Below are 53,717 nucleotides of genomic sequence, written 5' to 3'. Positions count from 1 at the left end.
GGTATCGCTGCCGGATTCTCCCAGCAAGTTGTCCGCGTCGTCTCCTCCCCAAAGAGTGTCGCTATCGTCGCCACCGAACAGGGTATCGAGGCCGGATTGACCGTAAATTCGATCGCGCCCTTGGTTGCCCTGAAGCAAATCATTGCCCAAACCGCCGTCAACAATGTCATCGCCACGGTTGCCGATAACCGTGTCATTACCGACTTGTCCGAACAAACTGTCGTTATTATCACCACCGTCGAGAATGTCGTTACCGTCGCCGCCTTCGAGGGTATCGTTTTCAGTACCGCCGTCGAGGGAGTCGTTGCCGAGTTCCCCAAAAAGTCGGTCTTTCCCTGAGTTGCCTTCCAGGATGTCATCGCCACCGAAGCCGTACAGAGTGTCGCTGTCAGCTTGACCGAGAAGGGTATCGTTGCCGTCGCCTGCTAAGAGTGAGTCGTCGCCGAAACCGCCTTGCAATAAGTCGTTGCCAGCTTGACCGAACAGGGTGTCTTTGCCGTCGCCACCGTAGAGGGAATCGTTGCCTTCTGCTGCATCGAGGATGTCGTTGCCAGATTCCCCAAACAAGTTGTCATCGCCGGCTTTGGCTGATAAAGTGTCATCGCCTTGACCTCCCCACAGATAGTCATTGCCACTTCCGGCATCTAAAATGTCTTTGCCGTTTTCGCCGTAGAGGGAATCGTTGCCTTCGCCAGCATCGAGGATGTCATCGCCGTTTTCGCCGTAGAGGTAGTCGTCGCCAGCTTGGGCTGATAAAGTGTCGTCGTCTTGACCACCCCAGAGATAGTCGTTGCCTGCGCCAGCATTGAGAAAGTCTTTGCCACTATCGCCGTAAAGGGAATCGTTACCTTCGGCTGCATCGAGGCTGTCGTTGCCGCCTTCGCCAAACAGGTAGTCGTCGCCAGCTTGGGCTGATAAAGTATCGTCGTCTTGACCACCCCAGAGATAGTCGTTGCCAATCCCGGCATCGAGAATGTCTTTGCCGTCGCCACCGTAGAGACTGTCGTTGCCTTCTGCTGCATCGAGGGTGTCGTTGCCACCTTCGCCAAACAGGTTGTCGTCGCCGGCTTTGGCGTATAAAGTGTCATCGTCTTGACCACCCCAAAGTTGGTCGTTGCCAATTCCGGCATCGAGAATGTCTTTGCCATCGCCACCGTAGAGGTTGTCGTTGCCTTCTGCTGCATCGAGGGTGTCGTCGCCCGCTTCGCCGTAAAGGTTGTCGTCGCCTTCTTTGCCTAGGAGGATGTCGGCATCGTCCCCGCCGTAGAGTTGGTCGTTGCCGAGGCCGGCATTCAGGGTGTCTTTGCCGGTACCGCCGTAGAGATAGTCGTTGCCTGTTCCGGCGTCTAGGGTGTCGTCGCCTGCATCGCCTGCGAGAGTGTCGTTGCCGGCTTCGCCGATGAGGGTGTCTTGGTCGTCGCCGCCGGAGAGTTCGTCGTCGCCGGTGCCGCCGTAGATGAGGTCGGTGTCTGCTTCTCCGTAGAGTTTGTCGTTTTCGCCTTCGCCGTAGATGGTGTCTTTGTCTTCGCCGCCGTACACGAAATCGTCGCCAGCGCCACCGTAGAGTAGGTCTTTGCCTGTTTCGCCAAAAATTGTGTCGTTGCCGTAACCAGCGTCTCCGGCAACGGTGTCGTCATCGCTACCGGCGTAGATTAAGTCGTCGGCATCGCCACCTCGGATGTAGTCTCGACCGGCTTCACCGTATAGGGTGTCTCGGTCTTGGTTGCCGTAGATGCTGTCGCCGCCTTCGCCGCCGTAGATTAGGTCGTTGCCGAATTCGCCGTAGAGTTTGTCGTGGCCAGCGAGTCCGTAAATGCGATCGTCCCCAGCATCGCCAGTGATAACGTTAACGGTATCGTCGCCGGTAATATTATCGTCATGCCGAGAACCGGCGACGTTTTCAATATCGGCAATTTTGTCTTGGTCTCCCCAGCCGTCGGTAGCATCGCCTGTTTGTAAATTCACAGTAACGCCGTTCGGGTCGCGGCGGTAGCTGAGAATGTCGATGCCTTCTCCGCCGTAAAATGAGTCATTGCCGGCATTGCCAATTAATAAATCGTTGCCTTCTAATGCCCAAATTCGGTTATCTTTTTCGTTGCCCATTAAGATGTCTTCAAAGCGAGTACCGATGATATCTTCTAAATTTCTCAAAGCATCGGTAGTGCCAAAACCGTCTTTACCAGTACCGGCCGCAATTTCAAAGTCCCGTTCGAGTTCGGTGTAATATTCGCTGGGATTAACTGCGGTGACGAATTCTTTGAAACGTTGGTTGGTGTTGTTGTCGTAGTCGCTATTTTCGTCAATATTAACGATAACGCCACTGGGAGAGTTTTTGTAATTAACGAGATCGACTCCTTCTCCCCCGTCAATTAAATCATCGCCGATTTCTCCGATTAACGAGTCATCGCCAGTACCGCCAAATAATTCGTCATTGCCAGCGTTGCCGTTGAGAGTGTCATCGCCACCTTGGCCTAAAAGTACGTCATCATCGAAGCCGCCAAACAGAGTATCTTTGCCGTCACCACCGTCGATGTAATCTTGGCCTTGACTGCCGAAAAGATTGTCTTCGCCAGCTTGTCCGTAAATATCATCGTCGTCGGCCCCGCCATCAATGATGTCTTGGCCGTCGCCGCCTTCTAGCCAGTCATTATTTTCGTTGCCTTGGATGATGTCGTTGCCAGCTTGTCCGTAAATTCTGTCATCTCCGGTATTGCCGGAAAGCAAGTCTTGGCCGTTGCCACCATCAATGAAGTCATCGTCTGCGTTGCCTTCGATGGTGTCGCTGCCGTCTTGTCCGTAGAGGATGTCGTTGCCTTCGTTGCCTTGGATGAAGTCGCGGCCGCTGCCACCTTCGGCGTAGTCTTCGCCCGTGTTGCCTTGGATGATATCGTTGTCTGCGCGGCCGTAGAGTTTGTCATCGCCGCTGCCTCCGATAAGGACATCGTTATCGCTACCGCCATCGAGGATGTCGTCGCCATCTTCACCAAAAAGTTGGTCGCTGCCAGCTTCGCCGTAAAGTAAGTCGGCATTTAATCCACCATAAAGTTGGTCTTGGTCTTCGCCACCATATAAAATGTCGTTTCCGGCTTCTCCTTGTAACAAATCATCGCCTTGTTCGCCTCGCAAGTCGTCATTTCCAGTGCCGCCATTGAGGGTATCTTTGCCAGTTCCGCCGTAAAGAGAATCATTGTTTTCTTCTCCTTTTAAGTCATCGTCTCCTTCTTCCCCGTAGAGTTTGTCTTCACCTTGGCCACCGTATAAGGAATCATTTTCGGTGCCGCCGTAGAGAGAGTCATTGCCATTTTCTCCTCGGAGGTCATCGGCACCTTGTTCGCCACGCAGTTCATCTTCGCCATCGCCACCGTAGAGGAAGTCGTTATCTTGACCGCCGTAGAGAGTGTCATTGCCGTTTTCTCCTCTTAAATCGTCGCTGCCTTCATCACCTCGAAGGTCATCATTGTCATCGCCGCCGTAAGCTGTGTCATTATCAGTGCCACCGTAGAATGTATCGTCTCCTTTTTGTCCCCAAAAAAGGTCGTTTCCGCCTTGGCCGTAGAAGATATCGCTGTACTCACCGCCAGTCATTTGATCGGCAAAATTTGAGCCGCTGATGATTTCGATATTTCCCAGAGTGTCTACAGTTTTCGCGCCTTTTACCACAAAGCCATCTTCAACTTTGTAAACATCGGAATTACCAACTTTGTCTGCCCAAACTTTAATTCCAATTGGACTGCCGGAGTAACTAGCAGTATCAGTTCCTCCTGGTCCGCCGTCCAAAAAGTCGAAGCCAGAATCGCCTGTTAAATTGTCACTGTCACCTGTCCCTTGCAAAACATCGTTGCGTAAGCCACCCTGAATGTTACCATCTCCTTGAACCCAATCATCATCATTGGTAGAACTCGTAGTAACCGTTCCTTTGGGGAAATAGAATCCTTTGGGGTGTAGTTCGTAGAAAACATTCTTCAAATAATCATCAACAACATTTTTGTGTTGAGCCAGGTATACGTTAAATTCATGTTCGCTAATTCCTGGACCGATCATTCCAACTCCTAATTGAAAAATTTTAGTTAATTTTTCCCAGACAAATGGGTTAGGCTGATCGAGTTGAAGCCATGTTACTGGATCGTTATTTTTGAGATTATTGTTGGAAACATTTTCTCCTTTATATAAAGTAAGACCGCCCGCATTGATATAGCTACTTGGCGAACCCATTGCTAGGACTTTAATTCGATCTGCCTTGCTAGCTCCTCCGATTTCTTGCAAGCCATCTTCTAGGAAAAAGTTGCCTTGAGAGTGACCAACTAGAATTAGAGAATTATTTGGTGTAATAAGCCATTTGTTTACATCTGGAACCCACAGGCTATTTACGTCCTGACTAGGTGCTATATCTGGATACCAGAATTGTTTGAGAGCTTCCTTTAAATCTGGGTTAAGAGCATCAAACAAACTATTAATTGCAGCATCAATTGGCTCTGGCAAAAATTTTTGCAGAAACTTTATTGCCTTGGCTGTAAAATCTGCATCGCTGAAAAGATTAACTGCGCTTCCGCCACTAGCAAAAACATTCACAAAGCTTTTAGCTAATTCATAAGCCTCTCCAAATTCATTAAATAAATCAAAAGCTTTTTGAAACTTGCCAAGAAACGAGCCAAAAAAATCACCTAAATTAAAACCAGAATCTTGAGCGTCTTTATAATCTTTGGCTTTGCTAGGACTCCAATCATCAAAATTAATAAGATTATTAAGAGCCATTTCAAAGACAAAATTAGTTGCAAAGGAAGCAAGGTCTACAAAATCTTTCCCACCTGATGTATTTAAGTATCTGTCATCTAGTTCAATTGAGCCTCGAAAACCTGATTCACCTTGCGCCCATTTATTGTTACGGATTTTCCATTGTGCGTCAAGTAAATTCAGGTCACGATTAAACTCAAAGTCGAGAGTACGAATTCCATTGACATAGAGAAGATGAGATTTACCCCCATCTTCAACCAGTTGGTCGTAGACTTTATCGAAATCAAATTCTTTAGAAGTAGCCATGATATTTATCCTCGCATGGTAGATACAATGTGTTCTGAAAATTGACAAAGCGACTCTATCGACAAGCCCGATCGCACTTCTGCACTTTCGTACTCTCTAGCTGTCGTATATCCGTCATTTACCCAAACTGAAGTCTCGCGAAGTGCGATCGCACTTCAACTCTGTTGTCGCAATTACCAGTTCAAATGAACTCAATAAATGCAACCGTGGAAATAGACTAAACCAACATCGGAAGAACCCCTTTCCCATATCCGTTGGGAATTTGGTTCGGATTTCGATCGGGAATTTACGCGCGATGCGACTTTTGAATAAATCTCAACAAGTGCGATCGAACTTCGTAATTTCCCTTCTGTTTATTTATCAGGGTGATCTCAGTGGTTTTATGCAAAACTCTCAAGTTTTTTTTGATAAAGTTTTGCAAACACCAGTGAAAGTACGGAACAACGGGTGTTTTCGGGATTTAAGGGCGATCGAATCACGCGCTTTCCCACAATCCGGCGGGGAATGAATTCCCCGCCTCATAGCCAAAGTCCTCTCAAAGAGGACTGGTAAATTCTTCAGTCGTCTTCAGACGACTTTCGCTTTGAGGCAGGGGTTTAAACCCCTGCCGGACTGCTGCGGAATTACGAGATAGCCGGATTGCGCCATCGATCTGGTTGTTAGCGCCAAAGATCGATCGCCCCTAAAGCCTTTTTGTTATTCCTATTTACTGATCGGGGTGAGCTCGGTAGTTTTATGCAGAACTCTACGGATTTTTTTTGTAAAGTTTTGCAAACACTGGTGAAAGTACGGAACAACGGGTGTTTTTGGGATTTTAAGGGCGATCGAATAACCCGCTTCCCCACATTCCGGCAGGGAATGAATTCCCCGCCTCATAGCTAAAGTCCTCTCAAAGAGGACTTGTAAATTCTTCAGTCGTCTTCAGACGACTTTCGCTTTGAGGCAGGGGTTTAAACCCCTGCCGGACTGCGGAATTACGAGATAGCCGGATTGCCCGATCGATCTGGTTGTTAACACCAAAGGGCGATCGCCCCTAAAGCCTTTTTGTTATTCCTATTTACTTATCAGGGTGAGCTCAGTAGTTTTATGCAAAAATCTCAAGTTTTTTTTGATAAAGTTTTGCAAACACCAGTGAAAGTACGGAATAACGGGTGTTTTCGGGATTTAAGGGCGATCGGTGTTACGCACTGGTGGTCAGAAACCGGGTTTTTCGCAGAATACTTCGTTACAAACCTGCATAAATCGCAAAAACCCGGTTTCTTTGGTTTTGATGCGTCTTAACAAAAATTCACATCTAATTGAACGGCCAAATCCAGCGCACAGCAACGCTTTCAACCATCCGCCCAAAAAAAATTCAGAATTTCGCATAAATTCCTCCAACTTACCCTGATAAGTAAATGTAGGAACAAAGTTGCGGCCGCACTGAACTATGAATGATGAGTACATCCCCTCCGAGGGGGAAGACCACCCATCCGATCGCCAACTGCTATATCAAGAGTTCGACAGCCTTGTCACCCAAATTTGTCAGGAAACCTCGAACTCTTGGAAGCGAAGACGTTTGGTGAATCAGCTTGTGATTAAAATGACAAACTCCGGTCTGATCTGGAAGGATAACGTACCTTACTATGAAGACGCTTTGCAAGAACAGTGGGAGTTTTTCTATAGCAATTTGTGCGAATCCCGCACTGGCACTAAGTACAATCGCGATCGCAGCAGTGTCATAACTTGGTTCAATAATTATTTCAAGTGGCGGCTGCTAAATTGGGCTTCCAGAGTAGATAGAGAAAATCAGAGGAGATGCGATCGAGAAAAAATTTCAGAAGACGGAATGCCGATCGATCGAATCGAAATTTTGCCCGCTGAGGATGAAAGCCATATTCTCGAATGTATTCAATACTTTGAAGAAGTCAAAATCTGGATCGAGACTAACCCTAATGGGGTGTTAAACGAGCACATTCGAGGACGAAAAGATCTAACTTGTCAAGTTATATTGAGAAGTTTGTCATCGGGTCAAAAATTTACAACAATAGCAGCAGAGTTTGCCTGTCCTTATCCGACAATTCACGGCTTTTACAAAAAGAAATGTCGCCCTCTTTTGGCTGATTTTCGCGAAAATCATGACTATTAATTATACAAGGAGTTAAAGTAGGAAAATGAAAAATACTACTGCCGGAATCCAATCATTGCCAATGCCAATTACCCAAAAAGCAATTCGTCTAGCATGGCAATTTGCTTCCGAACACAACCATCCACAAAAAGTAGAACAACTTTATCTCAACACTTTGGCAGTGTTGGCAGTTTGCGATTATTTAAAAATTTTAGATATGGAAACTGACTTGACTAAATGCGATAGCTGGGACCCAGTAATTCGCATTTTTGAAAATGTGGCAGATTTGTATATTAAAGGCTTGGGCAAAATTGAGTGTCGCCCACTTAGAAGCGCGGGCAAGCAAGGTGAAAATGCCCAGGAATATTCCTCGACTAATTTACCTGAAATCTGCCCTGTTCCCATAGAAGCCAGGGAGGAACGCATCGGTTATATTGTAGTAGAAATTGATGAGGATGAAAAGGAAGCAAGATTGCTGGGATTTTCCCCAACTGCGGGGACGGGGGAATTAGTATTGAGCGAGTTGCATTCCCTGGATGACTTCTTGCTCCACCTGGAACATATATCTGAATCTCAAGTCAATCTGCGTCTGTGGTTGGAGAATGTATTTACATCTAATTGGGAGTCGGTTGAATCAATCTTCAATCCGCAGCCTTCGACTTCCCCTGTGGAAATTGAAAACCCGGTTAAATCTAATTTAGGCAATTGGTTGAAGAATGTTGCAGAAAAAGGTTGGCAGAAAATTGAGCAAGGTAAAGAAAATTTAGAAAACCTAATTTTTCCTGAAGAAAACCCCAATTTTGCATTGCGAGGAGGTGGAAATTTGAGAAGAGAATCTGCCTTGCAGGGGCGTCAAAGCAGCATCAATAGGTTTCCCGAAGCTGATGTGACGCGGGCTAAGTTGATAGACTTGGGAATGCGTTTCGGAAGGACGAGTGTTGCTTTGTTGGTTGCTATTGCTGAAGAGGACGATCGCACTCTCAGAGTTCACGTCCAACTCCATCCGGCGATCGGAGAACCTTACCTGCCAGTCAATATTAAACTGTCGTTAATATCAGACACTGGAGAAAATCTACACGAGGTAGAATCAACGGTTCAGAACTTGTGCATTTTGCTGAACGATTTTCACGTAGATCCAAACGAGAGCTTTAGTATTCGAGTAACTTTAGATGATTTAAGCATCACAGAAACTTTTGTGGTATGATTTTGTCATTAACTTTACCCGTATCTAATTTATGAGCTTAAGAATTATCTTGGCTTTAGGGTTCGGCAGTTTAAAAGACGGCTTTCCTCACATCGTAGCGGAGATTAAACAAAGCGGAATAACAGTTTATAAATTTGAAGGAAGTTTGCCGCCAGCACCCGAAGTTGAGAAGCTGCACGCAAGGTGGAAAATTATTTGCGGTGCGGTGATATCTACCCGAACCGCTTCTGGGATTAAAATCAAGCAAACAGGAATAACAAATATTTCTGAAGACAACCCTGGTGCTATATATCGAGGTTTGAATGAAGCCATGAGCCGATGGCTGGCTAGTGAGGATTTTTACACGGGAATTGAGCGAAATCTGAGAAAAGAGCTTCGCGAAAGCGGCGGCAGCTCTGCATCCTTTGAAGTATTTATAGAAAGTAAGGATGCGGATATTTGGGAGTTGCCTTGGGATGCGTGGAAATTTCGCGAATATTACAGCAATTCTGAAATAATTCAAAGTACGTCCCAGTATAGAAAATTTCCCAAAAAGGCCACCTCAGCAGGAATTCCTCTGTCTTCCAGAGGTAGAATTTTATGCGTGTGGGGTAACAGCCAGGGAATTGATCTTAAAAAAGATAAGAAAAGTATCAAAAAGTCGGTGGGCGATCGCTGTAAGAAGTTAAAATTTCTCAGACATCCAAAACCTGAAGAGTTGCGCGCGCATCTTGAGGATGAAAAAAACTGGCAAATTTTATATTACGGGGGACACAGCAACAGGAATGCTACCCACGGGTGGCTGCACATCAATCAGACGGATATCGACAATACTGTAACAGTAGACTATTTAAAAAAGGGCTTGGAAAAATCGATTTTTAAAGGCTTGGAGTTGCTAATTTTAAATTCGTGTTCCAGCCTGGGATTGGCAGCAGATTTAGTGGCTGGAGGTCTGCCTTTACCGTCAACTATCGTGATGCGCGCGCCCATACCAGATGCGATCGCTCACTATTTTGTCAAGTCTTTGTTCAGATATTTAGGCGAAGAAGATCCTTTGTTTTTAGCAGTGCGAAAAGCTAAGGATGATTTGCGCCGATGGGAGTCTGACTTTCCCGGCGCTAGCGCGATACCGGTGCTGTGTCAGCAGCCGACTTTTGAGGGATTGACTTTACCTTGGATTTTGGGCAAAAGGAAGTATACTTCGCGACCGCATAGCGCGAACCAAAATCCATCAATTATAAATAACTATGCTAATTTAAGCAGTAGTCTGTCTTTTTTGAGGATTTTTACCTTTTTTGACCGCTGGACATCGTTTTCTTTTATCTCTATTTTTATATCTAATTTGATGCACCGCTTCGGAATCGGTTTAGCTATTACCGCTAGCAGTTATATGTTAATGGGCCCGATACTTGCCCCAGTTGCGAATCAAATTGGCATGGAAAACCACCGTCAAAATAAACCTTTAATTGCTAAATTATTCTACAATTTAGCAAGCTTAATTAACCTGAATTATGCACAACCTTACTATAATTTAGCTATGTTATGCGACGAATTGAATGACGATCGAGGTGCGTTAGAGGCAATGCAAAATGCTGTATTGCGAGGACTTCCTGATGCTTCTGCTCAAATATCTAAATTATTCATCCGCAAGGATAAACATCAACCAGCTTTAAAGGCGATAAACCTTTGTTTAGAACACGCTAAATACGACGGAGTAAAAGCGGCTTGTATCAAGAATCGCGGCTGGATACGCTTGAAAGAACAGCAATATGACGATGCAGAAATGGATTTCCAAACAGCAATTGGATTGACAGACAATAGCCCTGAAGCTCACTGTTTTTTAGCACGGGTTATGGAAACTCAAGGTAAGCCACATGAAGCGTTAGAACACTGGGAAAAAACGATTAAATATTCTAAATCTAGCGTACCAGAACAAGAGCAATGTATCCAAAGTGCCAAACAACATTTACGAATAAAAGGAAATATCAAGTGAAAATCAGGATTGCAGTTTTTATAGCTTTAAGTTCGATCGCAACTACCGCACTAGCAGCCAGTAACAGAATATCCAACGGACTGATTATCCATAGTAGCGGAGAAGTTGCGATCGAGCGCCAAAACGGGCTAATTGTTCGCCCTACCAGCGGTACGCCGATTTATCCGGGAGACACACTGCGAACAGCACAAAACGCCCAACTGACGATCCAATGTGCCGATTTGGGAATTAAGTCGATCGCAGGGAGTGAAAATCAATTGAATAGCTGTTTGTTAGCCAAAGAAGAGTCGAAATCTGATTGCAGCCGCGACTTGATTAAATGTCCCGATCGCGGCGACGATAAAATTGCTTGGAATAGCGCGCCAATTCCTTATATTATCAGTCCGCGGCGCACGAAATTGCTCGACAGCAAGCCAATTTTGCGGTGGAATCCGGTTGCTGGTGCTACTAGCTATAAGTTGAGCCTCCGCGAAAATGGAGCCAAATTAAACTGGGAAATGACTGTTAGCGGTACTGAGGCTGTTTATCCGGGGGAACCGGCGCTGAAACCGGGTGTTAGGTACAGATTAATTGTCGAGGCGAATACGGGTGCTTCTTCTGAAAGTGCTGTGGGAGAAGGAGATACAGAGTTTGGGTTGCTGGATGAGAAGCAGGTTGAGGCTGTTAAGGATGCGGTTGGGGCGATCGACAAACAAGTACCTAACGAAAACGCCAAAAAATTAGCAATTTCTAGCGTTTATCTTAACACAAACTTGATTGCCGAAGCAAGAGAAATCTTAGAAAATTTACAAGAAACAGGCGTGAAAACACCGCCCATTTATCGCACGTTGGGCGATTTGTATCTGGAAAAGCTACAACTGGTTCCCCAGGCTGAAGTCTACTATTCCAAGGTGATTAATACGGCGAAACCTGACGATATTGAGGAGTTGACAGCAGCTAGATACGGATTGGGGCAAGTTCATTCAGCGATGAGAAATAATCTGGAAGCTATGAAATATTTGCGAATGGCAAAAGATGGATATACAACTTTGGGAGATTTGCCAATGGCCCAAAAGGTAGAGAAGCAATTGCGGGATTTGCAAAGGAGGGAACAGAGGAAATAGTAACTGGCTGTGACGTTAATTCCGGCAGGGGTTGTGACGTTAATTCCGGCAGGGGTTGTGACGTTAATTCCGGCCGGGCTTGTGACGTTAATTCCGGCCGGGAATGAATTCCCGGCCTCAAAGCAAAAGTCCACTAAAGTGGACTGATATCAAACTTTTTCTACAGTCTTCTTCCGCGGAGTGTTATCAAACTTTTTTCTACAGTCCTCATAGCGAGGACTTTCGCTATTAGCCAGGGAATTCATTCCCTGGCGGATTGGCGGACTTTGGGACTATCAGAGGGCGCTGGTGGGCTTTCGCAATTATCAGAGTGAAATCGATATCATCTACTAACAAAACCATGAAATCAACACACAAAAAAACCCGCTTTTTCCTCACCTTTCTCTCATTTACCACCTTAGCAATGTGGGAAATAGGACTTTTCTCCGCATCCCAAACAGCCACAGCCCAAATTACCCCCGCAACCGACGGCACCAATACTCAAATTACTCCCAGCGGCAACCAATTCAACATCAACGGCGGCCAACAATCCGGCGACGGTGCAAATCTATTTCACAGTTTCCAAGAATTTGGTTTAACTCAAGGGCAAACTGCCAATTTTATATCAAATCCTAATATCCGCAATATTTTAGGGCGAGTTGTCGGCGGCGATGCTTCGCTGATTAACGGATTAATTCAAATAACGGGCGGCAATTCCAATTTATTTTTAATGAATCCGGCGGGGATTGTTTTCGGAACAAATGCCAGTTTGAATGTGCCTGCTGCTTTCACTGCTACTACTGCGACGGGCATCGGTTTTGGCAATAACTGGTTTAGTGCGGCTGGTACTAATAATTATGCTCAATTAGTCGGAAATCCTAATAGTTTTGCTTTTACAAATACACAGCCGGGAGGAATTGTCAATTTAGGCAATTTGGCTGTGGGACAAGGGCAAAATTTAACTTTATTGGGCGGCACGGTTTTGAGTACGGGACAACTTTCTGCACCGGGAGGAAATATTACTGTTGCGGCGGTTCCCGGTGAAAGTTTAGTCAGAATTAGTCAACCGGGAAATCTGTTGAGTTTGGAGATTCAGCCACAATCTATAGCCGGGAGTTTGCCTCAAAATTGGGTGTTGCCAGTTGCATCTTTGCCGCAGTTGTTGACTGGCGGCGGGGGAAGTGCAACGGGGGTGACAGTCAACGCTGGAGGGCAAATAGAATTAACTGGTTCTGGTTTGCAGGTAGAGAATGGAGATGTCACTGCTAAAGAAGTAACTGCGGAGACTGCAACGCTGTCAGCTAATCGCAATTTGACATTAGTTGAAAGTCAGTTGCGTACAACTGGCGATTTGAATTTGCTAGCTAACAATACAGTGCGGGTGCGCGACAGTGTGGCAAATCCGTTTGTGGCGAATGCTGGCGGAAATCTCTACATTCAGGGAAATCAAAGTATCGATCTTTTGGCGCTGAATCATCTTTCGCAAACGCCATTCGTGAGTGGCGGAAATTTGACTTTAGTGAGTGATGGCATAATATCTACCGATGCTCACTTTAGGAGCGCAAATAACACATCGATTGTTGATTTATCCGGTAAACCTGCGAATTTTATTAGTCTGTACGATCCAATTTTTACACAACCTGATGACTATACTTCAGGGGGTTACACGGGTGCATCTCTCAAGGTAGATACGACTTCTGGTACTGGAAATATTACTTTTAATGGAGATATCAATATTACGAGTGCCGATGCAACTTATGCTGGTGCTACTACGAGTGATGAATTTATATTGGGCAGTTCGCCATCGGTAATTTTGCGATCGGGTGGCAATATTCAAACAGGAAAGATTAGTACATTCAATTCTACAGATAATAGTGGTATAATATCTTTGACTGCTGGAGGCAACATCCTTACAGATAGACTTTCTACTGCAAATGTGACAGGTCTTATCAGTGTGAGTCTCACAACCGGTGACATTACTTTGAATGCAGGTGGCACTATTACTACAGGTAGTCTAGATTCTGCGGCGACCATACATTCGGGTGATATTACTATCAAAGCAAAAAACGATATATCTTTCAACTGCATTAGTTCTTTTTGTATAAATAGTTCTGGAACAGGAAAGGCTCAGGACATATCTAGTAGCAGGAGCGGTAATGTTACCATCATCAGCGAACAGGGAGGAATTATTTTTCCTCCCAATGGAGGATCGATTATCGCTGGATCGATTACTACCTCCCGAGTTGCTGGTTCTATCACTTTAGAGGCCACCCGTAATATTTCTGTGGGTGATATAATTTCAGGTAGTATATTTGGAGAACAAGCTGATCTTGCAAATATCAATATTACTAGCGTAAATGGAACTATTAACACTGGCGAGATAAATGCTATTTCCCAAAGCGATAATATAGGTGGCAATATACGTCTCTCTGCTAATGGAAATATTACAACAGGTAAAGTGTCTGCCTACGGTAGAGGGCAGAGTAACACACAGGGAGGCATAATTAATTTTACTAGCACTAATGGCAGCATTAATACAGGTGAATTCTACCAAAATACTTTGTCTTATGGGATGTTGGGTCTAATTTTTGCCCCTGAAAATGGTGGGTCAATAACTTTAATAGCAGATCGCGATAATATTACGACTGGCAATTTCAATCTAAGCGCAATTCAAAACGGCGGGACGATCGCCCTTAGAAGTGGGGGTACAATTAATATTGGCGCGATCGATGTCACGGGCGATCGCACTGCTGGAAATATTACCATTCAAGCCAGCACCGGCATCACAACACCGACAACAGGAACCGCGATCGCAGGTGATTCTAGTAACGGCAACGGTAGCAATGTTACTTTATCTACTGCCAGCGGTGACATTAATATAGGCGATGTATTAGTATCGGGAATACAGGGTGGAAATCTTAACTTTACTAATAGCAATGGAAATATTACTACAGGTCAGCTATTGACAAGTTATGACGGTTCATCTCCCGGTCTTAAAACTAACACAGGCGGCAATGTTAATCTAAATGCTGGGGGAAATATTACTACCAGCGACATCCGGGCGATCGGCAATCAAGACGGCGGATCGATTACTTTTAAAAGCGGCGGGGCGATCGACACTACCGCCGGAATTATCAATGCGATCGGCGGCAACAACGGCGGCAATATTTCCCTCGAAGCTGGAACCAACATCAGTACGGCAGGAATTGGTAGCGCCCTATTATTAAGCGGCTTCAACGCCAATAGCGGGAATCTTCGCATTCAAAGCGGCGGTAATATCGACACAACTGCCGGCCCAATTATTACCGCTGCGGCAAATGGTAAAGGCGGAGATATCACCATAAACGCTCAAGGAACTATTTCGACCTCGGACATTAATTCCCGCACTTTCGCTCCCAGTATTACTGTGACTGGCGGCAATATTGATGTTAAGGCAAATGACTCTATTACTGCCAGTGGCAAGATCGAAACTAACCGCAATAACATTACTTTTAACGCTCCGGTAACATTAGGTAATGACCTGTCGGTCAAAATTTTAGAGACAGGCGATATTACTTTTAAGTCTACTGTTGACGGGCCTTACAGTCTGACTGTTCAACCCGATGCCGGAAGTGTTGATTTTGGCGATGCTGTTGGCAAAGGGACTGCCCTCAACAGCGTCAGTATTCAAGATGATATTCCCAAAAATTCCGCTGCAATTAACATTATTACTACGAATAATATTACAGCTCAAAAAATCACCTCACCCGCCGGAATTTCTTTGTTTAGTGATAACGGAGAAATCACAACAAAAAATCTCGATGCGACTTCCCCTAACAATGGCGGTAATATCGCTTTGAGCGCTGGAACTAATATTACTGCGGGCGATATCAATACCTCGTCTGCTGGTAATGGCGGCAGTATCTTGCTCGACGCTAACGGAAGTATTACTGTTGGAAAAGTTGATTCTTCTGCTAAGGGGAATGCGGGCGATGTTACCGCGATTAACCGCAGCACGACCGGCAATATTGTTGTCAGTCAAATTGATGCTCAGAGTCAGGACACGGGTACGGGCGGAAATGTTTCGATTGTGACTGAAAGCTTTTTTCGATCGCTCAATTCCTTCACAGACAGAAACAGCATCAATGCTAGCATTTCTACGGCTGGAAGTCCTGGAGATGCTAACGGCGGTACAATAATTATCCGCCACGGAGGCAAGGGAATCACGCCTTTTATTGTCGGCAATTCCCAGACAAATGGAACGGCGGGTGCAATTACTAGGGGCAATAGCGATTCCATACAAACAATTTTGCCCGATCGCGAATATCCCTATACTCACACACAAGATCCCAGTCTCGCGCAAAATCGCGATCGCATTCAAATTATTTCCGTACCGCCGCCAATAGTTGCACCCACACCAGCAGCTACTCCCACGCCCGCAGCTACTCCAACACCCGCACCCACACCAGCAGCTACTCCCACGCCCGCACCGACACCAGCAGCTACTCCCACGCCCGCACCGACACCAGCAGCTACTCCCACGCCCGCGCCCGCACCCGCAGCTACTCCCACGCCTGCACCCACACCCGCAGATACTCCAGCGCCTTCCCCAACACCGACTCCAGCCCCCGCAAGCACACCCTCACGGCAATTCCCACCGCGTTTACCCGTCGCACCTACCCCAACACCGGAAAGCTCGATCGCACCTTTCCCAATTCCCCAAATATTTATCGAACCTGCCCCAATTCCCCAAACTTCGATCGCACCTTCGGCAACACCCGATCCGATAACTGGTTTTCCCATCGACTTCCAACTACCTGAATTGCCCGATTCATTCGTACTGCCACCCCGCGCGCGCCCCACACAGCCCTCAACACCCACAACCCCAAACGCTGCTGCCCGCCTAGCTTCGAGGCCTACCCTTCCCTCTGTTTCCCAAATCACCTCCTCCCTCGCCTCTCAACCTGCGATCGCCCCTCAACCTTCAAACGCGCCAAATCCCGCGCCCACAGCCCCTCTTGCCTCTCTAACCCAGCCTGTAACTCAGATTCAGCCAGCACCTGCAAGTGCGATCGTACCCGCGCCTACAAGTGCGATCGTACCCGCGCCTGCAAGTGCGATCGTAGCCGCGCCCGCTGTCAGCCCAAGCCAAACTCCCCAACAGGAGTTAGCTTTTTTAATTGGCGATTTATTGGGTGCTGAAACTTCTTTCGACCAAAATGCTGAAACGGGAAATACCCAATTAGATTGGAAGCGTAACAACGAAACAATTATCTCCCTAGAACTTCCTTACTCCCCGTCAGTTAATACGATGGCCGGAGCCGAAGCAAATAACCTAATTTTTACACAGACATCTACTGACAATTTAACTGTTTCAGTCGCAGAAACTCCGCCGGAAATAATTGTGCAAACTCCTAGTTTACCGATTGCTAATTCTGAACCATTTGATTTCAATCTTTCTGATGTTTGGGAGAGAATAGCTGCAATAAATACAGCGCCTGTTCAAGATTCACCGAGTATTACTCCAGCGCCCGCACCAATTCCCGAACCAACTCCAATTCCCGCACCAACTCCAGCGCCCGCACCAATTCCCGCACCCGCACCAACTCCCGAACCAACTCCCACTCCTCCTCCGATCGCAGAAAATCCCGCACCTGCAGATATTCCAAATATCTTTCCCTCACAAATTAGCCGATCGCTCGTCGAACAAACTTTAGACCAAGGCAATGCTAATGATGCTGTTGCTCTAATTGACCAACTGTTTGAACAAGACTACGAAAATTATTATGGGGAAAATTTCACGGATAAAAAAATCAACGTTCAATATCTGAGAGAAACTCTGAAAACAATTAAGGAGGAAACCGGGAAGCAAGCTGTAATTGTTTACGCGATCGTCCGTCTGAAAGAATTATCCCTAGTGTTAGTAGTTCCAGACGGCCCTCCCATTCTCAAAAACATCCCTGTCACTAGCGCAGTTTTGCTGGCAAACGTGGCAGAATTTCAGCGCTTTTTGGGTCAATCAAATGATTTGCAAAGTGAAGAATATTTGCCCATGTCTCAGCAACTTTACCAGTGGTTAATTGCGCCGATTAGTTCAACTTTAGAAGCATTAAATATAGATACGCTAGTGTTTTCTTTCGATGCCGGTTTGCGCCAACTGCCGCTATCCGCTTTGCACGACGGCAAGCAATTTCTGGTAGAAAAGTACAGTGTAGGCTCACTTCCTAGTGTCAGCTTGACTAACACCAATTATCAAAGTTTGCAAAACGCTCAAGTTTTAGCGATGGGTGCTTCAGAGTTTCCCCACACTGATAAACCTGCTTTGCCTGCGGTGCCGATCGAATTATCTGCGATCGCCGGTATCAGAAGCGACAGGAAAAATCAAGCGGGATTGAGCAGAAATGAAAGTTTTCTCAATCCTGCTGCCGAATTGCCCTTGTGGCGGGGACGGTCTTTTCTCAACGAAAACTTTACCCTAAACAATCTCAGCAAACAGCGACAGCAACAGGCATTTGACATTGTTCACTTTGCTACTCACGCTAGCTTTCCGCAAAATCAAAACGGACGCAAGGAAGCTGAGATTCATTTGTGGAACCGTTCTTTGGCGCTGGATGAATTTAGATCGGCGAAGTGGTACGATCGCCGACAAGTAGAGTTATTAGTGCTGAGTGCCTGCCAAACTGCGATCGGGGACAATACAGCAGAAATGGGTTTTGCTGGACTGGCCGTCCGCAGCGGCGTAAAATCAGCGCTAGCGAGTTTGTGGAAAGTTAATGATATCGGCACTTTGGCGTTGATGACCGAGTTTTACGGCAATTTGCGATCGGAAAACATTAAAGCTGAAGCCCTCAGAAAAGCGCAACTGGCAATGATCCGCAAACAAATTGTAGTAAAAGACGGTCAATTGCGGGGGACTGAAGGCGCGATCGACATTAATCAAGCCACACAAGCAGCAAATGCAGATTTCTCTCACCCGAAGTTTTGGGCCGGATTCACAATAATTGGCAGTCCTTGGTAAATTAATTGGAGATTTGATATTCACCAGTGGTAAGGTGTAAGGCTAGACGCACCCTACATTGACTGGCGGCATTTTGCCAGTCAATGTATCCCTGACTACTATCTTTTTATGTCATAAATTTGCTATGAATAGCAAAACTAAACACTAGCGGGGCAAAACCTGTGGCCAAGTTTGATAAAATATTCAATTCAGAAGACCAATCCGAAGCAAGCTTGACTTTAGAAGAATCCGTAGCAGCCATAGCACTTGTTGCAGCGGAGGCAAATTCCCCTGACACGGATGCTGATATCTTAGAAAGCATACTTTGGGAATCAGAAATATTTGCTGAATACTCGGAAGATGATATGTCAGCAATGTTTCAAAGACTCGCTGGTATTGTCGCCCAAGACGGTTTAGGAGCATTATTTAATATTGCTTGCGAATCTATGCCAGATGAGTTAGTTTTGGATACTTTTGCCATAACCGCAGCAATGTTTGTCGCAGATGGCGAAATATCCCAGAAGCACGAGGCTTTTCTCCAAGAATTCCAGCAAGCATTAGGTGTGGAAGATGAGGAAGCAGCAGAAATTATTGAGGATGTAATTGCTGCTTACTCGGAAGTAGAGGGCGAAGAGTCTGATTTCGATGCGGCATGGTACGTATCTCCTGAAGGCAATTTTAGCGTTCCCATTCCAGTTGACGATCAACGAGGCGGTAAAATTGACGATCAAGAAGGCTGTGTCGCATTTTCAGACGACTTTGGCGTTTTGCTGAAAATTGATTATTTCCCTGTTGCTGGTGAAGTTGAAGAAACAATCGAGTCTGTTGGCGAGGAAGGTTATCTCAAGTCTTTTCTAGACAATTTTGTTTCTCAGGCAATTCTTGCTAATGTTGCCAATTCTAAGTTACTCCACGCAGAATATTTAGAAGATGAAGAAGCTTATTTCGTGGTTTTAGATTTGCCTGCGGGTGCAACTATCAGCGTGCAAGAAAACGATCGCCCTCTGACTCGGTTGGATGCTTACCGGGGACTTATGGCTTTTATTGCTGACGATTTTTGCTACACGGTAAGCTGTCAGCGAATTTATCAGGAGGGGGATGAATTGGGTTCCCTGGAGTCTGAAGTTGAGGGAATTATGAACAAGATTTTTGAGTTTATTGAGACAATTGAATTCGGGCCGATCGAATAACCAGGAATTATTTAGGGGAGCTAAAAACCGGGTTTCTTTCTAAATGTTTCGCTGCTTAACTCTATATTTTCAGAGAAACCGGGTTTTTTGCCAACCATTCTCAGGATATGACATCGTGTCCGGTCACTCCTCCGGAATTGTTGACTGTTGACTGTTGACTGTTGACTGTTGACGGGCGGGTCGAAAAACTGAATGGTTGAGTGTTAACTGTTGACTCGATTTTATTATTCCGATGCAACCGGAAACGATATGAGATCGTGTTCGGTCGATCGACCAAAATCCACCGGGTTGGTAGTGAAGACTGGAGTTTTCATTACTTCCCGGCTCGCGGTTATTTTACCGCACTGCTAGATATTAGAGGTTTTTTACCATAAAAGAGTGCGATCGAGAACAGGGTTTTTTGACCCATTCTCGATCGCACTTCCAGATACATTCAGTCAACCACAGTCGAGAGGCAGCAGCAATTAGCCGCCATTTTCGACTAATTAGTAGTCTGAGCTTCCACCAATCTTTGCTTGAGTTCTTCCAGAGCACTCGCCCAGCGCGGATCTGGCTGCACCGAGCCGGAATCAGGGCTCGACACCGTTGCTGCTGACTGATTGCGGCGAGACTTGTTGTTGTCACCCCGACGGCGATTGCTTTTGCTGGAACCGCCTCCACCTTGGCTAGGGGGAGCCGAGCGCTGCTGTTGCTGTGGCGCAGGCACAGGCATAGGCACAGACGCCGACGCCGACACCAACTGCGGTGACTGCTGCGACTGCTGCTGATCGTCTTCGCCCTTCTCAGATTTACCCTTAGAGCGGGGCAGTGCCTTCTCTATTTTCAGCGGGTTTTCTTTGAACATCAAGCCGTTATATTTCTCAATAACTTGGTCGGCTTGTTCGTCGGTTAGCACCGTCACAAAACCGAATCCTCTGCATTTTCCTGTTTTGCGGTCTGTAATTACCTTGGTGGTAACAGATTCGCCCTCCGGTGCAAAAACTTCTTGCAATTCTAGGCGATCGAGTTCCTTCGGTAGATTGCCAACATAAAGACGAATAGACATGAAAAATTCCTCCCGACTTGGGTTTTAATTAATTTGCTCGAACAGAATTACCTGAAGTCAACTGAATATTTACTTCAGGCAAACACCACATAACCCGAGAATTGGCGCATTCCTCCCACCAACCTTGACAGCTCCCCCCACCTTTTAGAACAAAAAGATGATTTACTCTGATAAGGCCGGAACTTAACCGCCGATGCAGAGAGCTTTTAAATCTCAGGTTGTTGTGTAAACTTTTAGTCATCACTCAAATGTTTAAGCTATTGGCTATTCTGTATTACTTGCTTCCGGTTTTGATTCAGAATGTTTATAGCCAGCGCCGTCTAGAAATTTATGTCCAAGGATGTCAATTGTAAGCGATCGGAATGCCAGTATTCAGTTTAATACAGTGATGGATAAAATGGCTAACATTTTTTCAGCCAGTAATCTTACCTCGATCCTAATCTCGCTCCTAATGCTGAGAACTACTCATTTACCCACTATCCCTTAAATCAGGCCCGGCAGAGTCCGAGCATTCTTTAAAGGTATCACAGCCTTGGTAACAGAGCTAGTTATTTAGGAAGATTTCAGTCTGTATTTAACGGAAACCACATCTGAATCACTTTTGAGAATTCATCCGGCACAGCAAAAATAGCGATCGAAAAAAAACAGCCGACAAGCGGCTGGCTGTACTTGCTGTGTTGGGAGGTTGACAATTTTTACGCAATGCCTTAAGGGATTTTAGCCAACTGAAGTTATCGCGCTATTTGGTTCAATCCAATTCATGTAAACTAATGTAACAGAATGCTGGCAAAAAAGCAACTTTTCTTTACGAAGGAACAAGGAACAAGAGTGTAGGGTGTCCACCGCGCACCGAGAACATCGGGTAGACTGCGCCACCAGCACGGAGAACGTCGCCAATCCGCTGTTTAATACCAATTTCATAAAGTAGCGCTAGATATTACCCCCCCAACCCCCCCTTATTAAGGGGGGGCTAAGACTTCATCCATAGCACATCTTTAGAAAAATGGTATAACTCAAAACCGATCGAGGCTGCCCGTTGAGACCGATTCACCTGAGAGGTTGCACCATTGTCAATAAGCTTTTTATGAACAGGCAAGATGCCTGTTCCACAAGAAAATTCACTCTTTGTGGAACAGGCATCTTGCCTGTTCTTGAGAAAGGTGCAAGATGTGAGATTCACCCCACAATCTGATAACTATTCCTCACCTTGGGCCCTGGATAATAATGTATGCGCCCCAAATTGCAGCAGCAAAAGCCAAAATCGCAGACCAAATCGGATGTCCGCTGTCACTAACCCTCCCTCCTTGACTGCGGAGACTTTCAAGGTCGATCGCCACAGTAGCACCCCGGCGCAGCCAACCAGTCGCCACAACAGATGTTCCGATCAAATCACTAGGGCGAGTAGTCTCTTTGAACAAAAATGGCCACAAAGAGCCAATGTAGCCAAACCTCGAAACATAGTGCAACCTCACCAACCCTGTCGCCGTCTGCAAAATCAAATCTTGTCCCAGCCAATTACTCATACCCGATCGACCCAAAAGTTGCCCCTCCAGCCGCACCGGTTCAGCATCCAGCGGCAAACTCTCGGGATTTGACAAAATTTCCGGCAAACTCGGCGAAGCGGTTTCTCGCGGTGTAATGTCCGGGAAGAAATAATTGATCCGCATCAAAGTACCGATGCTAAATCCGATCGGCAAACAGCCCCAAATAATCGATCGATCGCCCCAAAGCCAATCCAACTGCCAGATACTCGTCCTCGAAAAAATCCCCCCAATCAGCCACAGCACCCCGACTATCGCCAAACTCATCGGAATCCCAAAAAACGGCGCACCCTGTAAAAATAGTTTTGAGTCTTTAAATTCGAGTATTGACTTAAACACAGACAATTTTTCTTTCTTGGGTTGTTCTTGCACTCCCGCGTTTGCCAAATCTAACTCTGTCTCTAGCTTCCAGAATTGAGCATAAAGAGCCAATAGCTTCAAACGCTCTCCCAGCAAGGGATGTGCGCGGTTAACCGTCAACCAGTTGCGCTCGCGATTGCTGACATCCCACAGCAAAATCTGTTCCAGCGGCGCGTGTAATGCAGCAGAACCAAGGTTTACAGCTTGTCCAACGCCTACAGGTAACAATAGATCGAAACTTTCGAGGAAAAAGCTAGTTTGTTTTTGCTGTTCGATATTACCAGCAATGCCGATCGCAATTTTACCCAGTGCCCGCGTCAAACCGTTAGGATTACCCGTAATTTCAGCAGCAGTCCGATCGCTAAAATACACTCGGCGGCGCGACACCCACAACATCGGCCAGCGCAACAACTTATAAATCCCGTAACTAATAGCAGAAATTGCAGCGGCCACAAATTTGACAGCAGAACGCAAAAACTCGATCGTCATTAAATCGCACAACCGTTCTTGCCAGTGCGCCACCTGCCAATAAATCAAGTAGGGAATCTGAATCACCAGCAGCGCCAGGGACATCGGCGCAAAATCCCAGTGAGAAATATGGCCCAACTCCCGCGCGAAAATAGTAGCAATTTCCTCATCCGTCAACTGTTCCAACAGCCCGCGACTCACAGCAATCCGAGCAAAACGGGGCAAACAGCCGTAACTGAAAGCTACAGGAACATTCAGCGGCAAGAGTTTCAGCACCGGCACCGGCATATTTTGCTTGGTACAAAAGCTTCGCAGTACCCGGCTAGCTTCCTTGCTGTGCTTGGATAAAACTGACCCGCGCAGGGTTTCGATGCCGCAAAACAGTTTTAGCAGCGAGTCTATCAGCCAGGGAGACGAGGCCAAAAGCAATCCAAAAACCATCTGAACAAACGGAGTTGGATCGCGGTAAAAAAGCTGAATCGGCGCGAAAATAGGCAGTCTAGTGAATATGTAAAGCTGAACCAACAGAGAATTAGTGTTTGTCAGCAGGAATTGCAGCACAAACCGGGCTAGGAAAAATAGGGCGATCGCACTTGCAACGGCTTGCAGCCGAAACTCCAGCAACTTCAGCGGTTTGAGGGGGCGCGGGCTTTTCGCGGCGCGCCCCGCTTGGCGCCAAGTGAGTTGGTAAGTATCTGGGCTGGCGACTCCGGGGATATCTGTTGGGGAAGCGGAACTATTTTCGCCGCTAATTTCTGCGGTATCCGGTGCAGTTTCGGTCGAGTTTTCCGGTTTGGGGAGTGGAGGCGGCGGGTAAATATGTTGCGATTGGGCGTTTCCAGACCCTACAGCCGGCTCTAAAGGTAAAAATCCTGTTTTTTTATCGGCGGTCGGTCGATCGCCCCCAATCGATTTTTTCGGCGATTTTGTTCCGGCATCAAAGGCGACAAAGCCTGTTTCGGGGGGAGTTTCTGCGGATTTTGGTTTATTTTCCGGTGGTTTTGGGGGGCGAGGGGGGGTTAATTCTTTTAAAGCGCGATCGGCCCAAGTTTTGACTTGAGAGTTGGGACTTTTGGCGAGGGAAGAGCACAGGGCGATCGCCTCTTTAAGATTACCGGTTGCTTTGTACGCAGCCACCAACCCCATCTGCGCGCGGATTCCCGACGGCCCATTGGCTGCGGTTTGGGTAACGGATTCTAAAAGGGCGATCGCGGTGGGGTAATCCTGCTGTTTCAAAGCTGCTAGCCCAGCCTCTAGAGACTGTTTTGCAGATGAATCCGCCGGATTTGGATTAGTGGGAGGTACCATGACTGTGCTTTCGCTAGCGTCCTTTCTAAGATAGCTTGGGTGGTCGATCGATTACGGTTTTAACTCACATCTTGTACCATTGTCAGCAACAGGCAAGATGCCTGTTCCACAAAAGATAAATTTTCTTGTGGAACAGGCATCTTGCCTGTTCACAAAAGCTGATTGAGAAGGGTGCAATATCTCAGTTTTAACATATGCCCTAAATGCGATCGCCCCTAATTGATATCTATGCCCAATTTCAATCCCCCATTGGTATAATAAATTAACACCTCACCTGCACACTTATGCCAATTGACGACGAAGATTTTGAAAGCGAATCTATTAGCGACGATCGCAAATTAGAACTATTCACAGGCAGACACGAATTTACCCGCCTATTTGCCATTTATTTAAACGAAGACCCCCCCCGCGAACAAATTTTGTATTTTTACGGCGATGGAGGCAACGGCAAGTCATTGCTGCTAAGACACTTGGAGGTTAACTGCTGCAAAAGATTTTCGCCGCAGGTTTGGCAACAATGGGGCGCACTCCCAGAAGAAAGAGCGGCCGAAGTTGCTAATTTCGTCCGCCACCCTGAACCTAAAACCTATACTCCCATACCCGTAGTCAGGCACAATTTCGCATTGGGATCGTCGATTAAAGAAGATAAACCGCAAGATAAATTTTACGGCTTGCTGATGTTGCGGCGCAAGCTGAAAGAAAAAAATAAATATAAATTTAAGTTTCCCAATTATGATTTTGCTTGCTTTTGGTATTTGCTGAATAAAGGCGAGTCAAACGCAACTATCGCACAACTTTTGCCAGATGATGTTGTAATTCAATTGTTGGCACCTACCATTGACTTTTTGGCGGCGGGTGCTCCGGTGGGAACGCTAGGTGTAGCACTCTTCAAATTGGTATATAAATTGGGCGGGATTAACCTAGCGATGAAATTAATTAAAAATCGCTTGGGTGTCAGCGACGACAAGGCAGAGGAAATTCGCAGCAAAGATATTGATACTGAGTTAATCGACTGTTTGCCGGAATTGTTTGCAGATGATTTGAATGCGGCAATGGCTGGCAAACACAAACCAGAACGCCTCGTGATGCTGTTCGATACTCACGAGAAATTGTGGGATGAAAAACGTAATTCTCAGGGAATAAATTTTTGGTATCAAGATGAGTGGTTTCGGCGGTTGCTGATGGCGCTGGATTTCAAAGCGGGGATTGTGGTTGCTGTGGCGGGGCGAGATTGTCCAGTCACACAACTGGGGTGGCAGAGTCCGTCGAATTTTCCAGTTCCCAAACCTTTGATAGATGCACAATTGGTTGGGCATTTGTCTGCAGCCGATGCTAGGGATTACCTGCACAAAGTGGAGATTGACAAGGCAGATTTGGCTGATGCTGTGATTAGATATGCCAGCGTCAATCCTGATGATAGTTGGGAGAATTTGCAGGTACATCCGTTTTATTTGGGTTTGTGCAAGGATGTGGTGCTGGAAAAAAGAAAGCAGGGAATTGAGTTGCTGTCGTCGGATTTTGCGGGGATTCCGAAGTTGGAAAATAAGACTGCGGAGTTAACGGCTCGTTTGCTTTTGTATGTCGATCGCGAAGTGCTATGGGCGGTGCATTCGCTGAGTGCTTGCCGCGCTTTTGATAAGGATTTGTACATAAAATTGGGAACAGGCTGTTACTTCGAGGCAACTAGTGCAAAGTTTGAGATTTTAACGAGTTTTTCCTTTGTGTGGAAGGAAGCGCAGCGGGGTGAAAAGTGGTATCGAATTCACGATTTATTGCGGCGCTTGTATGCGGAGATGGATAACCAGACAACTCGCGAAGCTCATAAAGTTTTAGAGCAGCATTACCGGGAATTGGGGAATGCTGCTGAGGCAATTTATCATGCTAATCGCTTGGATTGGGAGCGGGGTGTGAAGGAATGGGAAAAGGTGTTTGAGGAAGCGTTGGAGTTGAGTCGTTACGGGAAATGCGAGTCGCTGCTGGCAGTTAGAAGTGAATTGTGGATTAAAAGCGACTTTTGGCTTGGCAGAATTTCACAATTGGAGGGAGATTACTATGCTCACTTGGCTAGATACGCAGAGGCAACACAGAAATATTTAGAGGCAGTTACAGCTTGCGATGATCGCCAAATTATTATAATTCCCGATGAAGCTACGCTCAACAACAAAGCGAATGCGCTGAGATGTCTGGGTAAGTTACAAGCAGAGCTAGGTGAATTTGAGTCTGCCAAACAATTTTACTTAGACGCGATCACAGCCTCTAATTTAGCTTTAGAAATTGCACCGAAGGAGATCGCTGCTCTCAACAACAAAGGGAATGCGCTGCGAGGTCTGGGTGATTTGCAAGCAGCGAATGCGCTGCAATGTCTGGGCGAGTTGCAAGCACAGCTTAAAATTGAGGCGGCCAAACAATTTTACTTAGACGCGATCGCAGCCTTTGATTCGGCTTTAGAAATTGCACCGGATGATGATGATATCGCTGCTCTCAACAACAACAAAGGGATTGCGCTGCAAAGTCTGGGTGATTTGCAAGCAGGGCTAAGTGAATTTGAGGCAGCAAAACAGTCTTACTCAGAGGCGATCGATGCCTTGGATTCAGCTTTACTTATTGCACCGCATGATATCGATACTCTCAGCAACAAAGGGAGTGCGCTGCGATGTCTGGGTGATTTGCAAGCAGGGCGAAGTGAATCTGAGGCAGCAAAACAGTCTTACTCAAAGGCGATCGATGCCTTGGATTCAGCTTTACTTATTGCACCGGATTCTATCTGGGCTCTCAAGAACAAAGGACTCACACTGGGATGTCTGGGTGATTTGCAAGAAAAATTATCTAATCAACAGGAAGCACTAAAAAATTGGCAAGAAGCACTGGAAATATTTAATCGATATTTAGCCATTGCTCCTAATGACGATCGCCTTCGCACTTTGCGCGATGCGCTGCAAGAATTTCTCAATAATTTGGGTGACGATACTGTCAGCAGTTAGCTCGATCGCAATCAGTAAAGACGCAGCATTAAGGAGGAGGACGTGTCCAGTTAACTTAAACCGAAAGCCCGCCAGGGAATGAATTCCCTGGCTAATAGCAAAAGTCCTCTGAAGAGGACTAATGAATTCTTCAGTCCTCTTCAGAGGACTTTTGCTTTGAGGCAGGGGTTTCAACCCCTGCCGGACTGCCGGACTCAGGGACATAGCCTTAAAAGCCCGCCCTCGAATTTAGCTATTTAACCTTGCAGCTTACCGCCCAGATTTTCTCGGCGATGTACCCTCAGCCCGCTTCCGACGGATCAGCACGCTCATCACCTGCTTCGGGTTAGCGGCACGCTGTACGGGACTCCAATCGCCCACTTCTGCAAATCCCAGTCGGTACAAAGTGAGTATGGTTTCCCTGACGCCTTTGGGCGAACCGACAACCGTTAACAGCACCACTTCCTGTTCGCATACTGCTGCTGAGTCGTCATTTGGGCATTGGGATTTGTTGTCGTCAGGCACGAATTCCTGTGACATAATATGTTCTCCTGGTTTTGGGTTTTCTAGAAAAACCCAAAAACCCAGCCGCCCCGCATTTCAACACATAGCAGGGCGGCTACAGAGGATGTTAAGATACTCCGTTAGCCTCCAGACTGCTAGTCCCAGTTTGGCGGTTATGCTGTCCATTGCTGCTACCAACAGCTTTGGGCAGTGCAACTAGATTTTTGGGCGACGCGGGCTGCCTCCTCTACAAGCAAGCAACCTCTCACTTCAAAGCGTAGCCGCAGATGGGGGCCGCCGTCAACCGATTTTAGATTTTAGATTTTGGATCTTAGATTTTGGATTTACTCGTTACCAGCGTCAGCGGCTGGAAACCAGTTAGTTGGGCCGAAATGCTAAATTAAAAGTAATGTTGCTTTAGTACAACCATGTCCAAACGACTCACCATTGCCCAAGCACAGCAGCAGCTTCCAAACCTACCCCAAGAACTTATCAATGAGCCTATCATCATCACTCAAGATGGCGTTCCCGTTATGGCTGCAATGAGCTACACGCATTTGACTGAACTGTTAGAAACCTTAGATATTCTCACCGATACAGAATTCGTTGCCAAATTGCGCCAAAGCATCACCCAAGCACGCCAAGGGGAAACTATTTCCTGGGAAAATGCCAAAGCAAAATTGGGACTATGAATCACGAAGAAAATGCGATCGAATATGAGATCCAGCTTACGCCACTGGCACTGGAAATGTTGGAGGCAGTCAAAGATCGACGAGAACAGGAAAAATTGCGCGATCGCATTGATCAACTAAAAGTTGAACCACAAAAGCAAGGCAAAGCCCTTGTAGATAACCTATCAGGATTTCGCAGCATCCGAGCTGTTGGACAGCGCTATCGTATAGTTTATCAAGTCGAACAAGATCGAGTTCTAGTTGTTGTCGTGGGACTAGGGAGACGTAAAGATGGTGACAAAAAAGACATTTACACCATCTTAGAAAAACTGTTAGAGCCGTGATTGTAACTTGTTATATCCGGCGTATTTAAGCCGAATAAATATCATTTGTATGGACACAACAGTGTTGTGTCCTTTGCCTGCGGTAATCTCACTCCTCGCTAACAGCCAAACCGGAAACCACAGGGGCGATCGCATTTAACTTCAACACAGGATGCTCCCCTTCCACCTGTCGGCAATTCCAGTCATTTCTAAACAGCAAAACCGGCCTTCCCCAAGTATCTTTCACCGTCACCGTATTAAACAGCCGCCCAACTTTTTCCAGCGCCTCCCAACCGCCGTCAACCCAACGAGCTACACTGTAAGGCAACATATCGATCGTCGTTTCCACATTATATTCCGACTGCATTCTGAACTGCACAACTTCAAATTGCAACTGTCCGACAGCCGCCAAAATTGGCTCGCGTTTCGACTCATCAACCGAGTACATAATTTGCACTGCGCCTTCTTCCTGTAACTCCGAAACGCCTTTGCGGAACTGCTTAAACTTAGAAGGATTGGGATTTCTCAAAAAAGCAAAAAGTTCAGGAGAAAAACAGGGTATCCCTTCATATTCCAGTTTTTGGCCGGTGTAAATAGTATCGCCGATCGCAAATACTCCCGGATTGTTCAAACCGATCACATCCCCCGGATACGCAACCTCGATCGACTCGCGATCCTGAGCAAATAACTTTTGAGGTCTTGACAAACGCACCGTTTTACCACTGCGAGCGTGAGTCACGTTCATATCCTTTTCAAATTTGCCCGTACAAACCCGAATAAACGCCACCCGATCGCGGTGTCTTGGGTCCATATTCGCTTGCAATTTAAACACAAACCCGGTAAAATCTTCATAAGTTGGCGGCAAGTCTCCGGCGCTGCTCTTGCGGGCGATCGGCTTCATTGCGTAATCTAAAAACGCATCTAAAAACAGTTCGACCCCAAAATTGCTCATGGCGCTGCCAAAGAAAACTGGTGTCATTTTTCCAGCCCGAACTAAATCTAAATCCAGTTCAGTTCCTAACTCATCCAGCAGTTCTAACTCTTCTTTGAGCTGATAGTAAAGGTCTTGTTCCAACAAATCTTCAATGCGCGGATCGCCCAATTCGATGACAGTATCAACAGCAGCACGAGAACCGTGTTTAGCCCGCTCAAATAAGTGAATTTTGCGCGCCCTGCGATCGAAAACACCTTTAAAGCGATCGCCCGTACCTATGGGCCAATTTACCGGATAAGTCTGCAACCCCAATTCCTTCTCAATTTCGTCCAACAAATCCAAAGGTTCTCTGCTAGGGCGATCGAGCTTATTAAAGAAAGTAAAAATAGGCAGACTTCGCAGCTTACAAACTTCAAATAACTTCCGAGTTTGCGGTTCCAAACCCTTAGCAGCATCCTCAAGCATCACCGCATTGTCAGCCGCCGCCAGAGTGCGATAAGTATCTTCACTAAAATCTTGGTGTCCCGGAGTATCGAGCAGATTAATGTGATATTTTTTATACTCAAACTGCAAAACAGTAGAAGTAATAGAAATTCCCCGCTGCTGTTCCATCGCCATCCAGTCAGATGTAGCGTGTCGCTGGGCCCGCCGCGCTTTCACAGAACCTGCTTCGTGAATTGCACCTCCGTACAGCAGCAGCTTTTCTGTCAAAGTAGTTTTTCCCGCGTCAGGGTGCGAGATAATAGCAAAGTTGCGCCGGCGCTCAACAGCAGTTAGCAGTTCAGTTTCGAGTTCTGTTGTCATCACAAATTAGGTAGGGGAATCATCACCCGATCGCCATTATAGCCTGTGCTACAGTTGCTATTAAAGGTAAAATTATCATTAAAGTCAAGGAACAAAAGTAATATGTACGACTCCGACAAGCGGAAACTGCTATCACTGGTGTGCCACGGGGCGATTTTTTTCAGCACGTTACTGTTCTCGATCGGAGCGCCGATCGCTGTATTGTTAGTATCAGATGACCCCGTTGTCAAAGAAAACGCCACAGAAGCCATCAATTTTCACCTTAATGTATGGCTGTACAGCGCCGTCATTGTGGCGTTAACTGTCGTCACTTTTGGTCTTGCTGGCTTTATCCTAGTGCCCCTAGGTTATCTGCTGCACTGGGGACTGACAATAATGGCTATCCTCCACGTTTTGCAAACTCCTAACCAACCTTACCGCTACCCTTTTATTTTCCGAATAGTGTAGACAGAAAATCGCGCTTCACCATCGATTTCAAGAACCCGATTTATTTAAGAATAAACCGGGTTTTTAATTGTTTTTTAACTCACATTAAAACTTCAAAAATTAGAGCACAATCAACTATTAATTATGGTGTCTTCGCCCTGTTGCAGCGCTGTTGTGAACGCTAAGTTGATCTTCCATTGATGCCGTTTCCCACACTATGCTACCGCCTTTGGGTTATTTCGCAGAGTTAGGGCGGATGTTCGATCGCTCCGAACCATCGTTTTTGCTTTAGCTGTGCTATTTTTGCATCGGGCGATCGTTTTATTGGAATATTCCACCAATTCTATCTCTACCAGGTGTCTTAAAACTTAATACAATATTTTTCCAATAAAAATCCCGCTCTTGTGGAACGGGAAAGCCATCAGGGTGCATCTATATATATGTCACTATAACTCATAGGGGGTATAACCCCTCTTGGCTTTATCGAATCTTTACAATCACAAAATTTTTGTAAAGATTGAGGTTTTTATTTGACTGATTAGCCGTTTTATGAAATTAAAATGGAAAATGCTGACATTTATAAAATCCAGTGAGTTTCCTCTGAATAATCAAAACTTTAAGCTCCCTTACCGTGCTTCGGCAAATGGTGCAGCAAATACCATAAGACGGCTAGATTTGCGATAAATACCGCTAACTTAAGTAGCGTGACACCTTGAACTAATTCATAGATTTCAGGCGGAATACTGATGCCGACTAGCAATAAAACTAAGATTGTTGCCCAGGCTTTTTCGTACCATAAACCCACCGCTTCAAAAGCAGTTAAGACTGCATAAAGTGCTGCGGTCATTCCGCTAAGCAGTAACTTCTTAGGCTGGAGAATTAGAACTTTGTCTAAGATGAATTCAATAATTTTTAGTTTGCTCTCTAACAAATAAGATTGCGAAAATTCTTCTAAAACTTGATGATTTTTTAATGCAAAAAGCAAAGCAATCGAAGTTACTGTCAAGAGGGAAGCCACAAATGTTTTGTAAAGGACAATTGCGATTAAACCAGGAGCGCGCTGTTTTTTCACCTTAATTCTCGAAATATCAATAATGTGCGATCGCCTGGTTAGGCTGTTTAGGATTGAAAACTTAAATTTTAGTATAGTGCGTCAGCAATTATCTAATCAATTATAGAAAAAATAACGCGCTGCTGACACACCCTACTAAGGTTGAGGATAACGTTGTGCTACGAAAGAGATAGCAGCAGCCCGATCGCCCAAATCGCCATCCAACCTCGCCGCCAACAAATCATCCAACATTCGTTTAAACCCAGGCCCAGGCTTATAACCCAAAGCCTTCAAATCGTTGCCATTTAAAGGCGGAGCAACATTCGCCCATTTGGTGAGATATTCCCAAATTTGGCGGCGTGCACTTCGCGGACTTTGTAGGGCGATCGCAATTAACACCGGCAATTCATAATTCCTCAACAGCAACACTAATTGACTCGGCAAATCGCACTTAGGCAAATTCTCTGCTAACTGATTCTTTCCGGCTTCCAACACTTCCAACCGCTTAATGCTGTCAGCAGGTAACTGAAGATTTGCAGCCACCTTGCCGCGATATTCCGGTGCTAAATAAGCTATCAAAACTTCCAGCCGCATCTGCCAATCGGGAATATTGATAATGGGGAATGGGGAATGGGGAATGGGGAATGGGGAATGGGGAATGGGGAATAGGGAATTGTCTCTTCCTTCTTCCTTCTTCCTTCTTCCTTCTTCCTTCTTCCTTCTTCCTTCTTCCTTCTTCCTTCTTCCTTCTTCCTTCTTCTTCCATTCAAACACCGATCGAGCAAACGCAGTTGCCGCCACAACTCCCGATCCAACTCCAAACTAGGATGAATGCAGCGCAAAGCCTGCAAATCTCCCAGCATTTGCAAAGCAACTTTCCAGTAAGGAGCTTGCAAAATGTATTTCAATTCGCTTTTGAGCCTAGTTTCCAAAGCCGGAACTCGGCCATTTTCCCCCTGAATTCGGTAATAAATCCCGCTGGCCAAAGCGTTGCGGATGTATCCTTCCGTCTGCGGCTCAATTTCAAACCCCAACCGCACCGCAAACCGCACCGCGCGATAAATTCGCGTCGGATCTTCGATAAAACTGTTGGCGTGCAAAACTCGAATTTGCTTCGCTTCCAAATCCAGCAAACCGCAGAAAAAATCTAACAATTCGCCACTGCGAGGAACACCCAACCGCACAGCTAGCGCATTAATTGTAAAATCCCTGCGGTACAAATCTTGGCGAATTGAACTCGCTTCAACTTCAGGATTTGCCGCCGGATAAGGGTAAAATTCAGTGCGAGCCGTAGCGATATCCACCCACAGCGAGCCGAAAGCAGAGTCTTTGTGCCACAAAAGCGCGGCGGTTTGAAATTGACCGTGAACGTCCAAACGCGATTCTGGGTAAAGTTTTTGCAGCGATGAAGCTAACTCGACACCAGCACCGGAATCGTCGGAACCGCACTTTCCATCCACAACCAAATCGATATCTGTTAGCGCCAGTGTATCATCCGTGGCTAAGAGTAAATCCCGAACTGCTCCACCCACAATATAAAGTTGCCAGCCGCGATTTTGGGCAATATTGGCGGCGATCGACAATAATTGCCATAATTCGGGACTGATGCGCGATCGCAACAACTGCTCAACCGATTCGGACACGGCACAATAAGAGAATTCTGCATTACTTCCCCTGTCTCGCGCTTTTTGCTGGTGCAATTCCCGCAACACATCAGTCCGAGTCACAATTCCCACCAGTTGACCGTTTTCCAATACTGGCAAGCGCCCGATATCGTATGTCACCATTAAAGATTCAATTTCCGGCAGCAAGGTATCTGGGGCGATCGTTTTTAACTGCGGACTCATGTAACCCTTCACCGGGGCGTGGCTGAAACCGTGGTGCAGGGCAATGTCAATGTCGCGGCGCGAGATAATGCCGGCCAGTCGATCGCCCGCATCGACCACAGAAAGCCCCGAATGTCCGTAACGTAGGAGGATACGGTGAGCTTCCCCCACCGAGGTTTCCGGGCGAATACTCCGCACTGGAGACGACATTAACTCGCGCGCTGTCGGAGGGTGGGGAATTTGAGTTTTGAGTTCGTCAGCTAACTGATTTAAAGTCAGCAGGGGGTCAACATCGCGGGTGGCGAGGGAAGCGGCGCGGGCGTGGCCTCCGCCGCCGAAGGGTTTGAACAATTCGCTGAGGTTTGTTCCTTCGATGCGCGATCGACCGATAATAGTTAATCGATTGGAAACTGGCGATTCGGGAGCGATGTTGCGGTTGTTTTCGTTTTCGCTAAATTTATAAACATTACCTAACAGCAGAGCATCGGTTTCAGTTAAATCGAGCAAGCGAGAAGCCAGCGAAGAAAGTCCCGGAACATAAGCTTCAGTAGACAGCAGCACCCAAGCTACGCTGTAACCGTGCAAAGTTTCCGATCGCAAATTATTCAGCGCTTCTCTCAGCAAATCTTGCAATTGAGGAGACAAACCGGGTTCTACATATTCAGCGATGACCCCCAAACTCGCTCCCTGTTCCATCAACCAGGCCAAAGCTATTGCATCTCGCGCAGTTGCGCCCTCAAAGGTGAGGGAACCTGTATCGACGTGGATGCCGAGGGCCATTACTGTTGCTTCCGAAGGCAGAAGGCGGAAGGGTATGTCGCTGTTTTCTGCTTGATTTTTGAGCTTTTCAACAATTAATGTTGTGCTGGCTCCGACTGCTTCGATCTGCGTAACAGTAGCGGGGATGTCTGAATGCGCCTCTAGGTGGTGGTCGAAAATAGCAATTTCCCTTACTTGTGGCAAATCCAGCCACTCGGCGGCTTTTCCCAAACGATCGCGGCCGGAGGTATCAACTATAGTAATCGATCGAATTTGTTGCGGATTGACCGATCGGCGTTCAATCAGTGGGTACTCGTCGCGGTGTAGCGCCAAAAAATCCCGCACTGTCGGGTGACATCCGCCCGTCAATACGATCCTGCTACCGGGGCGCAGCACGCAAAGTCCCACCGCCGCCCCCAAGGCGTCAAAATCTGCTGTTGTGTGGCACAAAACTAAGTCCATAGCCGAAAATCCCGCATCTCTAACTCAAACAGTAGCAATTTCTCGCCCTCTGAAACCGGATGTGTCGATCGGGCTTTAACTTAACCTTTCCAGTTTTCTGTGCTGTAACGAACAATGATAAAATTGATAAAAATCTTAAGAGCCGCTGACGCCTGTTCGCGCAACGCCCGAATTTGCCTCGGTTCTTTCGTATCAATCAACCGACAATTTCTCGATCAAGTATCGGGAAAATGTCAAAAACTAGAATTTGGAAGATTTTTTTCGGTTCTGGGAAACTATTTCCGATCAACGCACGGTTATATCGAAAGGAGAAAAGATGTTATCAATTCTGTTTCAAGTGGTTTTACTGGGTCTGGTACTGCTGTCTTTTGTGATGGTCGTTGGCGTGCCAGTTGCTTATGCCTCTCCCCAAAACTGGAATCAGTCTAAATCCCTGATTTATGTCGGATCGGGTCTGTGGTTTTTGCTGGTTATTGCAGTGGGTGTATTGAACTTTTTAGTCGTTTAATTTCACCCAAGTCTATCGAATACAGAAGGTAAAAGATAGAAGGATGAGGGCATTCACCAGGGATTGAAAGGCATTCGACAGAAGCTAGGAAATTTCCAGACCGCGCGATCCTGTATGTTTTTGCACTTGAGATTCAGATGAGATGCTGCTGCTTTCTGACTTTTGCCTTCTCGCAAACAAAAATCTAAAAATCTAAAACCTAAAATCTAAACTAGAGCAATATGACTGTTTTCGAGGGAACTTTTACTCACACCGAATCTTTGCGATTTGCGATTGTCATCGGTCGTTTTAACGATTTGGTGGTTAACAAACTTTTGGAGGGATGTCAAGATTGTTTGAAACGCCACGGGGTTGATATTAATCCTCATGGCTCTCAAGTGGACTTTTTTTGGGTTCCGGGAAGTTTTGAGATTCCTTTGGTGGCGCGCCAAGCTGCTCTTTCTCACCGCTACGATGCGGTAATTTGTCTGGGTGCGGTAATTCGGGGCCAAACTCCTCATTTCGATTTTGTGGCTGGTGAGGTTGCTAAGGGAATTGCTGCGGCTGCTTTTCAGACAGGGGTGCCGGTGATTTTTGGCGTGGTGACGACTGACACGATGCAGCAAGCTTTGGAAAGGGCTGGAATTAAAAGCAATTTGGGCTGGAATTATGCGATGAGTGCTTTGGAAATGGGCACTTTGATGCGCCAAGTTAAGGGTTTGGGCGGAAATTCTTACGATCCATTACCTGCGTCTGCTGCTGTTCAAGTGCTGTCAGGCGAAGCCAATCTGGCGATCGCCCCGGATGTATCGTCCGATCAAATCCCCTCGTAAGTTGGGTTAGCAGTATTTTTTAAGCTAAAAAGCATCAAGATTTGCATCGGTAAAAATCTTAAAACTCTTGTGGGGTGGTGATTAGGCCCGCCCCCAAAGTAAAAATTCCACTCTCGGCCGATCGAGAAATTAGACCAAATATCTTGCCAATTGGAAATGAGTGTGATATCATAAAAAGTTCTTAGAAATAGCGCAACACTAACTATTACTGCATGGCAACGAAGCCAACGATCGCATTTACTCACCTCGGCTGCGAAAAAAATCGCATCGATACCGAACACATGATCGGCTTGCTGGCTCAAGCGGGCTATCAAGTCGATTCTAATGAAGAATTAGCCGATTATGTTGTAGTCAATACTTGTAGTTTTATCCAAGCTGCGCGAGAAGAGTCGGTCCGCACCTTGGTAGAATTGGCAGAAGCTAATAAAAAAGTAGTGATCACCGGCTGCATGGCACAGCATTTTCAGCAGGAATTGCTGGACGAATTGCCCGAAGCAGTCGCAATTGTCGGCACTGGCGACTATCATAAAATCGTCAATGTTATGCAGCAGGTCGAAAAGGGCGATCGAGTTTCCCTCGTCTCTTCAGAACCTACTTACATCGCTGACGAAACTACTCCCCGCTACCGCACGACATCAGAAGGTGTGGCTTATCTGCGAATAGCAGAAGGCTGCGACTATCGCTGTGCATTTTGCATTATCCCGCACTTGCGCGGAAATCAAAGGTCGCGGACGATCGAGTCTATTGTCGCCGAAGCTAAGCAATTGGCGTCGGAAGGGGTAAAGGAAATTATCTTAATTTCTCAAATTACCACCAACTACGGCAAAGATATTTATGGCGAACCGAAACTAGCCGAACTGCTTCGCGCTTTGGGTGAAGTAGACGTACCTTGGATTCGGATGCACTACGCCTATCCTACAGGTTTGACTCCGCAAGTTGTCGCAGCCATCCGCGAAACACCCAACGTTTTGCCGTATTTGGATTTACCCCTGCAACATTCCCATCCCGAAATTTTGCGGGCGATGAATCGGCCTTTTCAAGCTGGGATCAATGATGCCATAGTCGATAGGCTCAAAGCAGCACTTCCGGGCGCCGTGATGCGAACAACTTTTATTGTTGGCTTCCCCGGCGAAACCGACGAACACGCAGCACACTTGCTGGAATTTGTCAAGCGCCACGAATTCGATCACGTAGGAGTTTTTGTATTTTCGCCAGAAGAAGGAACCCCAGCCTTCAGCTTGCCCCAGCAAATACCTGCAGAAATAATGGAAATGCGGCGCAATTCGGTAATGGCGGCACAACAACCTATATCATTGAAGAAGAATCAAGAGTCTGTCGGTCAGGTAGTTGATGTCCTGATAGAACAAGAACAACCAGAGACAGGCGAGTTGATTGGTAGATCCGCTCGGTTTTCCCCAGAAGTAGATGGACTCGTCTATGTGACAGGAGAAGCGCGACTGGGATCGATCGTATCTGTGAAAATTACTGGTGCAGATGTCTACGACCTCTACGGTCAAGTGTAAGTATTGCTGGAACTGTTGTCTTCTGAGACGGTGCGGCGAACAAAAACCGGACACGAGCCAAAAATGATTAGCGGATTGTGCAACAAAAGTAACGGTTAGTACACAATTGTGCAAAGATATGTAGCAAAGGGGTTCTAAACTTTTTTAGCCCCTATCTGGCAATCGACCCTCCCCGTCGGGGTGCGGTAATCTCTACAGAACATCGGAAAATTTTAACGAATTTAATGTTTTGTTTCTGAATGTAAAGAGTTATGATGATAACAAGCCAGAAATAAGCGGGGATAATTTGAGATTGCTTCGCCGTCCGCCCTACACCACAACGGTATCCCGAAAGAGTGTTGAGATGGATAGGCGGTAACGGTCGCCCCATCCCCTGCTCAATCCCGCAGGCGACGGATTGCGGGATAGCGCCTGAACCAAACAACCTGTTACTACTACTATGTAGTGAAGTGGGGCTGGTCATGATCCTCACTATAAAATGCCTAAGAGGGAAAGCTTGCAAGTACCTCAAAGGAAGTCCAATGTCCTGTTTTAAGAATGTTGGAAGCCTATAACCCGACCCCTGGCGGTTGGTATCGGCGATGTCACAAAATCAAAGACGGCTGTCGAATTGGTAAATTTAGTCACCATCGACGGAGCTGCCCTATACTCGATTGCTATTTAAGAAGGTGCGCGCAGGCGCAGCACCATAAAGAACTCTTATGAGTTCCTGCCCTAGAGCAGAAATCCGCATCCGAGTTGGGCAACTTAGAAGGCTAAGACTCGTTATTAGGAGCATTAATGAATTTATTGTTTGAAGGCTTAGGTCTTTCGGAAGAACTCGTTCTCCATCTGGAAACACTAGGCTTTACAGAACCTACTCCCATCCAAGTACAAGCAATTCCGCACCTGTTAGCAGGTCGCGACGTTGTGGGTCAAGCCCAAACAGGGACAGGCAAAACGGCAGCATTCTCGTTGCCCATCTTGGAGCGGATTGATTTAGATGTGACTGCGGTGCAAGCACTGGTGCTGACGCCGACTCGCGAATTGGCGATGCAAGTAACTGAAGCCATCCGCGATTTGAGCGGCATCAGCAGCGACGGCCCGGTAAAAGTGGGTCGCTCTCTGCAAGTTCTGACAGTGTACGGCGGTCAATCGATCGATCGTCAAATGCAGCGTTTGAAGCGCGGCGTTCACGTCGTTGTCGGTACACCCGGACGCATATTGGATATGCTCAGCCGCGGCAGCCTGAAACTAGACAAGGTAAAATGGCTGGTTTTGGATGAAGCTGACGAAATGCTGAGCATGGGCTTTATCCAAGATGTGGAAAAAATCTTGGATGCTGCACCAAAAGAACGTCAAACGGCATTTTTCTCGGCGACGATGGAAGCTTCCATTCGGAAATTGGTGGCACGGCATTTGCGTAACCCAGTCAACGTCACCGTAGAACAGCCCAAAGCAACGCCAAAGCGCATCAGCCAAGGCGTGTACATGATTCCCCGTGGCTGGTCGAAGGCAAGAGCCCTACAGCCAATTTTAGAAATGGAAGACCCGGAATCTGCACTAATTTTTGTGCGGACTCGGCAGTCGGCTGCAGAACTCACCAGCCAACTGCAAGCAGCAGGTCACAGCGTTGATGAGTATCACGGTAATTTGAATCAGGCACAGCGGGAACGCTTGCTGCATCGGTTCCGCCAATGTCAGGTGCGCTGGGTAGTGGCGACTGATATTGCGGCGCGGGGTTTGGACGTGGATCACTTGACTCACGTGATTAACTACGATTTGCCCGACAGTGTGGAAAGCTACGTTCACCGGATCGGACGCACGGGCCGGGCTGGTCGCGAAGGAACGGCGATTACGCTGATTCAACCGGTCGATCGCCGCAAACTGCGCTTGATTGAACGCCACGTGCGATCGAGCTTGACGGTGCGAAACATTCCGACACGGGCGCAAATTGAAGCTCGTCAGTTGGAAAAGATGCAGGGTAAAGTTCGCGAAGCTTTGGCTGGCGAACGGATGGCATCTTTCTTGCCTCTGGTGTCTCAGTTATCCGAGGAGTACGACTCCCACGCGATCGCCGCTGCTGCTTTGCAAATGGCTTTCGATCAAAGCCGTCCTGCTTGGATGGGCGCGGATTACGCTCAACAAGAAGATCCCCCGATTGGTGGAGAAAACAGCGTCAAGCCTATCTTGATCAAGAAGCGGGCTAAGACTGGTGAGGCGACTTTTTCTGGAGCACCGAGTGCTCCTGTTCCCCAGAACCGCTAATTGGTAGGGTGCACATTGTGCACCTTATTTAGAATTACTGTAGAGATGCGATCGATCGCACCTCTACTTTTTTTTATGGGTAATATCAAATCCGTTGAGATCGGAATTATTCATCTCTCTCTTCTCTTCCTCTGTGCCCTCTGCGCTCTCTGCGGTTTAATTATTCCAAAACAACATAAGTCAATATGCAAGTTAGCGATCGGACAATTTCGGTAACTAATTCTACACTGAGAACGTTAATTGATGAATTGGGTACGGAGTGTCAAAATGTGATTACTTTAATCCATCAGCTTCAGTTACCTGATTTGAGCGATCGACAAAAAGCTGAAATTCTAGCAGAGTTCCTTCCTCTCTGCAATCCATCTCAACGTTCACTGCGGAGAGGATTTTCAGACACTAATTGCTGAGGAAATGACACAATTGTCGGATGATGATGAAGAGGATTAAAAAGAATCGGGCGATTCCCTACGGGATAGCTACGCACGCGCGTACATCAGGAAAAAGCCCTCCAGTCAACTCACAGAAAGGCTAAAAATCCTCATAAATAAGGAATAAAGTGCTTACTACAAACTTGTGAACCGGGATTTTTGCACTGTGGTTTAATATTTCAGTTTAGCTGCGTGCTCACAAGAATTTTTTGTACGCGATCGCCCTTAATTTCCACAATCAAATTAGAAGCCATTTGGTCATTGCTGTAAGTCAACCGAGTCACTCCACCCTGCACAGATTGCGACCCGTAACCGTAAATTTTAACGACTTTTTGGCTGTTATCTCCTACCTTCACCCCATCCATTGTCAGAAACTTGGGATTGGTAGTAGAAATTAAATAAACTTTTCCCTCCCATGCTGCTACCGTCAATCCTGAGTAGGTTAGCGTGCGAATCTTGCCACCGAGGCCAGGCCCAGCAGGTTTAGTTTCGTCGCGCTGCGGTTTTCCCAACTTGCGTTTTGCCTCTTCTACAGGCATCCCCAACCGAACGCCGCCAATCCCCAGGCGCGAATAGTTCAGCGCCGCCGGCTTTTGTGTCGCGCTGAGCATTCTTTCTAGAGTCGCAACAGTTTGATTCATAGCGGGAACAGGACGAACTAAAGCAGCAAATCCTAAGCTCGAAATTGCGAGATTCATCATGATGCCAGCGAGGGCTGTTGTCACAAACATTTTTACCATTTTTTTATAGCTTTATTTGGCAATGTATTCGCGCGATCGCCCGCTCGATCCGGATTGATACTAATAGGACTTACACAAACACTCCTGGACGCACGGCGATGCTCTGAAACTGATTTTTTTACTAAAACTACACAAAGAAACCCGGTTTTTACCATAAATCTTAGGTTTAACAGTGAGGTATTCAGCAAGAAACCCGGTTTTTAGCGCAACCTAGGTAAGTCCTGACTAATATTTTTTAACTTGTGAAAACCGCCAATTTCGGGCGAACCGAATTTGCCCCCGCACAAGCTTGCGTCCGCCTGCGAGGACTGAAAGAAAGAATAAAGGAGGTAAATCAAGGGAAATTGCTGTGATATCCTAACAAAAGCCATATCTGCATAAAATAAGTAATTTAGATGACCGCAACAGATTCTGCTAAGCACCAAAAATCCAAGGCCCTTAAACCGGGTAGCCGCCGCCCCGCTAAAGAACTTTGCAGCGAGTGTGGTTTGTGCGATACATATTACATTCATTATGTCAAGGAATCTTGTGCTTTCTTAACACAGCACATCGCGGAATTAGAAGCAGAGATTCACGGGCGATCGCGCAATCTCGACAATCCCGACGATTGGTATTTCGGAGTCAGTCAAAACATGATGGCGGCTCGGAAAAAAGAGCCGATCGAGGGCGCTCAGTGGACGGGAATCGTCAGCACAATTGCCATTGAAATGCTCGAAAAAGGAATTGTAGAAGGCGTTGTTTGCGTCCAAAATACTAAGGAAGACCGCTTTCAACCCATGCCGATTATTGCGAGAAATCGCGAAGAAATTCTGGCAGCAAAAGTAAACAAACCCACTCTCTCTCCCAACCTTTCAGTATTAGAACAAATCGAAAAATCTGGGATTAAGCGGCTGTTAGTAATTGGCGTGGGCTGTCAAATTCAAGCCTTGCGAACAGTCGAGAAAAAACTCGGTTTAGAAAAGCTCTACGTTTTAGGAACTCCCTGCGTGGATAATGTCAGCCGTGCAGGCTTGCAGAAATTCCTAGATACGACTAGCCGTTCTCCCGAAACAGTTGTATCTTATGAGTTTATGCAAGACTTTAACGTTCACTTCAAACACGAAGATGGTTCGGAAGAAAAAGTGCCGTTTTTTGGCTTGAATACTAAGGAATTGAAAGAGGTTTTTGCTCCTTCTTGTTTGAGCTGTTTTGATTATGTGAATTCTTTAGCAGATTTAGTTGTGGGCTACATGGGAGCACCCTTTGGCTGGCAGTGGATTGTAGTGCGAAATGACACCGGGCAAGAGATGTTAGATTTGGTAACGGATCAGTTAAATACTCAGCCGGTGATGTCTAAGGGAAACCGAAAAGAAGCCGTTCAGCAAAGCATTCCGGCTTACGAAAAAGGAGTGACTTTGCCAATGTGGGCGGCGAAGTTAATGGGAGTGTTTATTGAGAGAATTGGGCCGAAGGGTTTGGAATATGCTCGGTTTTCGATTGATTCTCATTTCACTCGCAATTATCTGTACGTGAAGCGCAATTACCCGGAGAAATTGGAGGCTCATGTGCCGGAATATGCTAAGCGGATTGTCGCGCAGTATAAGTTGCCTGAGTGAGGTGATTCGGAGAGTTTTTAAGAGGTATTTTGCAGGGACATGATATTGCCCTCTTTCCTTCAGTCTGGCAGGGGTTTCAACCCCTGCCTCAAAGCTTAAGTCCTTTGAAAAGGACTGAATTAATTATTGGTTGTGTTTGTGCAAGAGGGCTTTAACTTTCAATTAGATATATAAGATTATGACACTTATAGTGGCACAGAAATATATCAATTTACCAAGGTCGATCGCACTTACTTGTTGTGTGCTTCTAGCATTATCTGGAAATGGAGTGTCGGCGAAGGCTGCAGAAACGCGATCGGGAAACAAAACATTTGCTGAATGGTGTCGCGAAAAAGATTCTTTGACTCCAGAAGCTAAACATACAGTTGAGGTGCTGTTGAAGGAAGCAGAAACTACTGAGTGCGATGCGGCTAATCAGAAACTTTCGAGTCTCACCGCACTCTTCCTCTGGGGTAATCAAATCAGCGACATCAAACCTTTAGAATCTTTGACTAACCTGATTACACTCCACATTAGTAACAATCAAATCAGTGACATCAAACCGCTAGCATCTTTGCCTAACCTGATTACACTCTCCGTCGGCAACAATCAAATCAGCGACATCAAACCGCTAGCATCCTTGACTAACCTGACTACTCTGCAACTCAACAACAATCAAATCAGCGACATCAAACCGCTGGCATCTTGGACTAACCTGACTTGGTTAGACATCAGCAACAATCAAATTATTGACATCAAACCGCTAGCATCCTTGACTAAACTGACTTGGTTAGACCTCAACAATAATAAAATCAGCGACATCAAACCATTGCTATCTTTGACTAAACTGGCTGCGATCAATCTCGAAAACAATCAAATCAATGACATCAAACCATTGCAATCCTTAACTAACCTGACTTGGTTACAACTCAGCGGAAATCCGATCGCCCCCAAAACTTGCCCTCTCAAACCAGAGTCTATCTGTAAGTGGGAACCACAAACTCAACAATAAAACTTTACAGTGACGCCCGATCGCACTTAAATATTTGAGTTACGAAGGATAAATTTGCTATTCATCATAAAAGCACGATCGCCCTTATTGACTAAAAGCGATCGCACACCAACATCCTCCTACAAATCAGCAGCGTGCTGCTTCAATTCATCCAAAGAAACGTATTCCAAAGTCAAGGCGTGAGTCGCAGCCAAAACCACAAGCGGCGCACATCCCGCATCCATTGCTTCCTTCCAGCGAGACGCGCACAAACACCAGCAATCCCCAGGCTTCAAACCGGGAAAGTTAAATTCGGGAACCGGAGTGCTCAAATCATTTCCGTTAGATTTAGTGAATTGCAAAAACTCTTCTGTCAGTTGAGCACAAACAGTGTGAGCCCCAAAGTCGCCACCACCTGTATTGCATTTGCCGTCCCGATAATATCCTGTCATGGGCGAAGTGCAGCAAGTCTCTAACTTTCCGCCCAGCACATTTGTAGCTTCCGTCACCATCGCAACTCCTGAGTAAAACTCTTCGATCTAATTTTACACAACTCGTTGTTTATATATTTTTTTCCATGACAAAGTTGATTAATTTTTGTCCTCTGCATTCTACTTCTTGTTTTCTAATCACAATAAATCCCTGGCTTTCAAAAAAAGGTCGAGCTGTAATGCTGGCTTCGGTAAATAACTTGTTAATTCCTAAGTCTTGGGCTTTTGACTCAATTTGTTTTAAAATTAGCCTGCCAACTCCTTGCCTTTGAAAATGTTGATGACAGAAAAAGCAATCGATATGGCCGCTTGCTTCTAATTCCCCAAAACCTGCAATTTTCTCACCCTCTTCTGCTACGAAAGTAAATTTACTGCTTAAACTTTTAGTCCAACTTTCGATATCGATATCGGCTGGAGCCCAAGCATCTACTTGTGCTTGTGTGTAATCGCGGATGTTTACTTCGTGTACCGTGTCGTAAAACAGTTTTACAATTTGTTGGGTATCACCGATTTCGTAGGTTCGTACTCTCATAAATTATCTCACTGCGATCGCTTCTTTAATATTAATTTGAGGTTTTTAACCCCTTCAGAACGCGGATGGATGTTGTCTTTTACCATTGTGTCTCATTTCTTGCAGGGCGATCGGCCAAAAAATTCTTCCCTAGCCCTTGACAAACTCTACTACTCTGTGTTCTATTAAATATAACGACTGTTCGATATATATCAATCCTGCCCGCTGACCCAAAAAATCAATTTTGTAGTGATTGATACTATATCGCACGTTCGATATAGAATTATCAGACCAATAAATTTTAGACTTTAGATAATCTAAAATCTAAAATCTATTCACCCATGCCAAAAATAGTTGACCGCGATCGATACCGTAAAGAACTACTAAACAAATGCTTTGACATATTTGCCGAAAAAGGTTACTCATCAGTAACTATGCGGGAAATTGGGTCAGAAATCGGAGTTTCTACAGGAACCCTTTATCACTACTTCCCGAGTAAAGAAAGTTTGTTCGAGCAGTTAATTGAATACTTGAGCTATGAAGATACAAAAGAAGAAGCAATTGCCGAACTGGGAAATCCGCCAACTTTAGCCGAAAAAATTGAAAAACTGATGGATTACTTCAGCAAAAATGAAGATTACATCCTGAAAAGTCTGTTAATGACATTTGAGTTTTGCCAACAAAAAACTCGTCAAGAGATTGACAGCAATCAAGCACTTCAGGAATCGGGAAAGCGTTACGAAGAGGCAGTCAGTTGCTACTTAGGTATCTCCGATCCAGCAATCGCTAGATTTATCATCTGTTATGGTGACGGTTTGCTGGTAAGAAGGTTTTATCAAGGTGAAAGAATATCTGTTGCAGAACAATGGACTTTATTAAAAGAGATGTTGCTCGCTTATTTAGACAAAAATAGCTGCAAGTAGAGGACAAGTATGAATTTTCAATCTTGGATAGAACCTAAAAATAGATTAGTCATCGGAATGGCAATTGCTGCCAGCATCATTACCAGCGGTACAGCTTTTTACGGGATTTCTCAGTTGGCACCGTTGGCTAAAAATACTGAACCTTTGCGTGCGGAAATACCACCACCGAGGAAAATAACGGCATTAGGAAGATTGGAACCGCAAGGAGAAGTGGTTCGCTTGGGAGTATCGCAGAGTTTAGATGGCGATCGCATTTCCCAGCTTTTAGTCAAAGAGGGCGATCAAGTCAAAGCAGGACAACTAATCGCGATTTTGGATGCGCGCGATCGGCTGCAATCTGTTTTAGATGAAACTCAAGAGAAAGTCAAAGTTGCTCGAGCCCGTTTAGCACAAGTAAAAGCTGGTGCAAAGTCGGGAGAACTTGCCGCACAATCTGCCACAATTGGCAAGCTAGAAGCGGAACTGCAAGGCAACAAAACTGCACAACAAGCAACAGTCGATCGCCTGCAAGCACAATGGCAAGGCGACAGAACCGCACAGCAAGCAACTCTCAGCCGAATCACGGCCCAGTGGCAAGGGGAGAGGAAAGCACAACAGGCAATAATTAGCCGAATAGCGGCACAATGGCAAGGAGAAAAAACTGCACAAATAGCAGCGATCGACAAATTGCAAGCCGAGTTTAATAACGCTAAAGCTGAAGATTTCCGACATCAGCAACTCGCGGGTGAAGGTGCAATTTCTAAATCCGTAAGAGATACTAAGCGGTTGGCATTAGAAACAAGTCGCCAGCAAATTAAAGAAGCACAAGCTAATCTCAGCCGAATTAATAATACGGCAAAGCAGCAACTTGAAGAAGCGCAAGCAAACCTCGATCGCATTAACAATACAGCCAAACAGCAAATTAACGAAGCAGAAGCAAACCTAACTCGCATTAACAGTACATCAATCCAGCAACTTAACGAGGCTCAATCAACACTCAAACGCATTCAAGAAACTGGCCTCGAACAACTAGAAGAAGCGAAATCAAATTTTGACAAAATAGCCGAAGTGCGCCCCGTAGACGTGCAAGCAGCCGAAGCTGAGATCCAAAGTGCGATCGCCCAAGTCAAGCGCGCCCAAACCGAACTAAATCAAGCTTCCATTCGCACGCCAAATGCTGGAAAAATCCTGAAAATTCATACTCGTGCTGGTGAAAAAATTAGTGATAACGGCATTGCAGACTTAGGAGAAACCAATCAAATGGTAGTCGTGGCGGAAGTTTATCAAACCGAGATTAGCAAAATTAAACTCGGACAAAAAGCAGCCGTGACTAGCCAAGCATTTTCAGGAGAGTTGCAGGGAACTGTCAAAGAGATTGGGTTAAAAGTAAGTAAACAAAATGTTTTTAGTAACCAACCAGGAGAAAACTTGGATAGCCGAGTAGTAGAAGTAAAAATTCACCTGAATCCTGAAGCTAGCAAACAAGTTGCAGGATTGACCAATTTGCAAGTACAAGTAGCAATTAAACAAAACTAAAGTCTTTACTAAAAACCTTGGAGGATTGAAAGTTATGGCAGAATTTGGTCCCGATCCGAACCGACCTTATCCGATGGCAGACCAGCGCCGGGTTTGCTTTATCAAAAACTTCATAAAATCCCCCAATATTATCGTCGGCGATTACTCATATTATGACGATCCAATAGAGCCAGAGAACTTTGAGAAAAATGTACTTTATAATTACGGAAGTGAGAAATTAATTATTGGTAAATTTTGTGCGATCGCCACTAACGTCAAATTCATTATGAGCGGTGCAAACCACAAACTAGACGGCATTTCTACCTATCCTTTTCCCGTCTTTGGGAATGGTTGGGAAACAGCCATGAATCTATTAATCGAACTGCCAAGTAAAGGCGATACTGCGATCGGCAATGACGTTTGGATCGGCTATGAATCGGTGATTATGCCGGGAGTCAAAATCGGCGACGGTGCAATCGTTGCCGCCAAAGCAGTTGTAGTAAAAGATGTTCCCGCTTACACCGTTGTCGGTGGAAACCCCGCACGTTCAATCAGACAGCGTTTCAGCGATGCTGAAGTTGCACAACTATTAGAAATTCGGTGGTGGGATTGGGAAATTGACAAGATTTATCGCAACATTAACTTAATTATGCAATCTGATATTAAAGCGCTCAGTAATGCTGAGTAAACTCGCAAATATAGCGATTTAAAATTAACAACCTGGAGGTTTACCAATGCTTCAAATTGCATACTTAGTTCTCTGTATTCTGGGCACTGCTTTACCGTATTCCCAGTTTGTCCCGTTTCTCTTAGAAAAAGGGTTGAATATTAACGCTTTCTTCGGACAATTGTTTGCAAATCAAATTTCCGGCTTTTTTGGCATGGATGTAATCGTCTCTGCCGTGGTTTTTTTGTTTTTTGTATTTAGCGAAGGTTCGCGTCTGAGAATGAAAAACTTGTGGATTTATATTGCCACTTTACTGGTTGGTGTTTCCCTGGGTTTGCCTTTATTTCTCCTAATGCGGCAACGCAAACTTGAAGAAACAGCTTTAAATAACCAACAATAAATCCCCAATTCCCAATTCCCAATTCCCAAAATTTATGTTTCGCAACACACCCCTTGCATGGTTGCAAGTAACTAGAGAAAAAACCCGCCTCGCTGTTGCTATAGCAGGAATTGCCTTTGCAGATATTCTGATTTTTGTGCAACTGGGATTTCAAGATGCACTATTCGATTCTGCCGTTAAGCCGCACCAAAGTTTACAGACAGATTTAGTTTTAATCAATCCTCAATTTGAAACTTTTGCTGCGGTAAAAGATTTCAATCGAGAGCGACTTTACCAAGCACAAGGAGTAGAAGGAGTAAAATCCGTCACTTCCTTATATATTGGTATGGGAGAGTGGCGAAATCCCACAACCCGCACTACTCGATCGATTTTAATTTTTGGAATCGACCCCGGAAACATAACATTTAATTTGCCTGATGTCAATCAAAAATTGCCTCAAATTCAAATGTTTAATCATGTGTTGTTTGACCAATCTTCTCGACCTGAATACGGCGAGATTGCCAATATTTTTCACCAACAATCTACCCTCGAAACAGAACTAAATAAACGCAATATTAAAGTAGGAGGAGTCTTTACTCTCGGTACTTCCTTCGTGGCTGATGGCAATGTCATTGCCAGCGATTCTACATTCATGAACTTATTTCCCGAGCGCACACCAGATCAAGTTGATGTCGGCTTAATCAACCTACAACCCGATGCCGATATCAAAAAAACCCAGTCAATGATCAAAGCTATATTGCCCGATGATGTCAAAGTTTTAACCCTAGCAGAATTTGCAGAAATTGAAAAAGGTTATTGGGCAAATGCTACTCCGATCGGCTTTATTTTCGGATTCGGTACAATTATCGGATTCGTTGTTGGTCTGATTATTGTTTACCAAATTCTTTACTCAGACGTTTCCGATCACTTAGCGGAATATGCGACTTTAAAAGCAATGGGATATAGCGATCGCTATTTAGTCGGAGTCTTAATTCAGGAAGCTCTGCTATTAGCTGTATTAGGTTTTATGCCGGGAATTGTTTTAGCCAACGGACTGTATTCGCTAGCACAATCTGCCACTTTACTGCCAATTGCGATGAGCACAAATCGAGCGGTTGTAGTGTTAAGTTTGACGATCGTGATGTGTACTGGTTCCGGCGCCCTCGCCCTCCGCAAACTCCAATCAGCCGACCCCGCAGACATCTTCTAATCTGCGTTCATCAGGGTCAATCTGCCTGCATCGGTCAAAAAAGCTCCCAAAAATCACCATGCAAACCCTAAATTTTCCCGCTAACCCAACTACCGCAACCGAACCAGTAATTTTAGTCAAAAACCTCAACCATTACTTCGGTCAAGGCTCTCTCAAAAAACAAGCCTTATTTGACATAAATCTCGACATCAACCCCGGAGAAATAGTCATCATGACGGGGCCCTCTGGTTCCGGCAAAACAACTTTATTGACAATGTTAGGCGGGCTGCGTTCGGCTCAAGAAGGCAGTCTCAAAATTCTTGGGCAAGAAATACACGGAGCTAGCAAAACTCAGTTAACTAAACTCAGAAAGCAAATTGGCTATATTTTTCAAGCACATAACTTGATGACATTCTTGACAGCCAAGCAAAACGTGCGAATGTCTTTGGAACTGCACAAAGAAATGCTAAATCAGAATATGGATGGTTTGTCAATAGCAATGTTAGAAGCAGTTGGTTTGGGAGAGCGGGCTAATTATTACCCCGAAAATTTGTCGGGAGGACAGAAACAAAGAGTTGCGATCGCCCGTGCGTTAGTCAGCCGCCCTAAAATAGTTTTAGCTGACGAACCAACCGCCGCTTTAGACAAAAAATCCGGGCGAGATGTCGTAGAAATTATGCAAAAACTCGCAAAAGAACAAGGCTGCACGATTTTGCTAGTAACGCACGATAACCGCATTCTCGATATTGCCGATCGAATTATCTACATGGAAGACGGTCGATTAGTGACAAATCTCGCCGATCGACCTCAATAGGGCGCACCATCATCAACGGAAGTGCGCCCGCGCCCTACTTAGCTGGGCCCACAGCCTCGATCGCATCCTCCAGGGCGATCGATACATGAGTCCAATGAGTTCCCCCCTGACAAAAAGCCACGTAAGGCTCCCGCAGAGGCCCGTCAGCCGAAAACTCCGACGTACTCCCATCAATAAAAGTACCCCCAGCCATCACTAACTGACTTTCATACCCGTGCATCGGAGCCGGCACCGGATCTAAATAGGAACCGACGGGGGAATTTTGCTGAACAGCCCGACAAAAAGCAATTAACTTATCAGCAGAACCGAATTCGATCGCCTGAATCACATCTCGTCTTCTAGCCAAAGGCATAGGATTCACTCGATAACCCAACTTATAAAAAACATAAGCCGTCAAATGATTGCCCTTCATCGCCTCCCCCACACAACCGGGAGCCATAAACAAACCCTGAAACAGCAACCGATTCAAATCAAAAGTTGCGCCTCCGCTGCTGCCAATTCCTGGCGCCGTCAAGCGACAAGTTGCCGCCTCCACTAAATCAGCCCTCCCGGCTACGTAACCGCCCGCAGGGACGATCGTACCCCCCGGATTTTTGATTAAAGAACCAGCCATCAGATCCGCACCCACAGCAGTAGGTTCGCAATCATCAACAAACTCCCCGTAACAATTATCCACAAAGCATATTGTGTTAGGATTCTGATGTTTGACTATGGCGACGATTTTTTCAATTTCAGAAATAGACAAACTCGACCGCCAAGAATAGCCGCAAGAGCGCTGGATAAAAACCAGGCGAGTCTTTGCTGAAATAGTAGAACTCAATGCCTGCCAATCCACACTTCCTTCGCGAGTTAGAGGCAACTCACGGTAACTAATGCCAAACTCAAGCAGTGAACCTTGACCTTGCCCCCGCAAGCCGATCACTTCTTCTAAAGTATCGTAGGGAGAACCAGCCACTGCCAACATTTCGTCACCCGGACGCAGGATGCCAAAAAGAGCACAGGCGATCGCGTGAGTACCCGAAACAAACTGTACCCGGACAGCCGCAGCCTGGGCCCCTACCACTTCGGCAAACACCCCGTCCAAAGTCTCCCGACCCAAATCATCGTGGCCGTAACCCGTAACCCCTGCAAAATGGTGGACTCCAACCCGGTGGCTGCGAAAAGCTTTTAAGACTCGTTGAAGATTTTGCTTGACTGTAGTGTCAATACCAGAAAAAATCTGAAAGAGTGCCTGTTCTGCTTCCTGTAGCCGTGAAACGCTATTCATCTATACCTCGCTCACCCTTTGCGTGCGCGCTGTTCATTATGGCGTAGATGCGGCCCCTAGTTTGTAAACATAATATATTCATGACGATTGCAACTTCCAAAAAAACTTCTCCTGATTGGCCTGTCGTAGGCTTTATGGCCTTTCTGCACATCGGTGCTTTATTTGCTTTGCTGCCGGGTAATTTTAGCTGGTCTGCGGTTGGGCTAGCAGTCTTCCTGCATTGGGTAACAGGTGGTTTAGGAATTACTCTTGGATATCACCGCCTCGTCACCCACCGCAGTTTTCAAACACCGAAATGGCTAGAGTATTTTCTAGTTATTTGCGGTACCCTTTCCTGTGAAGGTGGCCCGATCGACTGGGTAGGAATGCACCGGTTACACCACATACATTCCGACACCGAAACAGATCCCCACGATTCCAATCAAGGCTTTTGGTGGAGCCACATGGGCTGGATGCTCTCGGATCTCCCGATCAGAGTGGAAATCCCCCGCTTTACTAAAGACATCGGCGACGACCCAGTATACAAGTTTCTCCAAGCATATTTTATCCCCATCCAAGTCGTCTTCGGTGTGTTGCTTTATTTATTAGGCGGCTGGTCTTTCGTGGTTTGGGGCGTGTTTATGCGGATCGTGGTGGTGTTCCACTGCACTTGGCTGGTTAACAGCGCTACCCACAAATTTGGCTACCGCACGTACGAGTCGGGCGATCGATCGACCAACTGCTGGTGGGTTGCCCTGCTTACCTACGGCGAAGGCTGGCACAATAACCACCACGCCTTTCAATACTCGGCGCGCCACGGTCTCCAATGGTGGGAAATCGACTTCACCTGGATGACAATTCAACTGCTGCAAGCACTTGGTTTGGCAACCAAAGTGAAATTAGCAGAAAAATAGCGATCGGCAATTAGTCATTGGTTGTCGCTCATCAGTTCTGGACTAATGGCTGGTGACCAATGCCTAATCCTGTTTTTGCGATCGGTATAGGTTGGGTTGAACAGAGATCGAATCCCCTGGTGCGATCGACCCAACCCAAACCAGAATCAGTTATAATATAATTGGGAACAAAAAATTTTGTTTGGCAGCCAAATTTTTTATTTTCAGAATACAACCGTAAATCTTTTTCAATCCTAATCCCAAATCTATCATTGATTCTTTATTAGTTTGGGCAAGAGTGCAGCAAAAAAGTTCACTGCTCAATCCCAACTATTATGCGTGAATCTAGCTCGGCATCTCATCAGAAATCAAAAAGAGAATGACAATTGCAACGCAAGAAAAACTCCAATACAATTGGAAGCACGTTATTAGTTTAGCAGGACTTCATATCGGCGCTTTGTTCGCACTGCTACCCAGTAACTTCAATTGGACAGCAGTTGGTTTAACCGTATTTATGCACTGGATAACCGGCGGTTTGGGAATAACCCTGGGATGGCATCGTCTGCTCACCCACCGCAGTTTTCAGACACCAAAATTCGTAGAATACTTTCTAGCATTTTGCGGAGCCCTTGCCTGTCAAGGAGGAATAATTGATTGGGTTGGGCTGCACCGATTGCACCACACCCACTCTGACCAAAATGCGCTCGACCCTCACAATGCCCAAAAGGGTTTTTGGTGGAGTCATATCGGCTGGATGCTATATAAAGGTCCAGCTCACGCTGAAATTGCCCGCTGCACAAAAGACATTTCGAGCGATCCATTTTACCAATTTTTGCAAAACTACTTTCTCCCGATGCAAATCGTCTTTGGCGTCTTGCTTTACTTAGCAGCAGGCTGGCCGTTTGTAGTGTGGGTGATTTTTGTACGCTTAGTTTTGGTGTATCACTGCACCTGGTTTGTTAACAGCGCCACTCACAAATTTGGCTACCGCACCTACGAAACAAACGATAGTTCTACTAACTGTTGGTGGGTGGCTGTCCTGACTTACGGCGAAGGCTGGCACAACAACCACCATGCTTATCAATACTCTGCGCGTCACGGGATGGAATGGTGGGAAATTGACTTCACTTGGATGACTATTCAAGTTTTGGAAGCACTAGGTTTGGCTACTAAGGTGAAATTACCAGCAGCAAAATAGCAGCATGGGGCATGGGGCATGGGGCATGGGGCATGGGGCATGGGGCATGGGGCATGGGGCATGGGGCATGGGGCATGGG

At 46.0% G+C, this 53,717-nt stretch carries 37 protein-coding genes; 25 read left to right on the top strand and 12 right to left on the bottom strand.

Annotation, left to right across the window (positions count from 1 at the left end; genetic code table 11):
* On the bottom strand, nucleotides 1–5,037 hold a 5,037-nt coding region (locus tag QUA43_RS24580), incomplete at its 3' end, for a calcium-binding protein (protein ID WP_333377204.1).
* A 1,429-nt stretch (nucleotides 5,038–6,466) separates the two neighbouring features.
* Here QUA43_RS24580 and QUA43_RS24575 point away from each other — a divergent pair.
* The 6 genes from QUA43_RS24575 to QUA43_RS24550 all read left to right on the top strand — a co-directional run bounded on the left by QUA43_RS24575 (nucleotide 6,467) and on the right by QUA43_RS24550 (nucleotide 19,568).
* On the top strand, nucleotides 6,467–7,165 hold the full coding sequence (locus QUA43_RS24575) for a hypothetical protein (protein ID WP_333377202.1): 699 nt from the start codon (nucleotides 6,467–6,469) through the stop codon (nucleotides 7,163–7,165).
* A gap of 25 nt (nucleotides 7,166–7,190) precedes the next feature.
* Nucleotides 7,191–8,348 carry a DUF1822 family protein gene (locus QUA43_RS24570; RefSeq protein ID WP_333377200.1) on the top strand — a complete coding sequence of 386 codons (1,158 nt, stop codon included), beginning with the start codon at nucleotides 7,191–7,193 and terminating at the stop codon, nucleotides 8,346–8,348.
* Nucleotides 8,349–8,379: 31 nt separating this feature from the next.
* Nucleotides 8,380–10,320 carry a CHAT domain-containing protein gene (locus QUA43_RS24565; RefSeq protein WP_333377198.1) on the top strand — a complete coding sequence of 647 codons (1,941 nt, stop codon included), beginning with the start codon at nucleotides 8,380–8,382 and terminating at the stop codon, nucleotides 10,318–10,320.
* Entirely contained in the window at nucleotides 10,317–11,423 is a 1,107-nt protein-coding gene (locus QUA43_RS24560) for a hypothetical protein (RefSeq protein ID WP_333377196.1), read from the top strand. The genes QUA43_RS24565 and QUA43_RS24560 overlap by 4 nt, the downstream gene beginning before the upstream one ends.
* A 403-nt stretch (nucleotides 11,424–11,826) precedes the next feature.
* Nucleotides 11,827–18,399 (top strand): CHAT domain-containing protein, encoded by a 6,573-nt coding sequence (locus tag QUA43_RS24555; RefSeq protein WP_445301999.1) that lies wholly within the window; start codon nucleotides 11,827–11,829, stop codon nucleotides 18,397–18,399.
* Nucleotides 18,400–18,560: 161 nt separating this feature from the next.
* Nucleotides 18,561–19,568, top strand: a complete 1,008-nt coding sequence (locus QUA43_RS24550; RefSeq protein ID WP_333377193.1) for a tellurite resistance TerB family protein — start codon at nucleotides 18,561–18,563, stop codon at nucleotides 19,566–19,568.
* Between the two features lie 481 nt (nucleotides 19,569–20,049).
* Here QUA43_RS24550 and QUA43_RS24545 read toward each other — a convergent pair whose 3' ends face one another.
* Nucleotides 20,050–20,613, bottom strand: a complete 564-nt coding sequence (locus QUA43_RS24545; protein WP_333377191.1) for an RNA-binding protein — start codon at nucleotides 20,611–20,613, stop codon at nucleotides 20,050–20,052.
* 1,202 nt (nucleotides 20,614–21,815) lie between these two features.
* Nucleotides 21,816–24,290 (bottom strand): zinc metalloprotease HtpX, encoded by a 2,475-nt coding sequence (locus tag QUA43_RS24540; RefSeq protein ID WP_333377189.1) that lies wholly within the window; start codon nucleotides 24,288–24,290, stop codon nucleotides 21,816–21,818.
* A gap of 284 nt (nucleotides 24,291–24,574) precedes the next feature.
* Between QUA43_RS24540 and QUA43_RS24535 the strand changes: the two genes are divergently transcribed.
* Nucleotides 24,575–27,271 (top strand): hypothetical protein, encoded by a 2,697-nt coding sequence (locus tag QUA43_RS24535; protein ID WP_333377187.1) that lies wholly within the window; start codon nucleotides 24,575–24,577, stop codon nucleotides 27,269–27,271.
* Between the two features lie 249 nt (nucleotides 27,272–27,520).
* Here QUA43_RS24535 and QUA43_RS24530 read toward each other — a convergent pair whose 3' ends face one another.
* Nucleotides 27,521–27,790, bottom strand: a complete 270-nt coding sequence (locus tag QUA43_RS24530; RefSeq protein ID WP_333085680.1) for a hypothetical protein — start codon at nucleotides 27,788–27,790, stop codon at nucleotides 27,521–27,523.
* 392 nt (nucleotides 27,791–28,182) lie between these two features.
* On the opposite strand from QUA43_RS24530, the gene QUA43_RS24525 reads away from it, so the two are divergent.
* Entirely contained in the window at nucleotides 28,183–28,446 is a 264-nt protein-coding gene (locus QUA43_RS24525) for a type II toxin-antitoxin system Phd/YefM family antitoxin (RefSeq protein WP_015177371.1), read from the top strand.
* Nucleotides 28,443–28,769: a type II toxin-antitoxin system RelE/ParE family toxin gene (locus QUA43_RS24520; protein WP_333228791.1), complete on the top strand. Its 327-nt coding sequence runs from the start codon at nucleotides 28,443–28,445 to the stop codon at nucleotides 28,767–28,769. The genes QUA43_RS24525 and QUA43_RS24520 overlap by 4 nt, the downstream gene beginning before the upstream one ends.
* An 88-nt stretch (nucleotides 28,770–28,857) precedes the next feature.
* On the opposite strand, the gene prfC is transcribed toward QUA43_RS24520, so the two are convergent.
* Nucleotides 28,858–30,486, bottom strand: a complete 1,629-nt coding sequence (gene prfC, locus QUA43_RS24515; protein WP_333247360.1) for a peptide chain release factor 3 — start codon at nucleotides 30,484–30,486, stop codon at nucleotides 28,858–28,860.
* Nucleotides 30,487–30,588: 102 nt separating this feature from the next.
* Here prfC and QUA43_RS24510 point away from each other — a divergent pair, with 102 nt between their 5' ends.
* On the top strand, nucleotides 30,589–30,933 hold the full coding sequence (locus QUA43_RS24510; protein WP_333058248.1) for a DUF4870 domain-containing protein: 345 nt from the start codon (nucleotides 30,589–30,591) through the stop codon (nucleotides 30,931–30,933).
* 595 nt (nucleotides 30,934–31,528) lie between these two features.
* Here QUA43_RS24510 and QUA43_RS24505 read toward each other — a convergent pair.
* The 3 genes from QUA43_RS24505 to QUA43_RS24495 all read right to left on the bottom strand — a co-directional run bounded on the left by QUA43_RS24505 (nucleotide 31,529) and on the right by QUA43_RS24495 (nucleotide 35,010).
* On the bottom strand, nucleotides 31,529–31,984 hold the full coding sequence (locus QUA43_RS24505) for a DUF2127 domain-containing protein (protein ID WP_333377183.1): 456 nt from the start codon (nucleotides 31,982–31,984) through the stop codon (nucleotides 31,529–31,531).
* A 135-nt stretch (nucleotides 31,985–32,119) separates the two neighbouring features.
* Complete coding sequence (locus QUA43_RS24500) at nucleotides 32,120–32,557, bottom strand: hypothetical protein (RefSeq protein WP_333377181.1); 438 nt, start codon at nucleotides 32,555–32,557, stop codon at nucleotides 32,120–32,122.
* Nucleotides 32,539–35,010: a CBS domain-containing protein gene (locus tag QUA43_RS24495; protein ID WP_333377179.1), complete on the bottom strand. Its 2,472-nt coding sequence runs from the start codon at nucleotides 35,008–35,010 to the stop codon at nucleotides 32,539–32,541. Before QUA43_RS24495 ends, QUA43_RS24500 begins: the two co-directional genes overlap by 19 nt.
* Before the next feature lie 316 nt (nucleotides 35,011–35,326).
* Here QUA43_RS24495 and psbZ point away from each other — a divergent pair, with 316 nt between their 5' ends.
* The 5 genes from psbZ to QUA43_RS24470 all read left to right on the top strand — a co-directional run bounded on the left by psbZ (nucleotide 35,327) and on the right by QUA43_RS24470 (nucleotide 40,507).
* Entirely contained in the window at nucleotides 35,327–35,518 is a 192-nt protein-coding gene (gene psbZ, locus QUA43_RS24490) for a photosystem II reaction center protein PsbZ (protein WP_190735314.1), read from the top strand.
* 221 nt (nucleotides 35,519–35,739) lie between these two features.
* Nucleotides 35,740–36,330, top strand: a complete 591-nt coding sequence (gene ribH, locus QUA43_RS24485) for a 6,7-dimethyl-8-ribityllumazine synthase (protein ID WP_333377177.1) — start codon at nucleotides 35,740–35,742, stop codon at nucleotides 36,328–36,330.
* Nucleotides 36,331–36,542: 212 nt separating this feature from the next.
* On the top strand, nucleotides 36,543–37,853 hold the full coding sequence (gene rimO / locus QUA43_RS24480; protein ID WP_333059616.1) for a 30S ribosomal protein S12 methylthiotransferase RimO: 1,311 nt from the start codon (nucleotides 36,543–36,545) through the stop codon (nucleotides 37,851–37,853).
* 780 nt (nucleotides 37,854–38,633) lie between these two features.
* A complete protein-coding gene (locus QUA43_RS24475) occupies nucleotides 38,634–40,100 on the top strand; it encodes a DEAD/DEAH box helicase (RefSeq protein WP_333085686.1) in 1,467 nt (488 codons plus the stop codon).
* Nucleotides 40,101–40,285: 185 nt separating this feature from the next.
* Nucleotides 40,286–40,507, top strand: coding sequence for a hypothetical protein (locus QUA43_RS24470; protein WP_333377175.1), 222 nt, complete (start codon nucleotides 40,286–40,288; stop codon nucleotides 40,505–40,507).
* Nucleotides 40,508–40,707: 200 nt separating this feature from the next.
* On the opposite strand, the gene QUA43_RS24465 is transcribed toward QUA43_RS24470, so the two are convergent.
* Nucleotides 40,708–41,253, bottom strand: coding sequence for a hypothetical protein (locus QUA43_RS24465; protein WP_333377173.1), 546 nt, complete (start codon nucleotides 41,251–41,253; stop codon nucleotides 40,708–40,710).
* A gap of 410 nt (nucleotides 41,254–41,663) precedes the next feature.
* On the opposite strand from QUA43_RS24465, the gene QUA43_RS24460 reads away from it, so the two are divergent.
* Together QUA43_RS24460 and QUA43_RS24455 are read left to right on the top strand one after the other, a co-directional pair.
* Nucleotides 41,664–42,863, top strand: a complete 1,200-nt coding sequence (locus tag QUA43_RS24460; protein WP_333377171.1) for a Coenzyme F420 hydrogenase/dehydrogenase, beta subunit C-terminal domain — start codon at nucleotides 41,664–41,666, stop codon at nucleotides 42,861–42,863.
* A gap of 178 nt (nucleotides 42,864–43,041) precedes the next feature.
* Nucleotides 43,042–43,854 (top strand): leucine-rich repeat domain-containing protein, encoded by an 813-nt coding sequence (locus tag QUA43_RS24455; RefSeq protein ID WP_333377169.1) that lies wholly within the window; start codon nucleotides 43,042–43,044, stop codon nucleotides 43,852–43,854.
* 119 nt (nucleotides 43,855–43,973) lie between these two features.
* Here the strand turns inward: QUA43_RS24455 and QUA43_RS24450 are convergent, their stop codons facing one another.
* On the bottom strand, nucleotides 43,974–44,345 hold the full coding sequence (locus QUA43_RS24450; protein WP_242725530.1) for a DUF2237 family protein: 372 nt from the start codon (nucleotides 44,343–44,345) through the stop codon (nucleotides 43,974–43,976).
* A gap of 49 nt (nucleotides 44,346–44,394) precedes the next feature.
* A complete protein-coding gene (locus QUA43_RS24445) occupies nucleotides 44,395–44,856 on the bottom strand; it encodes a GNAT family N-acetyltransferase (protein WP_333210498.1) in 462 nt (153 codons plus the stop codon).
* A 320-nt stretch (nucleotides 44,857–45,176) separates the two neighbouring features.
* Between QUA43_RS24445 and QUA43_RS24440 the strand changes: the two genes are divergently transcribed.
* Genes QUA43_RS24440 through QUA43_RS24415 form a run of 6 tightly spaced genes read left to right on the top strand, consistent with a single transcriptional unit; the run spans nucleotide 45,177 to nucleotide 50,301 of the window.
* Nucleotides 45,177–45,758, top strand: coding sequence for a TetR/AcrR family transcriptional regulator (locus QUA43_RS24440; RefSeq protein WP_333377168.1), 582 nt, complete (start codon nucleotides 45,177–45,179; stop codon nucleotides 45,756–45,758).
* 9 nt (nucleotides 45,759–45,767) lie between these two features.
* On the top strand, nucleotides 45,768–47,273 hold the full coding sequence (locus tag QUA43_RS24435) for an HlyD family efflux transporter periplasmic adaptor subunit (RefSeq protein WP_333210502.1): 1,506 nt from the start codon (nucleotides 45,768–45,770) through the stop codon (nucleotides 47,271–47,273).
* A 34-nt stretch (nucleotides 47,274–47,307) separates the two neighbouring features.
* A complete protein-coding gene (locus tag QUA43_RS24430) occupies nucleotides 47,308–47,940 on the top strand; it encodes a Vat family streptogramin A O-acetyltransferase (protein WP_333377166.1) in 633 nt (210 codons plus the stop codon).
* A gap of 46 nt (nucleotides 47,941–47,986) precedes the next feature.
* A complete protein-coding gene (locus QUA43_RS24425; RefSeq protein ID WP_333210506.1) occupies nucleotides 47,987–48,319 on the top strand; it encodes a DUF2834 domain-containing protein in 333 nt (110 codons plus the stop codon).
* Between the two features lie 34 nt (nucleotides 48,320–48,353).
* Entirely contained in the window at nucleotides 48,354–49,508 is a 1,155-nt protein-coding gene (gene devC / locus QUA43_RS24420; RefSeq protein WP_333210508.1) for an ABC transporter permease DevC, read from the top strand.
* Nucleotides 49,509–49,566: 58 nt separating this feature from the next.
* Entirely contained in the window at nucleotides 49,567–50,301 is a 735-nt protein-coding gene (locus tag QUA43_RS24415) for a DevA family ABC transporter ATP-binding protein (protein ID WP_333210510.1), read from the top strand.
* 34 nt (nucleotides 50,302–50,335) lie between these two features.
* Here QUA43_RS24415 and QUA43_RS24410 read toward each other — a convergent pair whose 3' ends face one another.
* A complete protein-coding gene (locus tag QUA43_RS24410; RefSeq protein ID WP_333210512.1) occupies nucleotides 50,336–51,568 on the bottom strand; it encodes a methionine gamma-lyase family protein in 1,233 nt (410 codons plus the stop codon).
* A gap of 80 nt (nucleotides 51,569–51,648) precedes the next feature.
* Here QUA43_RS24410 and QUA43_RS24405 point away from each other — a divergent pair, with 80 nt between their 5' ends.
* Nucleotides 51,649–52,461, top strand: a complete 813-nt coding sequence (locus QUA43_RS24405; RefSeq protein ID WP_333216150.1) for an acyl-CoA desaturase — start codon at nucleotides 51,649–51,651, stop codon at nucleotides 52,459–52,461.
* Nucleotides 52,462–52,819: 358 nt separating this feature from the next.
* Nucleotides 52,820–53,638, top strand: coding sequence for a fatty acid desaturase (locus tag QUA43_RS24400; protein WP_333377164.1), 819 nt, complete (start codon nucleotides 52,820–52,822; stop codon nucleotides 53,636–53,638).
* Nucleotides 53,639–53,717 lie beyond the last annotated feature (79 nt).

It is taken from the genome of Microcoleus sp. N9_B4 (assembly GCF_036701635.1).
Lineage (GTDB): Bacteria > Cyanobacteriota > Cyanobacteriia > Cyanobacteriales > Microcoleaceae > Microcoleus.
This window is presented reverse-complemented; position numbering and strand designations above follow the sequence as displayed.

Excerpts from the sequence above, each read along its gene's own strand:
- QUA43_RS24575 (WP_333377202.1), top strand. The coding sequence starts at position 6,467 with ATGAATGATGAGTACATCCCCTCCGAGGGGGAAGACCACCCATCCGAT.
- QUA43_RS24570 (WP_333377200.1), top strand. The coding sequence starts at position 7,191 with ATGAAAAATACTACTGCCGGAATCCAATCATTGCCAATGCCAATTACC.
- QUA43_RS24565 (WP_333377198.1), top strand. The coding sequence starts at position 8,380 with ATGAGCTTAAGAATTATCTTGGCTTTAGGGTTCGGCAGTTTAAAAGAC.
- QUA43_RS24555 (WP_445301999.1), top strand. The coding sequence starts at position 11,827 with ATGTGGGAAATAGGACTTTTCTCCGCATCCCAAACAGCCACAGCCCAA.
- QUA43_RS24545 (WP_333377191.1), bottom strand. The coding sequence starts at position 20,613 with ATGTCTATTCGTCTTTATGTTGGCAATCTACCGAAGGAACTCGATCGC.
- QUA43_RS24540 (WP_333377189.1), bottom strand. The coding sequence starts at position 24,290 with ATGGTACCTCCCACTAATCCAAATCCGGCGGATTCATCTGCAAAACAG.
- QUA43_RS24535 (WP_333377187.1), top strand. The coding sequence starts at position 24,575 with ATGCCAATTGACGACGAAGATTTTGAAAGCGAATCTATTAGCGACGAT.
- QUA43_RS24530 (WP_333085680.1), bottom strand. The coding sequence starts at position 27,790 with ATGTCACAGGAATTCGTGCCTGACGACAACAAATCCCAATGCCCAAAT.
- QUA43_RS24525 (WP_015177371.1), top strand. The coding sequence starts at position 28,183 with ATGTCCAAACGACTCACCATTGCCCAAGCACAGCAGCAGCTTCCAAAC.
- QUA43_RS24520 (WP_333228791.1), top strand. The coding sequence starts at position 28,443 with ATGAATCACGAAGAAAATGCGATCGAATATGAGATCCAGCTTACGCCA.
- prfC (WP_333247360.1), bottom strand. The coding sequence starts at position 30,486 with ATGACAACAGAACTCGAAACTGAACTGCTAACTGCTGTTGAGCGCCGG.
- QUA43_RS24510 (WP_333058248.1), top strand. The coding sequence starts at position 30,589 with ATGTACGACTCCGACAAGCGGAAACTGCTATCACTGGTGTGCCACGGG.
- QUA43_RS24500 (WP_333377181.1), bottom strand. The coding sequence starts at position 32,557 with ATGCGGCTGGAAGTTTTGATAGCTTATTTAGCACCGGAATATCGCGGC.
- QUA43_RS24495 (WP_333377179.1), bottom strand. The coding sequence starts at position 35,010 with ATGGACTTAGTTTTGTGCCACACAACAGCAGATTTTGACGCCTTGGGG.
- psbZ (WP_190735314.1), top strand. The coding sequence starts at position 35,327 with ATGTTATCAATTCTGTTTCAAGTGGTTTTACTGGGTCTGGTACTGCTG.
- ribH (WP_333377177.1), top strand. The coding sequence starts at position 35,740 with ATGACTGTTTTCGAGGGAACTTTTACTCACACCGAATCTTTGCGATTT.
- rimO (WP_333059616.1), top strand. The coding sequence starts at position 36,543 with ATGGCAACGAAGCCAACGATCGCATTTACTCACCTCGGCTGCGAAAAA.
- QUA43_RS24475 (WP_333085686.1), top strand. The coding sequence starts at position 38,634 with ATGAATTTATTGTTTGAAGGCTTAGGTCTTTCGGAAGAACTCGTTCTC.
- QUA43_RS24470 (WP_333377175.1), top strand. The coding sequence starts at position 40,286 with ATGCAAGTTAGCGATCGGACAATTTCGGTAACTAATTCTACACTGAGA.
- QUA43_RS24460 (WP_333377171.1), top strand. The coding sequence starts at position 41,664 with ATGACCGCAACAGATTCTGCTAAGCACCAAAAATCCAAGGCCCTTAAA.
- QUA43_RS24455 (WP_333377169.1), top strand. The coding sequence starts at position 43,042 with ATGACACTTATAGTGGCACAGAAATATATCAATTTACCAAGGTCGATC.
- QUA43_RS24450 (WP_242725530.1), bottom strand. The coding sequence starts at position 44,345 with ATGGTGACGGAAGCTACAAATGTGCTGGGCGGAAAGTTAGAGACTTGC.
- QUA43_RS24445 (WP_333210498.1), bottom strand. The coding sequence starts at position 44,856 with ATGAGAGTACGAACCTACGAAATCGGTGATACCCAACAAATTGTAAAA.
- QUA43_RS24440 (WP_333377168.1), top strand. The coding sequence starts at position 45,177 with ATGCCAAAAATAGTTGACCGCGATCGATACCGTAAAGAACTACTAAAC.
- QUA43_RS24435 (WP_333210502.1), top strand. The coding sequence starts at position 45,768 with ATGAATTTTCAATCTTGGATAGAACCTAAAAATAGATTAGTCATCGGA.
- QUA43_RS24430 (WP_333377166.1), top strand. The coding sequence starts at position 47,308 with ATGGCAGAATTTGGTCCCGATCCGAACCGACCTTATCCGATGGCAGAC.
- QUA43_RS24425 (WP_333210506.1), top strand. The coding sequence starts at position 47,987 with ATGCTTCAAATTGCATACTTAGTTCTCTGTATTCTGGGCACTGCTTTA.
- devC (WP_333210508.1), top strand. The coding sequence starts at position 48,354 with ATGTTTCGCAACACACCCCTTGCATGGTTGCAAGTAACTAGAGAAAAA.
- QUA43_RS24415 (WP_333210510.1), top strand. The coding sequence starts at position 49,567 with ATGCAAACCCTAAATTTTCCCGCTAACCCAACTACCGCAACCGAACCA.
- QUA43_RS24410 (WP_333210512.1), bottom strand. The coding sequence starts at position 51,568 with ATGAATAGCGTTTCACGGCTACAGGAAGCAGAACAGGCACTCTTTCAG.
- QUA43_RS24405 (WP_333216150.1), top strand. The coding sequence starts at position 51,649 with ATGACGATTGCAACTTCCAAAAAAACTTCTCCTGATTGGCCTGTCGTA.
- QUA43_RS24400 (WP_333377164.1), top strand. The coding sequence starts at position 52,820 with ATGACAATTGCAACGCAAGAAAAACTCCAATACAATTGGAAGCACGTT.